Origin of the sequence: Belnapia sp. F-4-1 (genome assembly GCF_000802185.1) — a bacterium.
Classification (GTDB): Bacteria; Pseudomonadota; Alphaproteobacteria; order Acetobacterales; family Acetobacteraceae; genus Belnapia.
This window is the reverse complement of record NZ_KN676113.1, coordinates 1,789,313-1,845,768: the sequence shown is the minus strand read 5'-3', so window position 1 is coordinate 1,845,768 and position 56,456 is coordinate 1,789,313. Positions and strand designations below refer to the sequence as shown.

The window sequence follows — 56,456 nt, the reverse complement described above, 5'->3', positions numbered from 1 at the left end:
GCCCTCGCCATAGGAGAGCTTGCGGACGGTGAAGTTGCTGTTCACGCCCTTGTTGCTGCGGGCGATGACCACGCCCTCATAGGCCTGGGAGCGCACGCGCTCGCCCTCGACCACCCGCACCATGACGCGCACGGTGTCGCCCGGGCCGAATTCCGGCACGCCGCGAAGGCCGGAGAGACGGGCAAGCTGGTCCGCCTCGAATTGCTGAAGCAGGTTCATGATGCGTTGTCCTTTACATTCGATAACTAGGCGGCGCTGGCCTGGCCGTCCAGCGCGATAGGGTTGTCGGAGCCATGCCGGGCCCACAGGTCAGGGCGGCGGGTCCGTGTCAGCATCTCGGCCTGCTCCCGCCTCCAGCGCGCCACCTCGGCATGGTTGCCGGAAAGCAGCACGGGCGGCACGGAGAGGCCGTTCCAATTCGTCGGCCGCGTATAGTGCGGATATTCCAACAGGCCCGAGGAAAAGCTCTCCTCCTCCCCGCTCGCCGCCGCGCCCATCACACCGGGCAGCAGCCGCACGCAGGCATCGAGCAGGACGAGCGCCGCCGGCTCGCCGCCGGAGAGCACGTAGTCCCCGATCGAGACCTCGAGCATCCCCCGCGCCTCGATGACGCGCTGGTCGATGCCCTCGAACCGCCCGCAGAGCAGCACGACCCCCGGCCCCTCGGCGAAGCCGCGGACCATCGCCTGGTCCAGCGGCACCCCCCGCGGCGTCAGCGCGACCACCGGCCGCCCTGGCCCCGAGGCAAGCGCTGCTTCACAGGCCGCATCCACCACGTCGGGCCGCAGCACCATCCCCGCCCCGCCGCCGCAGGGCGTGTCGTCCACGCTGCGGTGCCGGTCGGTGGCGAAGCCGCGGATGTCGATGGCATCCAGCCCCCAGCGCCCCTCGCGCAGCGCGCGGCCGGCGAGCGAATGCCCGAGCGGCCCCGGAAACATCTCGGGGAAGAGGGTGAGGACGGAGGCCTGCCAGCTCATGCGGCATCCTCCGCCGTCGGCGGCACGACAACCTCATCCGGCAGCACGACGACGACGCGCCCGCCCGCCAGATCGACCACCGGCACCGCCGCCCGCGTGAAGGGCACCAACCGCTCGGGCGGACCCTCCAGCACGAGGAAGGCCCCCGCGCCATGGTCCTCCACGGCACGAATTGCCCCGAGGCCCTCCCCCGCCTCCGTCTCGGCCCGAAGGCCGATCAGGTCGGCGAGGTAGTATTCCTCCTCGTCCGGCGGCGGCAGCCTGTCGCGCTCGGCATAGAGCAGGGTCCCGGTCAGCCGCGCTGCCGCATCCCGGTCGGCGATGCCCTCGACCCGCGCCAGCCCCTCGGCCAGCAGCGTGATGCCGAAGTGCCGCACCCCCGCCTCATCCGTCAGCGGCCCGTACCCGGCAATCGCGGCAGGGTCGGCGGTGAAGCTGCGCAGCTTCACCAGGCCGCGCACACCGTGCGGCCTGCCGATCTCCCCCACCAGGATGCGCGTACCAGCCACCGGTCAGCTCCCTTGACTCAGCCCACCGCGGCGGCGCGCTCCTGCGCCTTCTTCTTCGGCGCGGACTGCTTCGGCTGCTCGTTGAACACCGGCATCGGCGCCAGGTCGGCCTTGCCGAGGAACTTCGCCACGCGGTCGGTGGCGACGGCACCCTCGCCGAGCCAATGCTTGATCCGCTCGTCCTCGAGGCGGATGCGGTCGGCATGGTCGGAGGGCAGCATCGGGTTGTAGCTGCCCACCTTCTCGATGAAGCGGCCGTCGCGCGGGCTGCGGCTGTCGGCCACGACGATGTGGTAGTAGGGGCGCTTCTTGGCGCCGGCGCGGGCGAGGCGAATCTTGAGACCCATGGTCCTGGTTCTACTCCTTGAGTGGTATCAGAAAGGCTTCCGGCCGCCGGGGAGGTTCATCCCCTTGGGGAGCAGGGCGCCGAGGCCACCCCGCATCAGCCCCTTCTGGCCGAGCTTGTTCATCCGCTTCATCATCGCGGACATCTCGTCGAACTGCTTGAGCAGGCGGTTGACCTCCTGCACCGTGGCGCCGCTGCCGGCGGCGATGCGCCGCTTGCGCGAGGCCTTGATGATGTCGGGCGCCCGCCGCTCCTTCGGCGTCATGCTGCCGATGATCGCCGCCTGACGCTTGAGGATGGTCTGGTCGAGATTGGCCCCCTCGATCTGCTGCTTCATCTTGCCGATGCCCGGCAGCATGCCGAGGATGCCGGAGAGCGAGCCCATCTTGCCGATCTGCTTCAGCTGATTGGCGTAGTCTTCCAGGTTGAACTGGCCCTTCTGCATCCGGGCCGCCATCTTCTCGGCTTCCGCCTGGTCGATGGTCTCCGCCGCCCGCTCGACCAGCGAGACGATGTCGCCCATGCCGAGGATGCGCCCGGCGATGCGGTCCGGGTGGAAGTCCTCCAGCGCATCGAGCTTCTCGCCCGCGCCCAGCAGCTTGATCGGCGCGCCCGTCACCGCCCGCATCGACAGCGCCGCGCCGCCGCGCGCATCGCCGTCGATCCGCGTCATGACGATGCCGCTGACGCCCACCTTGTCCTGAAAAGCCCGCGCGGTGTTGACAGCATCCTGGCCCGTCATCGCATCGACGACGAGCAGCGTCTCGTGCGGCCGCGTCGCCGCCTTGACCTGCGCGACCTCGTCCATCAACGCCTCGTCGATGGCGAGGCGCCCGGCGGTATCCAGCACCACCACATCGAACAGCTCGCGCCGCCCGAGATCCATGGCGCGCGCCGCGATCTGCAGGGGCGTCTCCCCCGCCACGATCGGCAGGCTCGCAACACCGACCTGCTTCGCCAGCGTCTCCAGCTGCAGCTGCGCCGCCGGCCGGTGGACGTCGAGCGAGGCGAGCAGCACCTTCTTCTTCTCGCGGTTCTTCAGCCGCAGCGCGATCTTGCCCGAAGTCGTGGTCTTGCCCGAGCCCTGCAAGCCGACCATCAGGATCGGCACCGGCGACGGCGCATTGAGGTCGAGCCCCCGCGCCCCGCTATCGCCCTCGCCGCCCCCCAGCGCCTCGACCAGCGCGTCGTTGACGATCTTGATGACCTGCTGCGCCGGCGAGACACTCCGCAGCACCTCGACGCCGACCGCCCGCTCCCGCACCTTGGCCGTGAGGTCCTTGACCACCGGCAGCGCGACATCGGCCTCCAGCAACGCCACGCGCACCTCGCGCAGCGCTTCGTTCACGTCGGCCTCGGTCAGCGCGCCGCGGCGGCGCAACCGGTCGAAGACCCCGTTCAGCTTGCCGGACAATGCCTCGAACATGGTCACCCTTTACATCCGGCCCGCCCAAAACAGAACGCGCCGCTGCGCGAGCCTTCGCGGAGCGGCGGAGCCCCCTGCCCGGCAGGGGACCGTCTGGTTCGGGGCGACCCGAGGGCGGGAGCCGTAAGGCCTCGCACCCTCTCAGTCAAGCCTCGGGTTACTTCGGCGCCAGCACCATGATCATCTGGCGGTTCTCGAGGCGCGGCATCTGCTCGACCTTGATGGTCTCGCCAAGTTCAACCCGGATCCGCTCCAATACCTTGATGCCGAGATCCTGGTGCGCCATCTCGCGGCCACGGAAACGCAGCGTGACCTTGACCTTGTCGCCCTCGCCGATGAAGCTCTTCATCTGGCGCATCTTGACCTCGTAGTCATGGTCGTCGATGTTCGGACGGACCTTGACTTCCTTGATCTCGACGACTTTCTGCCGCTTGCGGGCTTCGTTCGCCTTCTTCTGCTGCTCGTACTTGAACTTGCCGTAGTCGGTGATCTTGCACACCGGCGGCACGGCATTGGGGCTGATCTCGAGCAGATCGAGCCCGGCATCATAGGCCCGCAGCAGCGCATCGCGCGCGGACATGACGCCGATCATCTCGCCTTCCTGGTCGATGAGCCGCACCTGGGGGACGCGAATATCCTCGTTGACGCGCGGGCCGTCGCGCGTCGGCGGCTGATTCGAAACGGGGCCTCTGGCTATGGTCGTCTCCTGTCGCAGTGAAAGGGGTAGAGCGTTACTTTATGGGGCTTGCCTCACGCCGCTGCAACCATCGGCGCGGCCTCTGCACGATCCGGCGGCAAGGCTTCGGCCGAGAGGAGGCGAACCGCCTCCTCCAGCGGCAGCGCCTGCTGCTCGCGCCCCGGCAGGCGGCGCAGCACGAGCGTCCGCTCCTCTGCCTCCCGCCGCCCGACCACGGCCAGCACCGGCACCCGCTGCTCGATATGGTCGACCACCTTGCGGTTGATCTTCTCGTTGCGCAGATCGAGTTCGACGCGGATGCCGGCCTTCGCCAGCGCCGCCGCCGCCTCCCGCGCATAGCCGTCGGCGTCCGAGACGATGGTCGTCACCACCACCTGCACCGGCGCCAGCCAGAGCGGGAAGCGCCCGGCATGCTGCTCGATCAGGATGCCGATGAACCGCTCGAAGCTACCGAGGATGGCCCGGTGCAGCATCACCGGCCGCTTGCGCGACCCGTCCTCGGCGACATACTCCGCCCCGAGCCGCTCCGGCAGGACGAAATCCACCTGCAAGGTGCCGCACTGCCAATCCCGCCCGATGGCGTCCCGCAGCACGAATTCCAGCTTCGGCCCATAGAAGGCCCCTTCGCCCGGGTTGAGGGTGTACTCGACGCCTGCCGTCCGGCAGGCCTCGCGCAACGCCCCTTCCGCCTGGTCCCACACCGCGTCCGTCCCGGCCCGTGTCGCCGGCCGGTCGCTGAACTTCACCCGGAATTCCTCGAAGCCGAGATCCCGGTAGATCGAGGAGAGAAGGGCTACGAATTCCACCGTCTCGGCCGCGATCTGCTCCTCGGTGCAGAAGATATGCGCATCGTCCTGGGTGAAGGCGCGCACCCGCATGATTCCATGCAGCGCCCCGCTCGGCTCGTAGCGGTGGCAGGCGCCGAACTCAGCCATCCGCAAGGGCAGCTCCCGGTAGCTGCGCAGTCCCTGGTTGAAGATCTGCACATGGCACGGGCAGTTCATCGGCTTAAGCGCGAGAACACGATCCTTCTCGTCCTCGTCCTCGACCCGCGCGATGAACATCGCCTCGCGGAACTTCTCCCAGTGCCCGGAAGCCTCCCACAGCTTCCGGTCGAGCAGCTGCGGCGTCCGCACCTCCTGATAGGCCGTCGCATCCAGCCGGCGCCGCATGTAGTCCTCAAGCGTCCGGTAGAGCTTCCACCCCTTCGGATGCCAGAAAATGCTTCCCGTCGCCTCCTCCTGAAGGTGGAACAGGTGCATCTCGCGGCCGATCTTGCGGTGGTCGCGCTTCTCCGCCTCCTCCAGCTGATGGAGATAGGCGTCCAGCTCCTTCTGGTCGCGCCAGGCGGTGCCGTAGATGCGGCTCAGCATGGCGTTGCGGTGGTCGCCCCGCCAATAGGCCCCGGCCACCTTCATCAGCTTGAAGGCCGTGCCGACATCCCCCGTGCCCCGCATGTGCGGCCCGCGGCAAAGGTCGATCCAGTCGCCCTGGGAATAGAGGCTGATCTCCTCCGTCTCCGGCAGGTCGCGGATCAGCTGCGCCTTGTACTTCTCGCCCCGCGCCTCGAAGAAGCCGATCGCCTCCTCCCTCGGCATGACGGACCGCACGAAGGCCGCGTTGCGCGCCACGATCTCCCGCATCTTCGCCTCGATGGCGCCGAAATCCTCGGGCGTGAAAGGCTCGTTGCGGGCGAAGTCGTAGTAGAAGCCGTTCTCGATCGACGGCCCGATCGTCACCTGCGTGCCCGGGTAGAGCGCCTGCACGGCCTCGGCCAGCACATGCGCCGCGTCGTGCCGGATCATCTCCAGCGCCTCCGGGTCGCGCCGCGTGATGAAGCGCACCGCCGCATCCCGCTCGATCGGCATGGCGAGGTCGCGCGTCACGCCGTCGACCTGCATCGCCAGCGCCGCCTTGGCGAGCCCCGGCCCGATCGCCGCCGCGACGGTAGTGCCCGTCACCGGCCCATCGAAGGCGCGGACGGAACCGTCGGGCAGGGTAATCGCAGGCATGGCTCTGGCTTTGTCCTCGAGGAAAGGGGCGGGACCATGGGCAGCCTCGCCCGCCCGCGTCAAGCGCCGTGCTTGCGGGACCGGCTGCCGCCCCCAATTGTTTCGCCCAGGGTCAGTGAAGTCAGGTCAATGGAGGGGAGGAGCTCGTGACGGAACCTCGCCGGGCGGCGCTCTATCTTGATTTCGACAATGTCTTCGCCGGGCTCGTCGCCATCGACGAATGGGCAGCCTGGAATTTCGCCTCCCACCCCACCCGCTGGCTCGCCTGGCTCGCCGACGGCGCTCCCGGCGGCCCCCGCCGCCTGCTGGTCCGCCGCTGCTACCTGAACCCGGCCGGCTGGACCGAGCCGGAGCCGAATGGCGAGCTGGCCGGCTGGCTCGGCCAGCCCCGCCTCTACTACAGCCGCTTCCGCGCCGACTTCGTCCGCGCCGGCTTCACCGTGGTCGATTGCCCCCGCCTTGCCCGGCTGAAGAACGCCGCCGACATCGTCATGGCGCTCGACATCCATGAGGCGCTGGGCCACCCGACGCGCTTCGAGGAAATGCTGATCCTTTCCGGCGACAGCGACTTCACCCCGCTGCTGCACCGGCTGCGCGAGCATGACCGCCGCATCATGGTGATCGCCCCGGACAGTGCCGCCGCCGCCCTCCGCGCCGCCGCGGACCAAGTGATCCCCTTGGGCGAATTCGCCGACATCACCATCCCCGCCGAAGCCGACCCGCCCGGCCCCTCCAACGATCCCAATAGCGATCCCACTGGCGACCCGATGGAGCCCACCGCCCAGCGCGCCGCCATCCTCGCCACGTTGCGCCGCCTGGTCGCGGCCGCCGAGGCGCCGCTGCACCTGCCCGCGCTCGGCAAGCGCATCCATCTGGAGCTCGGCGGCTGGGTCCGCCGCAGCCGCTTCGGCGGCGCCGGCACCCTCGCCCGGCTGATCGAGGGCGCCGAGGACTTGGTGCTGGAATCCGGCCCCGGCGGCGGCTGGCTCTACGACCCGCGCCGCCACGCCCCGCCCTCGCTCCAGCAGCCCGACCTCGCCCCCCTGTCCGACGCGCCGCGCGCGCCCGAGGAACCCTAGCCCGGAACCCTGGCTCCTGGGGGCGTTGAACGAGGCATTACCGGCAGAGGCGCGCCGCGCGACGCGCCGAGGAACCCCCCATGCCCGTCCAGATCCCCTTCGATACGAGCTACGCCCGGCTTCCCGAGCGCTTCTTCGTCCGCATGGCCCCCCAGCCGGTCAGCGCCCCGCGCCTGGTGAAGCTGAACCTGCCGCTCTGCGCGGATCTCGGCCTCGACCCGGCGGCGCTCGCCAGCCCCGAAGGCGTCGAGATCCTCGCCGGCAACCGCGTCGCCGAGGGCGCCGCCTTCATCGCCGAGGCCTATGCCGGGCACCAATTCGGCCATTTCAACCCGCAACTCGGCGATGGCCGCGCCATCCTGCTCGGCGAGGTGGCCGGCCGCGACGGCGCCCGCCGCGACCTGCAATTGAAGGGCTCCGGCCGCACGCCCTTCTCCCGCGGCGGCGACGGCCGCGCCGCCCTCGGCCCGGTCCTGCGCGAATACATCATCAGCGAGGCGATGTTCGCCCTCGGCATCCCGACCACCCGGTCCCTCGCCGCGGTGCTGACCGGCGATCAGGTCTTCCGCGAGACGGCGCTACCCGGCGCGGTGCTCACCCGCGTCGCCGCCAGCCATATCCGCGTCGGCACCTTCCAGTTCTTCGCCGCCCGCGGCGATGCCGAGGCCGTCCGCCTCCTCGCCGACCACGTCATCGCCCGCCACTATCCGGACGCCGCCGCCGCCGAGGCGCCCTATCGCGCCCTGCTCGAAGGGGTCATCGCCCGCCAGGCGCAGCTGGTCGCGCAATGGATGCTGGTCGGCTTCATCCATGGCGTGATGAACACCGACAACACCACCGTCTCCGGGGAGACGATCGACTACGGCCCCTGCGCCTTCATGGACCACTACGATCCATCAACGGTATTCAGTTCCATCGACCATGCCGGCCGCTACGCCTACGGCAACCAGCCGCGCATCCTGCAATGGAACCTGGCCCGCCTGGCCGAAGCCCTTCTCCCCCTCCTCGCCGAGGACGAGCAGAAGGCCGTCGACCTCGCCCAGGAATCGCTCACCGGCTTCGTCGCCCAATTCCAGGCCGCCTGGCTCGATGGGATGCGCCGCAAGCTCGGCCTCGCCACGGCGCGCGAGGAGGATGCCGCCCTCGTCGCCGCCCTGCTGGGTGCGATGCAGGAGGCCGGCGCCGACTTCACCCAGACCTTCCGCCTGCTCTGCGAGGCCGCCGCCGACCCCGCCGCCGATGCCGACCTCGCAGCCCTCTTCGCCACCACCGGCGGCTACGCCCCCTGGGCTGCCCAATGGCGCGCCCGCCTCGCCTTGGAAAGCCTCGCCCCTGGCGCTCGCGCCGCCGCCATGCGCGCCGTCAATCCGGCCTTCATCCCGCGCAACCACATGGTGGAGGCCGCCCTCGCCGCCGCCACCAAGCGCGAGGATTTCGCCCCCTTCGAGGAGTTGCTGTCCGTTCTCGCCCGTCCCTTCGAGGATCAGCCCCACCACGCCCGCTACGCCGCCCCGCCCGAGCCGGAACAGCGCGTGCTGCAGACCTTCTGCGGCACCTGAGCACCCGCTCCGGCGGTTACGCCTCAGCTGAGGTGGTAGTCCGGCAGCACCGGGTGATCCGGCAGAACCTCATACGACGGCACGGGCTCGGCCGTCAGCCCACCCACGATTTCCGAAGCCGGCAGGATGTGATGCGTTTCAGTGTCCAACATCATCTCATCCGGACCGCTTCCTGAACCTTTGAAGCTGAAGCTGTCCGACCCCGTCAGCACCGTGTGGTCGTACGTCTCGGGCTCAGCCGTCCTCACCTCCTCATGGTTTTCCGTGGAACCGGCCTTGTCCAGCTGATCCACGCCCGGCGCCGCGACAGGCTTGCCCAGAGGCTCCTGAGCCGCCTCCTGCGTCACGCCTATCGCCTTTGGCGTATCTGCCGCCCCATCCTGACCGGCCACCGGTAGCGGTTCAGTCGCCGGCTTGACGACTGGCATTGCCGGGCCGGCTTCCTCTGGCACGGTCCCGACCGGGCCCTTCGGCGCTCCATGCTCCACCACCGGCGGTACGCCGGCGACCGGGCCAGCCGCCGGCACCACGGGAACGGCAGCCTCCGGCGCCTCGGGCTTCACCACCGGCCCAACCACCGGCACGTTGTCCAACACGGCCTCGACCGGACCCTTCGGCGCTCCATGCTCCACCACCGGCGGCACGCCAGCGACCGGGCCAGCCGCCGGCACCACAGGATCGACAGCCTCGGGCGCCTCGGGCTTCACCACCGGCCCAACCACCGGCACGTCGTCCAACACGGCCTCGACCGGGCCCTTCGGCGTCCCATGTTCCGCCACCGGCGGCACGCCGACGACCGGGCCAGCCGCCGGCACCACAGGATCGACAGCCTCCGGCGCCTCGGGCTTCACCACCGGCCCAACCACTGGCACGTCGTCCAACACGGCCTCGACCGGACCCTTCGGCGCTCCGTGCTCCACCATCGGCGGCACGCCGACGACCGGACCTGCCGCCGGCACCACAGGATCGGCAGCCTCCGGCGCCTCGGGCTTCACCACCGGCCCAACCACCGGCACGTCGTCCAACACGGCCTCGACCGGACCCTTCGGCGCTCCATGCTCCACCATCGGCGGCACGCCAGCGACCGGGCCATCCGCCGGCACCACCGGATCGACAGCTCCCGGCTTCACCACCGGCCCAACCACCGGCACGTTGTCCAACACGGCCTCGACCGGACCCTTCGGCGCTCCATGCTCCACCACCGGCGGTACGCCGGCGACCGGACCAGCCGCCGGCACCACCGGATCGACAGCTCCCGGCTTCACCACCGGCCCGACCACCGGCACGTCGTCCAACACGGCCTCGACCGGGCCCTTCGGCGCTCCATGCTCCACCACCGGCGGCACGCCGGCGACCGGACCAGCCGCCGGCACCACCGGATCGACAGCCTCCGGCGCCTCGGGCTTCACCACCGGCCCAACCACCGGCACGTTGTCCAACACGGCCTCGACCGGACCCTTCGGCGCTCCATGCTCCACCACCGGCGGCACGCCGGCGACCGGACCAGCCGCCGGCACCACCGGATCGACAGCCTCGGGCGCCTCGGGCTTCACCACCGGCCCAACCACCGGCACGTTGTCCAACACGGCCTCGACCGGACCCTTCGGTGCTCCATGCTCCACCACCGGCGGCACGCCGGCGACCGGGCCAGCCGCCGGCACCACAGGATCGACAGCCTCGGGCGCCTCGGGCTTCACCACCGGCCCAACCACCGGCACGTCGTCCAACACGGCCTCGACCGGGCCCTTCGGTGCTCCATGCTCCACCATCGGCGGCACGCCGGCGACCGGGCCAGCCGCCGGCACCACAGGATCGACAGCCTCGGGCGCCTCGGGCTTCACCACCGGCCCAACCACCGGCACGTCGTCCAACACGGCCTCGACCGGGCCCTTCGGTGCTCCATGCTCCACCATCGGCGGCACGCCGGCGACCGGGCCAGCCGCCGGCACCACAGGATCGACAGCCTCGGGCGCCTCGGGCTTCACCACCGGCCCAACCACCGGCACGTCGTCCAACACGGCCTCGACCGGGCCCTTCGGCGTCCCATGCTCCACCACCGGCGGCACGCCGGCGACCGGACCAGCCGCCGGCACCACCGGATCGACAGCCTCGGGCTTCACCACCGGCCCAACCACCGGCACGGCCTCGACCGGGCCCTTCGGCGCCTCATGCTCCACCACCGGCGGCACGCCGGCGACCGGACCAGCCGCCGGCACCACAGGATCGACAGCTCCCGACACCTCAGGCTTCACCACCGGCACGTTGTCCAACACGGCCTCGACCGGGCCCTTCGGCGTCCCATGCTCCACCACCGGCGGTACGCCGGCGACCGGGCCAGCCGCCGGCACCACAGGATCGACAGCCTCCGGCGCCTCGGGCTTCACCACCGGCCCAACCACCGGCACGTCGTCCAACACGGCCTCGACCGGGCCCTTCGGCGCTCCATGCTCCACCACCGGCGGCACGCCGGCGACCGGACCAGCCGCCGGCACCTCAGGATCGACAACTCCCGGCTTCACCACCGGCACGTTGTCCAACACGGCCTCGACCGGGCCCTTCGGCGCTCCGTGCTCCACCACCGGCGGCACGCCGGCGACCGGGCCAGCCGCCGGCACCACCGGATCGACAGCTCCCGACACCTCAGGCTTCACCACCGGCCCGACCGCCGCCGGCACCGCCACCGTTGGCGCAACCAGGCCGGGCACCTTCAAGGCGCTCTCCGCCGCCGCCGAGGCCGCATGACCCACCGCATCCGCCACCGTGACGACCACCGCCGCCACTCCAGCCGGAGCCGCATGTCCCGTCACGGCATCTGGCCGCGCAGATGCCACGGTACCCGCCGCCGTATCGGCCCTCTGCACCGTCTCCACGACGCTGCCGGCATGGTAGGCCTTGACCTCGACCACCGCAGCCTTCGACAGCACCGGCAGCGGCGCCGTCTTCAGCAACTCGAACCCGGCGATGTCCAACACCGGCCCCGCCACCGCCACATCCACCTTCGTCGCCGAGGCGAGGGCCGGTGAGGGCGCCGCCCAGGCCACCACGCCGTCATCCGCATCGGCGACGGGCTGGCTCGCCTGCGCCGCCGCAGCCTGGCCGACCACCACCGCCCGCACCGGCGCCACATGCATCGTGTCGCCCGGCGGCGCCTGGGGCTGCGCCGCCTCTTCCCCTTGCGCCACCGCCTTGGCGCCTTCCGCGGTCTTCGCCGCCTTGCCCGCCTCGGCCACGGCCTTCGCCTGCGAGGCCGTCAGCAGCGCGGCATCCACCCCGCCGACGACACGCGCCTCCGCCGCCTGCATCAGGCCGAGCCCCATCGCCGTCTCGGCCAGCAGCCCGGCCTTGCCGATCACCGCTCCGGCGAAGCCCGCCTCGCGCACCGCCCAGGCATCGGCCTCGGCGCGCAGGATGTTGGAGGGAATGATGGTCGTCCCCCGCGCCATGGGCCGATCCACCGTCGCCACGGCGATCCGCCCGCCATGGGCGGCAATGCCGAAGTCGCTCCCGCCCTGCTCCAAGGCGCTGCCGGCCTCAGCCCCGGCCATGACGGTGCCGCCCGCCCCGCCGGACCCGCCGCTCCGCCCCGCGGCCTGGTCCGGCGCCGTGCCCGGCAAGGCCTCCGCCACGGGCATCCCGGCCTGCGGGCCCAGATTGTTCAACACCGCCGCCAGCATCGCCGCGGTGAGGCCAAGCCCCGCCATCTCCGGCGAAACCACCCGCTCCTTCAGCCGCGCCCGCGCCCAGCGCTGCGCGCTCTCCTGCAATTCCTTCTGGCTGAGCGGCGCCGGCGGCGGGCGGCTCGGCCGGGCAATCTCACCCGGCTCAAGGAAGGAAGCATCGGCCTGCGCCCGGCCACGGCGAAACATGCTCGCCCGCTGCCACTGGTCGATGCCCATGCGTAATCTCCCGGGTTGCGCGATTGGAGCAAACCAAAGGAAATCGTATACGACACCGCCCCGTGATCCCGGCCATCACGCTCCGGCTACCGGTACGGGCCCGGTCACCTGCCCTCGACATCCACCGGCGATCAGCGGCAGGCCGCCAGCGTCAGATGCGCCGCCGGGTCCTGCCGCACCCCATCCGCCAGCAATTCGAAATGCAGGTGCGTCCCATAGGTGATGCCGGTCCGCCCGACCCGCCCCAGCCGCTCGCCCTGCGCCACGCTGCGCTTGCCCGAGGCCAGCGCCGGCACCACCGCGCCGAGATGGGCATAGCGCGTCATCCACCCGCCCGGATGAACCAGGTCGACCTCCAGCCCCGCCGCCCCGCGCCGCCGGATCGCCGCCACCTGCCCGGCCGCAGCCGCCATCGCCCAGGCCCCCGCCGGCGCCGGCAGGTCGATCCCGCCATGCATCCGGGAGGCCCGCGGCCCCGCCCCCTCCCGTGCCCCGAAGGGCGAGGAGATGCAGGCCGGGCTCACCGGCGCGGCCAGCCGCGGCGGCTCCCCCGCCGCCCCGAGCATCAGGGCGCCGAGGCCGAGCAGCGCCGGCCTCACCTGCCTGGCGCCGCCACCTCGCCCGGAAGCCCCATCCAGCCGGGGATGCGCGGCCGCAGCGCCGCCTCGCCGCAACGAAGCGCACGTCCGTCGAGCGCATCCAGCCGCAGTTGCGCGATCCCCCGCGCCCCGCGCCCGGAGCGCATCTCGCCGACCTCGGCCCCGCCGGCCACCACCGGCGTCCCCGGCTCCGGCAGCGGCCCGTCCACCTCCACCGGCACCAGCCGCCGCTTCAGCAACCCGCGGTACCGGGTCCGCGCCGTCAGCTCCTGGCCCATGTAGCAGCCCTTGCTCCAGGAGATGCCGTGCAGCGCATCGAACCCGGCCTCCAGCAGCACCGTCTGCTCGGCGGCGAGGTCGCGGCTTCCCTCCGGCAGGCCGAGCGCCAGCCGGTGCGCGTCCCAGTCCTCGGCGGAGGCATCCGCCGCCGGCGCCTCGCGGGAAACCAGCCGCCACCCCGCCGCCTCCAGACGCGGATCGGGCCCCGCCCCCGCCGGCATCACGGCCTCGCCCCAGCCGACGGCCACCGCCATCTCCGCCGAGAGGTCCCGCAACACCCCCTTGGACCGCAGCCGGAACCGCCCGAGCCGCTGCGCCAGCATCCCTGCCTGCGCCCGCTCGCAGTCGAGCAGCAGCCGCCCGTCCTCGGCATGGATGAAGAAATCCGCCAGCCACTTGCCCTGTGGCGTCAGCAGCGCGGCGAAGACCGCCCGGCCTGGCCCGGCCTCCGCCACATCGTTGGAGACCAGCCCCTGGAGGAAGGCCACCCGGTCCTCCCCCGCCACTTCCACAACGCCCCTCTCGGGCAGGATCGCGATCGGCATGCAACGGAGTTGGCCCCCCGCCCCCTCCGCGACAAGCCCGGAGAGAGCATGGTAAGCCGCTGCCGTGCGCATCCTCTTCATCACCGCGACCCGCATCGGCGACGCCGTCCTCTCCACCGGGCTGCTTGACCACCTGATCCGCCAGCATCCGCAGGCGCGGTTCGTCGTCGCCTGCGGCCCGGCGGCCGAGGGCGTCTTCGCCCGCATGCCGGGCCGTGCCTGGACCATCGTGCTGACCAAGCGGCGCTTGCGCCTGCACTGGCTGGAGCTCTGGCGCGAGGTCGGCACCCAGCGCTGGGACCTCGTGGTCGACCTGCGCGGTTCCGCCTTCGCCTTCCTGCTCCGGACGAAGCGCCGCTTCGTCATGCGCGGCGGTCGCCAGCCCGGCCCCCGCATCGCCCATCTCGGCGCGCTGATGGGGCTCGACCCGCCGCCGCTGCCGGTCGCCTGGTTCAGCGCCGCCGATCGCGCCCGCGCCGCCGCCCTGCTGCCGGGCGAGGGGCCCTGGATCGCCCTCGGCCCCACCGCCAATTGGGACCGCAAGGTCTGGCCCGCCGAGCGCTTCGTTGCCCTGTTCGAGGCGCTGACCGCCCCCGGCCAGCCCCTCGCCGGCGCCCGCGCCGCCATCCTCGGCGGCCCCGGGGCGCAGGAGGCGGCGATGGCCGCCCCGGTGCTGGCCGCCCTCGGCGACCGCGCCGTCGATCTCGTCGGTCATATCGCGCTCCCCGAGGCCGCCGCCGTCCTGGCCCGCGCCGCCCTCTTCGTCGGCAACGACAGCGGGCTGATGCACCTCTCGGCCGCGACCGGCACCCCGACCCTCGGCCTCTTCGGCCCTTCCCGCGTCGCGGAATACGCCCCCGCCGGCCGCCGCACCGCGACGGCCATCGCGCCCTCCAGCCCCGCCCTCGACAGCATGGCCCGCCTTACCCTGGAGCAGGCCCTCGCCGCCGCCAAAACCCTCCTCGCCGAGCCGCAGCCTGCATGAGGCTCTCCGCCCTCGTCGTCGCCCGCAACGAGGCCGCCCGCCTCCCCGCCTGCCTCGCCAGCCTCGCCCCCGCCGACGAGCTGGTCGTCGTCCTCGACCGCAGTACCGATGCCAGCGCCGAGGTCGCCCGCGCCCACGGCGCCCGCCTCGTCGAGGGCGAATGGGCCCTGGAAGGCGACCGCCGCAACGCCGGCATCGCCGCCTGCACCGGCGACTGGATCCTCGAGGTCGATGCCGACGAGCGCGTCCCCCCCGAGCTTTGGCCTGCTCTGCGGGCGACGATCGCCGCCTCCCCCCACGCCTTCCACCGCGTGCGGATCGACAATTACGTGGGCGACCGGCTGATCCTGCACGGCTGGGGCGGCAGCTTCGGCACCACGCTGAAGCCCATCCTCTTCCGCCGCGGCACCAAGCGCTGGCGGGCTCAGCGCGTCCATCCCGGCCTCGACTGGACCGGGACAGAGGGCGAGCGCATCACCTCGGCCGGCATCCGCCACGAGGTGGACCGCGACATCTCCGACATGCTCCGCCGCCTCGACCGCTATTCCTCGGCGAAGGCGGCCGACCTCCTGGCCGCCGGCGATATCGGTTCGCTGCCCGACAACATCCGCCGCTGCCTTTCCCGCATCCTCAAATGCTACGTGGCGCGCAAGGGCTACAAGGAGGGCGGCTGGGGCCTGCTGATCGCGCTCTGCGCCGGCCTCTTCCCCCTGCTCGCCCATCTGAAGGCCCGGCTGGAGCCCGAGCGGCACCGCGGATGAGGATCGCCCTCGCCACCGAGGGTCCCCGCCTCGGCCCCGATGCCCTCGCCGGGCGCCCGCTCGGCGGCGCCGAAACCGCCTTCGCCCTGCTCGCCGCCGCCTTCCTCGCCCGCGGCCACAGCCTCGACCTCCGCGCCGGCACCGAGCCGCCCGAGAGCCGCGACGGCCTCCGCTGGTCGCCCCTCGCCCCCGGCGGCCCGCCCACCGACTTGGTGATCGCCACCCGCCTGCCCCGCCTCTTCCGCGCCTTGCCCCGCGGCCGCCGCGTGCTCTGGCTGCACAACCCGGGCAACTACCTGCGCAAGCCCCGCCACCTGCTGCCCCTGCTCGCCGCCCGGCCGGGCCTCGTCACCCTCGGCCCCTCGCACAGCGCGAGCCTCCCCCGGCTCCTGCCGTTCCGCCCGGTCGAGATCCCTCTCGCCCTCGCCCCGCCCTTCAGCGAGGGCGCCGCGCCGCGCCCGCCGCCGCCGCCCGTCGCCGTCTTCACCTCCAACCCGCTGCGCGGCCTCGACTGGTTGCTCGACCTTTGGACGGCCCAAATCCGCCCCGCCGTGCCGGGGGCGGAGTTGCACCTCTATGGCGGCGCTGCCACCTATGGCGGCGATGCCCGCCTCGCCGCCCGCGCCGCCCCGGTGCTCGCCCGCGCCGCCGCCCTTGCGGGGGATGGCGTCCGCCTCCTGGCGCCCCTCCCCCGCCCCGCCCTCGCCGCGCGCCTCAAGGAGGCGCGGGTGATGCTCTATCGCGGCGATCCCGGCGAAACCTTCTGCCTCGCCCTGGCCGAGGCGCAGGCCATCGGCCTCCCCGCCGTGGTGACGCCCCTCGGCGCCGTCGCCGAGCGCATCGCCGAGGGCGAGACCGGCCACATCGCCGCCAGCGACGCGGATGTCGCTGCCGCCGCCATCCGCCTCCTCGCCGACGACGCGGCCTGGACGCACCTTCACCGTGGCGCCCTCGCCCGCGGCCCCGGCCCCTCCTGGTCCGACATCGCCGCACGCTTCGAGGCGCTGGCATGAGGCGGCCCAATGATCGGAGCGCCGGATGGCGTGGAGGGCTGAATCGGCCCGCGCGGCTCGCCAGAGCCGCCCCGCCATGAGGATCGCGCATGTCATCGCCGGCGCACCCATGGGCGGCGCCGAGGCCTTCTACGAGCGCCTGACCCTCGCCCAGCACCGCGCCGGCGAGACGGTGCTGGCCGTCATCCGCACCGATGCCGCCCGCGCCGCCCGCCTCGCCGCCGGTGGCCTCGCCCCCGTGCAGCTTCCCTTCGGCGGCCCCTTCGACTTCCGCACCGGCCCTGCCTTGCGCGATGCCCTGGCCCGCTTCCGGCCGGATATCGTCATCTCCTGGGCCAACCGCGCCAGCCGCTTCGCCGGGGCGCTGCGCCGCCGTGGCGCCTCCTGGCCGCTGGTCGGTCGCCTCGGCGGCTATTACGACCTCAAATACTACCGGCACTGCGACGCCCTGATCGGCAATACCGAGGACATCCACCGCCACTGCATCGCCGGCGGCTGGCCCGCCGCCCGCGCCCATGTCGTGCCGAATTTTGCCGCCGACCTCGCCGGCGCCCTGCCTGCCGCGCTCCCCGCCCCGCCCGGCAGCCGCCGCCTCCTCGCCCTCGGCCGCCTGCACGCGAACAAGGGCTTCGACATCCTGCTCCGCGCCCTCGCCGAACTCCCTGAGGCCCATCTGTCGCTTGCCGGCGAAGGCCCTGAGCGCCCCGCCCTCGAGGCCCTTGCCGGCAGCCTCGACCTCGGCCCGCGCCTCGCCTTCCTCGGCTGGCGCCAGGACACCGGGGCCCTGCTCGCCGCCGCCGAGGCGCTGATCTGCCCCTCCCGACACGAGCCGCTCGGCAATGTCGTGCTCGAGGCCTGGTCCGCCGCCCGCCCCATCGTCGCCGCCGCGGCGGAGGGTCCCGCCGCCCTCATCCGCCCCGGCCAGACCGGCCTTCTTGTCCCGAAAGAGGATCCCGCCGCGCTCGCCGCCGCCATCCGCGGCCTGCTTGCCGACCCGGTCGCCGCCGCCGCCCTCGCCGAGGCAGGCCGGGCCGAGTACGCTGCCCACCACGCCGAGGCCCCGGTCCTGGCCCGCTGGCGCGCCTTCCTCACCGCCCTCGTCCCGCAGGAGATGGCCTGATGTGCGGCCTCGCCGGCCTCGCCCTCCGCCTGGGCCAGACGCCCTCCGGCGCCACCCTCGACGCGCTGACCCGGGCGCTGGCCCATCGCGGCCCGGACGGGCACGGCCACCATGTCTCGGGCAACGTCGCCCTTGCCCACACCCGGCTCTCGATCATCGACCTGGTGACCGGCGACCAGCCCCTCTTCGCCGGCGCCGCCGCCCTCGTCGCCAATGGCGAGGTCTACAATTACCGGGAGCTGCGCGAGCAGAACGCGCTGCACTGCTCGACCGGCAGCGACTGCGAGCCGCCGCTCCACCTTTTCCGCCGCGACGGCATCGCCTTCGCCGACCGGCTGCGCGGCATGTATGCCATCGCGCTGCATGACCGGGGCACCAAGCGGCTCGTCCTCTCGCGCGACCCCTTCGGCATCAAGCCCCTCTACCTGGCCGAGGTCGCGGGCGGCCTCGCCTTCGCCTCGGAGCCCCAGGCCCTCATCGCCGCCGGCCTCGTCGAGCCTCGCATCCGCCCCGAGGCCCGCGCCGAGCTGCTGCAGATCCAGTTCACCACCGGCGCCGAGACCATCTTCGAGGGCATCCGCCGCATCCTCCCCGGCGAGACGGTGGTGATCGCCGACGGCGCGGTGACCGAGCGCCACCGCCGCCATGCCCTCCCCGAAGGCGGCCCCGAGGAGATCACGGCCGACGCGGCGCTCACCCGCCTTGACGCCGCGCTGGAGGAGAGCGTGCTGCTCCACCAGCGGAGCGACGTGCCCTATGGCATGTTCCTCTCCGGCGGCATCGACAGCAGCGCCGTCCTCGCCCTCATGGCCCGGCTCAACGACCGCCCGGTGCTGGCCTTCACCGCCGGCTTCGACGTGCCCGGCGCGGCGGACGAGCGCGCCGCCGCCGCGCATCTCGCCCAGGCCGCAGGCGCCCGCCATGTGACCGTCTCCGTCACCGAGGCCGAGGTCTGGCGCCACCTGCCGGAGATCGCCGGCGCCATGGACGACCCGGCCGCCGACTACGCCATCATCCCCACTTGGTTCCTCGCCCGCCGCGCCCGGCAGGAGGTGAAGGTCGTCCTTTCCGGCGAGGGCGGCGACGAGATCTTCGGGGGTTACGGCCGCTACCGGGCCGCGATGCGCCCCTGGTGGCTGGGCGGCAAGGCGCCCCGTTCGAGAGGGAGCTTCGACCGCCTCGACGTGCTGCGCGAGGCGCCGACCGGCTGGCGCGACGGCACCGGTGCCGCCGAGGCCGCCGCCGCCAGCCCCGGCCGCACCCGCCTCCAGGCCGCCCAGGCCCTCGACATCGCCGACTGGCTGCCGAACGACCTGCTCATCAAGCTCGACCGCTGCCTCATGGCCCATGGCGTCGAAGGCCGCACGCCGCTCCTCGACCCCGGCATCGCCGCCAGCGCCTTCCGCCTCCCCGACTCACTGAAGGTCCAGCGGGGCAGCGGCAAATGGCTGCTGCGCGAATGGCTCGCCCGTCACTTCCCCGCCGCCGAGCCCTACAAGCCGAAGCAGGGCTTCACCGTCCCCATCGGCGCCTGGATCGAAGGGGTGGGCGACCGCCTCGGTCCCCTCGTCGCCGCCCAGCCGGGCGTCGCCGAGATCGCCCGGCCGGACCGCGTCGCCGCCCTGTTCCGCCATGCCGGCAGCGAGAAGCACCGCGGCTTCGCCGCCTGGCACCTGCTCTTCTATGCGCTGTGGCACCGCCGCCATGTCGAGCGGCGCGATGTCCGGGGCGATGTCTTCGAGGTCCTGAGCGGGCGCTAGGGCAAACCCCCTACCAGATGGAATCATCCAATCGGAGTAGCCCGCCCGACCGATCGACAGCCCCGGGCGGCCGCCGCGAGCACGGTCGGACGGATGCCGCGCCAGGCTCCGTGAATGCCTGGGTTCGGCCGGACAGCCGCGGCCATGCGACGCACCGGCGCCGTCACGGCTCGCGCCTGAACCCCCTGTTTACCTTGCCGCGGATATCCTTCGTCGAAGCCGAAGGGACCGCACGTGCTCAGCAATATCAGGATCGGCCTCCGGATCCACATCACCACCGTCGTCGCGGTGCTTGGGCTGTTTGCGATTGCCGGCCTGCAGGTGCTGGACCACGTCCGCGACCTCGAGCGTGACCGGGTGGCGACGCTGCGCGGCATCGCGCAGGCCGCAACCTCCATCGCCGTGGCATACCAGGCAGAGGAAGCGGCCGGGCGGCTGGACCGTGAATCGGCGCAAGGGGCGGCGCTCGCCGCCATCAAGGCGCTCCGCTACGGGTCCGACGACTATGTCTGGGTCAACGACCTCACGCCGAGGATGGTCATGCATCCTTTCCGGCCCGACCTCGACGGCAAGGACCTGTCGGGGGTCAAGGACCCGAGCGGCCTCGCCCTGTTCCTGGCCTTCACCGACAAGGTTCGCCAGGATGGCTCCGGGATGGTCGGGTATCTCTGGCCGAGGCCGGGTGCGTCGGAGCCCGTCGAGAAGCTGTCCTTCGTCCAGGGCTTCGCGCCGTGGGGATGGGTGCTCGGCACGGGCGTCTATGTCGATGACCTCCGGGCCGAGCAGCGCCGGATCCTGATGCAGGCGGCCAGCGAGGTGGTGCCCGTCGCGTTTCTCGTGGCGCTTCTCGCCTGGCTGGCCGCCCGGGGCATCGTCAGGCCCCTGGCGGCGATTACCTCGGTGACCGAGCGCCTGGCCTCGGGCCAGATCGACATCGCCGTGCCCGGGGGCGACCGCCGCGACGAGGTCGGCGTCCTGGCCCGCGCAGTGGAGACCTTCCGCGTGCAGGGCGTGGAGAAGCGCCGCCTCGAGGCTGCGGCGGCGGCGGAGCGCGCGGCGAAGGACCGCCGCCAGTTGGCGGTGGAACATCACATCCATGAGTTCGGCATTACCCTCTCGGGCGTGATGCAGAGCCTGGCCCGCTCCGCCGAGGCCATGCGCGCGACGGCGCAGGGCGTGGCGGACGCCGCCTTGCAGGCCGATGACGGCGCCCGGTCGACAGCCGCCGGCGCCGAGCAGTCCTCGGCCGACCTGCAGGCCGTCGCGGCAGCGACCGAGGAGCTCTCCGCGGCCGGCGGCGAGATCACCCGCCAGGTCACCCAGATCACCGCCGTCACCGCCGATGCGTCGGAGCAGGCGCAGCACGCCTCGGCGCGGGTGTCGGGCCTTGCCGATTCCGCATCGCGCATCGGGGACGTCGTCCGGCTGATCACCGAGATCGCCCATCATACCAACCTGCTCGCGCTGAACGCGACCATCGAAGCCGCCCGGGCCGGCGACGCGGGCAAGGGCTTCGCGGTGGTCGCCGGCGAGGTCAAGGCGCTCGCCGGCCAGACCGCGCGGGCAACCTCGGAGATCGGCCAGCAGGTAGCGGCCATCACCGCTGGCACGATGGAGGCGGTGGCCGCCGTCCAGGCGGTCGCCGGAGCGATCGTCCGTGTCGAGGAAACCGCCACCGCGATTGTCGCCGCCATCGAGGAACAGGGCGCGGCAACCCGCGAGAGCGCGGCGAGCCTGGACAACGTCTCATCCTCCACCCAGGCCGCGGTGTGCGCGATGCGCGGCGTCTCGGGCGCGGTCCGGGCCGCCAAGGATGCCGGCGCGGACGCCCTGTCGGCCGCCGAAGGCATCGCCCAGGTGTCGGACGTGCTCCACCGCGAGGTGGACCAGTTCCTGGTGGCGATCCGCGCGGTCGGCGATGACCGGCGCCGCTACGAGCGGGTATCCGGCGGCGGCATCCATGCCAAGGTCGCCGCCTCGGGCGGCCGTGAAGCGGCGGCCGAGGTGCTGGACATCTCGGAAGGCGGGATGTCGCTCAAGCTGGAATGGCCGCTCGAGACGGGCACCCTGATCGACGTCGAGTGGCCGGGAGTCCCGGGCATCCTGCCCGGCCAGGTGACACATGCTTCCGGCGGCAGGATAGGGGTCTGCTTCCAGCTGGACGCCGCCGTCCTCGACCGCGCCCGCCGGATTCTGGACCGGTTGGCAAGGGCGGAGGCGGCATAAGGCGGGTCAGACGGGCGGCGCAGGCGGTGGGGATGCCCCTCCGCCCCCGCGCTGTGCCCTTCTTCAACAACCCCCGGGGGCGGGACGCCGGCGATGCAGGCCCACCCGAGGCGCAATGCGCCACGGAGGAGACGCCCATCGGCTTCGCCCGCACGGCTGTGGAGTAGCCCCGCTCAGGCCGCCAGCGCCGCGATGCGCTGCTCCGCCGCGTCCATCGCCGCCGCCCGCTGCTCGGCGCCCACGGCCAGCCCCTCGGCCACCACCACCTCCGGCTCGGTGATGCCGATGAAGCCGAGCGCCGCCCGCAGGTAGCTCTCGCCATGCTCGAAGGCCGCCGCCGGCGCCCCCGCCCCGTAGACCCCGCCCCGGGCCACCGCGAGAATCACCCGCTTGCCGCCCACGAGCCCCACCGGCCGCCCATCCGCATAGCGGAAGGTCTGCCCGGCGACGAGGATGCGGTCGATCCAGGCCTTCAGCTGGCTGGAGATTGAGAAATTGTAGAAGGCGACGCCGATCACCACGGTGTCCGCCTCCAGGAATTCCTGCAACACCTCGCCACCCAGCGCCAGGTCCGCCGCCACCTCCGGCGCATGCTCCGCGGCCGGGCTCCGCGCCGCCGCCAGCGTCGCGCCGGAGAGATGCGGCACCGGCGCCGCACCGAGGTCCCGATGGACGATCCGCTCGCCCGGCCGCGCCGCCCGCAGCCGCGCGACAATGCCGGCCGAGAGCTTGCGGCTGACCGAATGGTCGCCAAGGATGCTGGAATCGATGTGCAGGATGGTCATGGCCTTGCTGCCCCTGGTGGTATTCATTTGTGACCAAGGCTATATGCGTCACCATCCGAAACCCGCCAAGGAGGCACAATTTTGGAACCCGGCCACAGCGAGGGAACCACCCGGACGGCGCATCTGCCTGGCGATTGTCAGGCGGTCAGCTCCCTCCTCGCCCGCATCGGCGACAAGTGGACGGTCCTCGTCGTGATGATGCTGGCCGACGGTCCCCGCCGTTTCAGCGAGCTGAAGCGTGCCATCGGCGGGGTCTCCCAGCGCATGCTGACCCTCACCCTGCGCGGGCTGGAGCGGGACGGGCTGGTCACCCGCACGATCACCCCCACCATTCCACCCCGGGTGGATTACGAGCTCACAGGGCTCGGCCAGTCCCTCCGCCGTCCCGTCGAGGCGCTCGGCGCCTGGGTCTTCGAGCACCTGCCGGAGATCCATCGCGCCCGCGCCGCCTTCGACAGCCGGGCGGAGGAGAATCGCTAACCATTTGAACAATATCGAGGAGCGACACCGATGACCGATGCCCCTGGCTACACCCCGCCCCAGGTCTGGACCTGGGACAAGGAGAGCGGCGGCCGCTTCGCCAACATCAACCGCCCCATCGCCGGCCCCACGCACGAGAAGGAGCTGCCGGTCGGCCGCCACCCGCTCCAGCTCTACTCGCTCGGCACGCCGAACGGCGTGAAGGTGACGATCATGCTGGAGGAGCTGCTGGCCCTCGGCCATGCGGGTGCCGAATACGACGCCTGGCTCATCAGGATCGGCGAAGGCGACCAGTTCGGCAGCGGCTTCGTCGCGGTGAACCCGAACTCCAAGATCCCTGCCCTGCTCGACCGCAGCGGCCCGGAGCCGGTCCGCGTCTTCGAATCGGGCGCCATCCTCACCTATCTCGCCGAGAAATTCGGCGCCTTCCTGCCGACCGAGCCCGCGAAGCGCGCCGAGTGCCTATCCTGGCTGTTCTGGCAGATGGGTTCGGCGCCCTATCTCGGCGGCGGCTTCGGCCATTTCTACGCCTATGCGCCGAGCAAGATGGAATACCCGATCAACCGCTTCGCCATGGAGACCAAGCGCCAGCTCGACGTGCTGGACCGCCGCCTGGCCGAGAGCGAGTACCTGGGCGGCGCGGACTACACCATCGCCGACATCGCGGTGTTCCCCTGGTATGGCGGGCTGGTGAAGGGCTGGCTCTATGGCGCGGCGGAGTTCCTCGCCGTCCACGAGTACAAGCACGTCAACCGCTGGGCCGACCAGCTCCTCGCTCGCCCCGCGGTGAAGCGCGGCCGCATGGTGAACCGCGTCCAGGGCGAGCCCTCCAGCCAGCTCCACGAGCGGCACGAGGCCAGCGACTTCGAGACGAAGACGCAGGACAAGATCGGCACCCAGGGGTAAGCGGCGCGGGGGCGGGCCCGGCCCGCCCCATCCGCATCCTTGTCATCCGATGCGACTTCGTATAGGAATACTTCCCTGAAAGCGCTTAGGCCGCGCCCATCCCGGCCCCTCCCCTAAAACCATCAATTCCTCAAATCCACCTGCATTTCCCAATCAGGACAATACCTTACCCACCTCTCCACCTCAATTCTTGAGGCGCCTCGCCGCAATTGAGGGCCGCCTCTTCCCCGCTCCGGCACATCGCGGGATAACCCCCCTCCGACTGCCGCAAGGAGCCACGCCGATGCCCGCCTTCGACCTCGTGCTGCGCGGCGGCACCTGCGTCCTACCCTGGGGCGAGGAGGCGACCGATGTAGGCGTCCGCGCCGGCCGCATCGCCGCCCTCGGCGACCTCCGCACCGCCGAAGCGGCCGAGACCATCGACTGCACCGGCCTGCACATCCTCCCCGGCCTGATCGACGCCCATGTCCATTTGCGGGACCCGGGCGACCCGGCGGTGGAGACGCTGGAGAGCGGCACCCGCGCTGCGTTGCTCGGCGGCCTCACCGCCGTCTTCGACATGCCGAACACCGCCCCCTCCATCACGGACAAGGAGCGGCTGGACTGGAAGCGCGGCTATCTCGAAGGCCGCGCCTGGGTCGATGTCGGCCTTTATGTCGGCGCCTCCAAGAAGAACATCGCCGAGCTGGCCTCGCTCGAAATCCAGCCCAATGTCTGCGCCGTGAAGGTCTTCGCCGGCAGCAGCACCGGCGACCTGCTGGTCGAGGACGATGCTTCGCTGGAAGCCGTGATGCGCAGCGGCCGGCGGCGGATCTGCTACCATTCGGAGGACGAGTACCGGCTGCAGGAGCGCAAGCCGCTCTTCACCAGCGGCATGCCCCACCGCAACCACATGGTCTGGCGCGACGTGGATTGCGCCCTCATCGGCACGCAGCGGCTGATGACGCTGGCCCGCAAGACCGGCCGCCCCGCCCATATCCTCCACGTCTCGACCGCCGAGGAGCTGGAGCTGCTGCGCGATTACCGCGACGTCTCCACGGTCGAGGTCCTGCTCAACCACCTGACGCAGACCGACGAGGCCTATGACCGCCTCGGCGGCTATGCGGTGATGAACCCGCCCATCCGCGACGAGCGTCACATGCGCGCCGCCTGGGCCGCCGTCGCCGACGGCACGGTCGATGTCGTCGGCTCCGACCACGCGCCGCACAGCCGCGCCGCCAAGGAGCGCCCCTGGCCCGACGGCGCGGCGGGGCTGACGGGCGTGCAGACCATCGTCCCGCTGATGCTCGACCATGTCAGCGCCGGCCGCCTCAGCCTTTCGCGCCTCGTCGACCTGATGTGCGCCGGCCCCGCGCGCGTCTATGGCGCGACCGGCAAGGGGCGGCTGGCCGCCGGCTACGACGCCGACTTCACCCTCGTCGACATGAAGCGCCAGCGTACCATCGAGGAAAGCTGGATCGTCTCGCCCTGCGGCTGGACGCCCTTCGCCGGCCATCGCTGCACCGGCTGGCCCGTCATGGCGATCCTTCGCGGCGCCGTCGCCATGCGCGAGGACGAGGTGGTCGGCAACCCGCGCGGCACCGGCGTCCGCTTCGCCGAGGCGCGCGACTAGAACAAACTCCGATCAGATGGAATCATCTGATCGGAGTAATTTGCTGGCCAAAACAACAGGCTAGAGCGGGTTCCGTGAGCCGGTGCGAACGAAACCGCTTTAGCCCGCGATCGCCCCGGGTGTTTCCGCTCGGGGCGTGAATCGCCGGCTCATCGGAGCAACGCCTACCAGAGCGAGAATTCGGTGCCGAAATCGGTGGTCGTGAGCCCCTGGCAGCGCGCCGCCTCGGCGCACTCGGCCCGGATGCGCCCGTCCGGCCCGAGCGCGAGGAGGAGCGGCACGGCCGGCTCGGACAGCTTCGTGTAGGCCAGATCCACCTGGAATCGCAGCGAATCGTAGCGGTCCCGCTCGACATAGAAGATCAGGTCGCGCGACACCGCCTCGCCCGGCTGCAATTCGGAGGGTTCGGCCGGCAGCGCGGTGGCACCCGCGAACAGCACGCCCTGCCGCAGCACCATCTCCTGCCGCTCCGCCCGGCCGTAGCGCGCGGCGGTGACCTCGCTCCGCCCTGCCAGGCTTTCGGGCGATGGCCCCGCCTCGGGTTCGGCGAAGCGCATCCCGGTGCCGATGACGTTGTAGGTGAGGCCGAGCACCCGCACCCCCGCCTCGCCCACATTGGTCCGCGTGACCGTGGAGCGGATGGCCAGCCGCCCATCCCGCTCCCCTGCCTTCTCGAGCGTGGTGGTGACGGAAAGGCTGGGTGGCGCCAGCCCCGGCTTGATCCGCGCCTCGTAGATGAAGGTATAGACGCCCCAGGCCCCGGCTCCGAGGATGGCCAGCGTCTGCACCACCGTGCTCAGCTTGTCGAGGCTGAAGCGGCTGGTGTCCTGCGGTGTCCCGGTGGCTTGGCTCATGGCGCAACAACCTCCGGCCAGGGTGCCGGTTGCGTCACCACAGGCCCGGCCAGCGCTTGGTCCTGTTGGATTCCTGCGCCGCGCTGAGGGTCGCCGGCCCATCCGCCACGCCGCGCCGCCCCGGCAGCGGCGCCGTCCAGCAATCGACCCGGCCGAGGCTGCGCGTGCAGTAGGGCGGCGGCGCGGGCGGCGCCTCCACTGGCTTGCAGTAGTCCCGCCCGCGGTCGAGCCGCACCACCGAGCAATCCCGCCCCGTCGCCGCGGACACCACCGCATCCACGGGCGACCGCCCGATGATCGCGACCGAGCCCGCGGTCACCGCCGCGCCCACGGTCAGCGGCTCGCAGCCCGCCAGCAGGATCAGGAGAAGGGGCAGCATCGATCGCATCGCCCGGCAGCCTGCGCGCGCCGGGCTTAACGCACCGCCAACGGGCTGCTATGCAGCGCCCCTTCTCCCGAGGAAGGACCGCGTGGCCGACATCTTCGACGAGGTGGAGGAAGACCTCCGCGCCGAGCGCATGAAGCGGCTGATGGCCCGCTATGGCGGGCTGCTGGCCGGGCTGATGCTGCTCGCGGTCGCCTGCGTCGGCGGATGGCAGGGCTGGCGCTGGTGGCAGGCCCACCAGGCCGCCCAGACCGCCGAGGTCTACATGGCCGCCAACAAATCCGCCGCCGAGCCCGGCGCCGACGGCCGCGCCGCGGCCGACCGCTTCGCCGCCCTGGCCGCCGAGGCGCCGCCCGGCTACCGCAGCCTCGCCCGCCTCCGCGCCGCGGCGCTGCGGGCCGAGGCCGGCGACCGCGCGGGTGCGCTTGCCCTCTGGGAGGAGGTCGCGCGTGACGGCTCGATCGATCCGCTTTACCGGGACCTCGGCACGGTGATGTGGGGGCTGCACTCCCTCGATGCCGGCGACCCGGCTGCGATCGAGGGCCGCCTGGCCCCCCTCGCCGAGGGTCCCTGGCGTGCCTCGGTGCAGGAGATCCGGGCCCTGGCCGCGATGAAGCGCGGCGCGACGGAGGAGGCGAAGCAATTGCTCACCGGCCTGACCACGGCCCCGGCCACGCCTCAGGGCGTGCGCGACCGGGCTGGCAAGCTGCTCGCGGAGATTGGCGGCTGATGCGGACCAACCTCACCCGCCGCGTGGTCCTGCTGGGCGGCGCGGGCCTGCTGGCCGGCTGCGAGTCGATCACCGACACCTTCGACGGCATCTTCGGCGAACGGAAGGTGCCGCTGCGCGGCGAGCGCCGCCCGGTGCTGGCCGTCGAGCGCCCGCTGAACATCGAGGAGGGCGCCCAGGCCCCCGTCACCCTGCCGCCCCCGGCGCTGAATGCCGACTGGCCCCAGGCCGGCGGCACGATCAGCCATGCGGCGGGCCACCCCGCCCTCGGCCTCCGCCTCGGCGAGGCCTGGCGGACCGGCATCGGCACCGGCACCGCCTATCGCCGCCGGCTGCTGGCGCCGCCCATCGTCGCCGGCGGCGCGGTCTATGCGGCGGATGCGCTGGGGACGGTGACGGCGCTGACGGCGCTCGACGGCCGCCGCCGCTGGTCCTTCGACACCCGGCCCGAGAAGGACCGGGACGGGGCGCTCGGCACCGCCCTCGCCTTCGACAACGGCACGCTCTATCTCGCCACCGGCATGGCCGAGGCGATGGCGCTCGACCCGGCCGACGGCAAGCCGCGCTGGCGTGTCGACCTGCCCGCCCCGGCGCGCGGGGCGCTGACCGTCGCCAACGGCCGGGCCTATGTGACGACCACCGAGAACCACCTGCTCGCCCTCTCGGTCGAAGATGGCAAGACGCTCTGGACCTATCGCGGCCAGCCGACCGTCACCATGGCGCTCGGCCTGCCGGCCGCGGCGGTGGAAGGCGAGATGATCGTCGCCGGCTTCGGGTCCGGCGAGCTGGCGGCAATCCGTGCCAGCGACGGCCGCGCGCAATGGAGCGAGACGCTGAGCTCCGCCTCCGGCGGCGGCCTGGCCGACATCGCCGCCATCACCGCCCTGCCGGTGATCGACCGCGGCCGGGTCTTCGCCAGCGGCCTCGGCGGCATCACCATCGCCCTTGACCTCCGCTCCGGCCGACGGCTGTGGGAGCGGGACGTGGCGGCGGCCGAGACGCCCTGGGTGGCCGGTGACTGGGTCTTCCTGCTGACGACCGGGGCCGAGATCGCCTGCCTCGGCCGGGACGACGGCCGGGTACGCTGGATCGCCAGCCTGCAGCGCTTCAAGGACGAGAAGCGGCGGCGGGACCCCATCCAATGGGCCGCCCCGGTGCTCGCGGGCGGCCGCCTGCTGGTCGCCGGCAGCAATGCCCAGCTGGTGGAGGTCGACCCGTCCAACGGCGAGATCGCCGGCCGCGTCCGCCTGCCGGACGGCGTCATGCTGCCGCCTGCCGTCGCCGGCGGCGTCATGTACGTGCTGACGGAAGATGCGGTGGTGGCGGCGCTCCAGGGCGCCTGAGGCGGGACATCGGCCGGCGGATGCGCTAGGGAGCGCCATGCTCCCCACCATCGTCATCCTCGGCCGCCCGAATGTCGGCAAGTCCAGCCTCTTCAACCGGCTGGTCGGCCGGAAGATCGCCATCGTGGACGATACCCCCGGCGTCACCCGCGACCGCAAGGAGGCCGAGGCCCGCATCGCCGGCCGCGATGTCCGCCTGCTGGACACCGCCGGCCTCGAGGAGGCGGCGCCCGAGACCATCCAGGGCCGCATGCGCGCCAGCTCCGAGGCGGCGCTGCGCGAGGCGGACCTCGCCCTCTTCGTCATGGACGCGCGGACCGGCCTCACCCCCGCCGACCGCGCCTTCGCCACCTGGCTGCGCCGCCAGTCGGTGCCGGTCATCCTGGTGGCGAACAAGACCGAGGGGCGTTTCGGCGGCCAGGCCGCCTTCGAGGCCTATGAATTGGGCCTCGGCGACCCGGTGGCGATCTCGGCCGAGCATGGCGACGGCATGGGCGAGCTGCACGACGCCATCCGCGAGCACCTCCCCGCCGAGGCGGAGGAGCAGGAGGACCCGGACCGGCCGCTGCGCCTCGCCATCATCGGCCGCCCCAATGCGGGGAAATCGACCCTGCTGAACGCCCTGCTCGGCCAGGAGCGGATGATCACCGGGCCGGAACCCGGGCTCACGCGGGATTCCGTCGCGGTCGAGTGGCGCGACGAGACCGGCGCCCTGGTCCGCCTCGTCGACACCGCCGGCTTGCGGAAGAAGGCCCGCATCGAGCAGGCGCTCGAGAAGATGTCGGCCGCCGCCTCCATCGCCGCGCTGAAGGAATGCGAGGTCGCCATCCTGGTCGTCGATGCCCTGCTCGGGATGGAGGAGCAGGAGTTGCGCCTCGCCCGCCTGGCGGAGCGCGAGGGCCGCGCCGTCGTCATCGCCCTGAACAAGTGGGATGCGGTGGAGGACCGCGCCGCCGCCCGCCGCCGCATCGAGGACGTGCTGACGGCGAGCCTCGCCCAGATGCGCGGCATCACCGTGGTGCCGCTCTCGGCCCAGACCGGCCGCGGCGTCGAGAAGCTGATGCCGGCGGTGCGCGAGACCTATGCCCACTGGAACCGCCGCATCCCGACCGGCGAGCTGAACCGCTGGTTCGAGGCCATGCTCACGCGCCACCCGCCGCCGCTCTCCGAGGGGCGCCGCATCAAGCTGCGCTACGCCACCATGCCGAAGGCCCGGCCGCCGACCGTGGTGGTCTTCGGCACCCGCGCCGAGCAGTTGCCGGAGGACTACCGCCGCTACTTGGTGAACGGCTTCCGCGAGGCCTTCGCCATGCCTGGCGTGCCGATCCGGCTACAGCTTCGCGGCACGACCAACCCGTATGCGGAAAGCGATACGTAGCCGCTTGCCCACGGCGGGCTGCGTGATTATGGTCCGCCGCCCTGAGGACAGGTGGCCGAGCGGTCGAAGGCGCGCGCCTGGAAAGTGCGTATACGTCAAAAGCGTATCGTGGGTTCGAATCCCACCCTGTCCGCCAGTTCCCCGCCCGTCACCACGCCCGGTGCCCCGAGCGCCGGCCCGTACAGGCCCGGCTCAGAAGAGCGGCGGGCCACCCGGGACAAGGTAGGGCCAATTCGCATCCTTGTCCGATATGGCCGTGATGGGCAACGGCCACTCTATGCCGAGCACCGGGTCGTCGTAGCGGAGGCCCCCTTCGGCCTGCGGCGCATAAGCGGCCGAAACCAGGTAGGACACTTCCGAATCATCGGTGAGCGTCTGGAAGGAATGCGCGAAGCCGGGCGGCACGTAGAGCTGCTTGCGGTTCTCCGCCGTCAGCTCGAAGGCCTCGTGCCGGAGGTAGCTGGGCGAGCCCGAGCGCAGGTCGACGATCACGTCGAGGATGGCGCCGCGGATGCAGCGCACCAGCTTGGCCTCGGTATGCGGCGCCCGCTGGAAATGCATCCCCCGCAGGGTGCCGGCCTTGGCCGATGTGGACATGTTCTGCTGCACGAAGTCCTGCGCCATGCCATGCGCCGCGAATTCCTCGCGGCACATGGTGCGCGCGAAGATCCCGCGCTCGTCGCCCCGCGGCTCAATGTCGATCAGCCAGGCATCCTGCAGCGTCGTCTTGTGGAAGATCATGAGGCGATTCCAACTTCCATCTTCGGCGCACGAACCGGAAAGCGCGCCTCCTGTTCCGCATAAAGCTTGTCCACGACACGGCCCGGCGGGATCTCCACATCGGCGAAGGTTAGGACGCTGTCCTTCGCCACCCGCCGGGTGATGCGGCAGCCCAGCGCGATGCCGAGCGGCAGCAGGCGGTCCTGCGCAATGATCTCGCTGTTCTCGGCCACGCCATAGGCATGGTAGCCGCCGAACTCGGTGATCACGTCGCCCGGCGAAAGGTCGATCTTCGCCACCGCGATGACGCCGACCTCCGGCCCACCCCGCGGCGCGAGTACGGCATCGCCGAACAGCGCCGCTCGCGCGACCGAGGTCGGCACCTCGAAATGGCAAAGGTGATACGGCGTGTAGAAGCAGAAATACGGGCCCGTGCCGAGCTTGTAGAGATTCAGGAAATGCTGCTGGCGCGGGTCGTCATGGGTGCCGAGGACGAAGACGCCGGGCCCTGGCCGGGCGCCGACGACATAGTCCACGATCCCCGGGCCACCGGCCGAGAGGTGCTCGGCGAAGGAAGCGACGGTCTCCTCGAGGGGAACCAGCGGCGCATAGGGGTCACCGCCCGAGAAGTCCGGGCCGATCATGCCGCGGCGTGCCACCTTGAAGCCGGTGCCGTTCGCCACGATCGCCTGCTCGTAGGAGATCTTGGTGCCATCCGCGAAGGAGGCCACCATTGCCGCCTTCTGCCCCCAGCGCTCGGCGAAGGGCTTCTGCGTGGTGGGGTTCCGGTAGGGGTCGTGCAGGCCCTTGATGTTGCCGCAGAGCACCGGCGTCACGCCGAGACCGCGCACGAAGCGGTAGAGATTCATCTGCACGCCCGGCTGGTCGCCGTCGGAGAAGCTGTAGACCACGCCGGCCGCATCGGCGCGCTGCTTGAGGATGGGCCCAACCGTCCCATCGAGTTCGGCATTCATCTGCACGACATGCTTGCCGGCGGTGATGGCCGCCAGGACGACCTCCGCCGCGTAGTCGATCGAGCCGGTGACTTCGACCACCACGTCGATGCCGTCGGCGCCGGCCAGGCCTACCGCATCTTCCGTCACCACGGGCTGACCGCGGGCGATGGCGGCATTGATGGCGGAGCGGCCGTTGCAGACGGTGGGCTCGATCCCCAGCACGGTGAAGGCTTCGATCGCCTTGTCGATATGCCGGTTGGCGACCGCCGCGACCCGCATGCCGGGTGTCGCGGTCACGATCTGGCGGATGATGGCGGCGCCCTGGAAGCCGGCTCCGACGATCCCGACCTGGATTGGCCGGCCCTCGGACTCGCGACGGGCAAGCGCGGTATCAACGATGATCACCTGTCTTCCTTTTCAATCATCGGCTTCGCCAGAGGCCCGTTGTTACCGGAACTTTCATGCTGTACCCGGCCCTCACCGGCCTTTGACAGCCCGTGCATCGGCTGGCGGCACGACACGCGCCGCGCCAGGACGAGCGCGCCCCGGGCCACAGTGTCCCTGCTCGGAAATGTCACGCCTTACCTCATCCTGATGCGTGCATGGACTGTACCAGGGCACTACTTCCCGGGGCCGGCATCATCCCTGACCGCCATGTTGTAGAATTGAGCAGACCGTTCCTGGAGTTCAGGAGGCGTTTCACGGTCTGCCTTGTTGCGCGCTGCTGCTGCTGCAGCGGCATCTACCTTCCCTAAATCCCTGATTAACGATAGCTCATGGAAACTTAGCGCCAACCAACAATGCCGTTATCAATTCCGTCCATTACAACTGGTTACGGCAGACGGAGATTTCGGAACGCATGTCCTGGCACGGCTCCTCCGCCAGCGTTGACCCGCTGATCCTTACCCTCGCCCTCGATCCCGCCACCCAGGCTCGGTTCGACCGGGAGCGCCGGGCGCATTTCCCGCCCGAGCGCAACCACCTCGCCGCGCATCTCACGCTCTTCCACCACCTCCCCGGCGAGGCGATCGACGAGATCGCGGCCCACCTCGCCGAAACCAGCCGTGACCAGCCGGCCCTCGACCTCACCGTGGAGGATGTCTGGATGATGGGCCGCGGCGTCGCCTACCGGCTGCGCGCCCCCGGGCTGACCACGCTGCGTGCCGGCCTCGCCGCCGGCTGGCGGGACTGGCTGACGCCGCAGGACCGGCAGCCGCTCCGCCCGCATGTCACCATCCAGAACAAGGTGACGGCCGAGGCGGCGCGCGCGCTGCATGCCAGCCTGCGTACGGCCTTCACCCCCTTCACCGCACGCGGGACCGGCTTGCTGCTGTGGCATTACCGCGGCGGGCCATGGGAGTCGGCCGGCGCCTTCCCTTTCGCCTGAGCCGCGGTTGGCGCCGATGCGCTTCGGTTAAAATTCCGCTCACGATTCCGTGAAAGGACGGCGTTACCCGCCGCCTCCCGCACGGATTCCAACCTTGTCCCGCCTCGATCCCTTCCGCCTCCTCACCCTGCATTCCGCCCTGTTCGGCCTGGCCGCGGCAATGGCCGGAGGCTTCGTCGGTGCCTACCTGATCAAGCTCGGCCTCGGCCTGCCGGTGGCGCTGGCAACCTATGCGGGCCTTCTTACGGTCCGCTGCGGCATCCGGCTGCTCGCGGTCGAAGTGGTCCGGCGGGTCGGCATCGCCGGCGGCATGAAGGTCGGCGCGGCCCTCGGCGCGCTGGGCTTCCTCCCGCTCCTGCTGGCCGACCGCAGCACGGGGTGGCTCCTCGCCTGGGTCGTCGCGGTCTCGATGGCCGAGGCGCTCTACTGGCCCGCCTACCACACCGCCACGGCGGCCACCGCGGCCGGGGAGGGCTCGCTCGGCCGCCAGCTCGGCGAGCGGATGACGGTCGGCGCGCTGGTGGCGGTGGCCGGCCCCCTGGTAGGCGGCCTGTTGCTGGCCTCCTTCGGCGAGGCCGCCGATTTCGGCATCGCCGCCTTCTGCTCCCTGCTCTCCATCCTGCCGCTTGCCCGCATCGGCCGCATCGAGGGCGGGCCGATGCCGAGCCTGCGCGAGGCGCTGCGCGGCACCGACCGGGTTGGCGTGGCGACCTTCGCGGCGGATGGCTGGATCTCCTCCGGCCTCACCTTCGTTTGGCCGATGCTGCTCTTTTCCTCGATGGGGGCGAATTACGAGGCCTTCGGCGCCGCCAACGCCATCGCGGGCCTCGCCGGCGCGGCGGTCAGCCTGTTCTGCGGTCACGCGATCGACCGGGGGCAGCGCGACCGCTGCCTCCTGCTCGTCTGCACCGCGCTGGCGGGAAGCTTCGCGCTCCGCGCCACCTCGGCCTGGTGGCCGCTCGGCGCCGTCATGGCCAATGCCACCGGCGCGGCGATCATGGGCTTCTACGGACCCGTAGTGATGAGCGCGGTCTATGCGCGGGCGAAGCGCTCGGGGGCGATTTACCGCTTCCAGATCAACCTCGAGGCCGGCTGGGACTGCGGCGCGGTCGCCGGGCTGCTGGTCGCCGCGCTGGTGGCCTGGGCCGCCCCCGCCGCATCGCTCGCGGTGCTGCCGGCGGCCCTCGGCATCATCCCGCTTTATTGGGCCGTGCGGGGCCCACGCCGCGTGGCGCCGGCACCTGGCCCGGCCCTCATCGCCGCGGCCTGACCGCCGTCACGCCTTCGCCCGCAGCCGCTGCGCATAGACGTTGATCACCAGCGCCAGCAGCAGGATCAGCCCACGGATCAGGATCTTCAGGAAGCTGTCGATCCTGACGTGGTCGAGCCCGTTGTTCAGCACGCCGAGCACCAGCAGCCCGACCACGGTATTGCCGATGCCCCCCTGCCCGCCGAACAGGCTGGTGCCGCCGACGACGACGGCCGAGATGGCGTCCAGCAGGTAGTTGTCGAACTCGTCCTGCTGCGCGCTGCCGAAATGCGCGACGCCCAGCATCCCGGCGATGCCCGAGCAGACGGCCGAAATGATGAGCACCGCCGCCAGCACCAGCTTGACGTTGACGCCGGAATACTCCGCCGCCTCGCGGTTGCCGCCGACCATGTAGACGTAGCGCCCGAAGCGCGTGTAGCTCAGCACCACATGGCCGAGCACCAGCACCAGCACCGCCACCACCACGATCCAGGGCACTGGGCCGATGGAGCCCGAGCCCAGCAGCTCGATCGGCGCGGGGACGTTGTAAGCGATCTGCCCGCGTACCAGCATGGCGCAGATGCCGGCGCCGATCTGCAGCATCGCCAGCGTCATGATGAAGGAGGGGATGCCGATCACCGTCACCCCGAAGGCCGTCACCGCGCCAAGCGCCACGCTGCCGAGCAGCGCCAGCGCGATGGCCGCCGCCCCCGGCAGCGGGATATTGGCGATATTCACGCTCTGGTCCTGCAGTGTGAAGAAGGCGACCATGATGCCGACGGCATTAGCCACGCTCGCCACACTGAGGTCGATCTCGGCGCAGAGGATGACGAAGGTCAGCCCGACGGCGATGATCGCCGTCACCGAGACCTGCCGCGCGATGTTCGCCACGTTGTCGAGCGTGGCGAAGGAGGGGCTGGCGATACTGAACAGCGCCACCAGCACCAGCAGCGTGGCGAAGGGCGCGATGTTGCGGAGCTGCCCCTGGAGCCATCGCAGGCCGCCGCCGCTGCGGGGAAGGACGGCGCTGTCGCTCGTGCTCATCGACGATCTTTCCTATGCTGCGGCGAGCAGGCGGTCCTTGCTGACCGTGCCGCCGGCGAATTCCTCGCGGACCTCGCCGCGCTTCATGACGAGGATACGATCGGCGAGCGAGAGCACCGTCTCCGGCTCGGTCGAGACGACGAGCACGGCGATGCCCTGTTCGCGCAGGCCGCGGACAATCCGCACCACCTCCTCCTTGGCGCCGACATCCATCCCCCGCGTCGGCTCGCTGAGGACGAGGACGCGCGGCAGATGCGTCAGCCACTTGGCCAGCGCCACCTTCTGCTGGTTGCCGCCCGAGAGCGTGCCGAGCCGCCGGTGGACCGAGGGCGGGCGGATGCCGAGCGCCTCCACATGCCGCTGCGCAATCTCCCGCTCCACCGCCGGCTTAACCCAGAGGCGCGAGATGCGGTCGAGGATGCTGATGGAGACGTTCCGGTAAACCGGCTCCTGGGCGAAGAGCATGCTGCGGCGGCTTTCCGGCACGAAGGCGATGCCCGCCCGCCGCGCCGCCGCGGTGTTGCGGAGCGCCAGCGGCCGCCCGTCGAGCGAGAGCCGCCCGCCCGACAGCGCCGTCCGCCCGAACAGCGCCCGCGCCAGGTCGAGCTGGCCCGCCCCCATCGAGCCGTAGATGCCGAGCACCTCGCCCGCCCGCGCCTCCAGCGAGACCTCGCGGAAGCCGGGGCCGGAGGCCGCCTCGCAGGCCAGCACCACTGGGGCGCCGGGCCGGCTGTCGAGCCGGATTTCCCCGGTATAGCCCGCCTCCAGCTCCTCATGCCCGGCGCCGATCATGCGGGTGATGATCCAGCCCTTGTCGATGGCCGCGACCGGCGCCGTCTCGATCAGCCTGCCGTTGCGGAAGCAGGTGATGCGGTCGCAGATCGCCAGCACATCCTCAAGGAAGTGCGAGATGAAGACGATACTCCGCCCACTGTCCCGCACCCGGCGCAGCAGGCCGAACAGCACCTCCACCTCCGGCGGCGAGAGAGCGGAGGTCGGCTCGTCGAGGATGACGATGCGGGCGCCGGAGGAAAGCACGCGGGCGATTTCGACCAGTTGCTGAAGGCCGAGTGGCAGGCTGCCGATCGGCACCCGCGGATCGACCGCGATGCCGAGCTCGGCGAGCAGCGCTCGCGCCCGCCGCATCATCCCCGGCCAGTCCACCAGGCCGAGCCGGTTCACCGGCTGCACGCCGAGCATGACATTCTCGGCGACGGAAAGCTCCGGCACCACGCTCAGCTCCTGATGCACCATGCCGATCCCGGCATCTCGCGCTGAGCGGGCGGAGCGGTGCCGCGCCGGCTGCCCGGCGATGCGCATCTCCCCCTCGAAGCCGGTGTGCACACCGGCGATGATCTTCATCAGCGTGCTCTTGCCGGCGCCGTTCTCGCCAACCAGGCCATGGATCTCGCCCGCCTCCAGCGTGAAGTCCACGCCGGAGAGGGCGGTGACGCCGCCGAAGGACTTGCTGATGCCCCGGAGCTCGAGCAGGGGCGCGCTGCGGTCCGTCATCAGATCAGGAACTGGCTCTCCATCCAAGCCATGCCGGGGGCGTTGGCCTTGGTGACGACCGGCCCGTCGGTGATGACGTGCTTCGGGATCTGCCCCGCGCCGGTGCCCGTCTTCTGGCCTGCGACCACCGCGGCGACGCCGGCGACGACCGCCCCGCCATGGATGCGGCAGGAGGGGTTGCGCACCGTCGCATGCATCCGCCCGTCGGAGACGGCGGCCAGCGCTGGCGGCATCGCGTCGCAGCCGCCGATCAGGATGTTGGTGCGGCCGCGCGCCTTCATCACGTTGTGGGCGGCCAGCGCCATGTCGTCGTTGTGGAAATAGGCGGCATCGATCTTCGGGTGCTTGGTCAGCAGCGTGTCCCAAAGGCGCGAGACCTTGGTGACGTCCCAGTCGCCCGGCGTCGTGTCCACCACCTCGATGCCGGGGTTCTTCTTCACCACGGAATCGAAGCCGCGCGCACGGCCCTGCGCCCCGGTATGGCCGAGCGCGCCCTGGGTCATCGTCACGATGCCCTTGCCGCCGATCGCATCCACCAGCGCCTGGGTGACGGAGGCGCCCATGAACTCGTTGTCGGGGGCGAGGAAGCTGTGGACATTGATGCTGTCGAGCGGCGCGATCAGCGTGTCCATGTCGATCACCGGGATGCCGGCATCGATCATCCGCTTCACCGGCTGGGCCAGCGTGCCGATGCCGAAGGCCTGGATGGCGACGAAGTCCCACTTCTGGCTCGCCATGTTCTCGATGGCGCTGCGCTGCTTGGTGGCGTTCAGCTCGCCGTCGAACCAGGTGACCTCGACGTTGAACAGCCGGCCCCACCACTCGGCCGCCTGCTTGCCCTGGGCGCACCAGGTGGCCTGCAGGCCGGCATTGGAGAAGGCGGCCTTCAGCGGCCGTTCGGAGCGCCTGGTTTCGCGCGACATGTCCTGGGCGAGGGCCGGGCTGATGCCGAAGCCGCCGATCAAGCCGGCAAGCAAGGCTCCGCCCCCTTGCAGCATGCCGCGCCGGTCACCGGGCAGGTCGAATGCCATCACGTCTCTCCCCAAGCCGCGGCCCTTCACGGGGCCGTTCATGCCGCGGGATGATCGGTGGCAGCCCGTTGCAGCGTCAAGCTGACCGCATCCTGCACACGCGCGGTTGATGATACCCCGCCTCGCGCCCTTATCATCGCAGCGCAACATGCCGTGCGTGGACCCGGCCTGGCCGCGCCGCTAAGCCCTCGGGCCATGGCTCTCCCTGCATCTCGGCCGGACGCCGGCATCCTGTCCGCCCCGGCCGCCGAGGAAGGCGATGCGCCGCGCCTCGGCCGCGCGCTGCGGCGCACCGCGGCGATGCTCGTCGCCTTCCTGCTCGCCTGCGCCGCGCTGCTCTGGTTCGCCCGCGACAGCGACATGATGGCGGCCGCCGCGATGTTGTCCCCGGGCGTGATCCTCGCCTGCCTCGCCTTGTCCCTCGCCAATTACGTCCTGCGCGGCCTGCGCTGGGTGCTGCTCGGCCGGGCCTTCGGCGCCACCGCGCCGCCCGTGCGGCAGATGCTCTACTTCTTCGCCGGCTTCGCCCTCACCGTGACACCGGGCAAGCTGGGCGAGGTGGTGCGGCTCTGGCTGCTGCGGCGCCATCATGGCGTGCCCTATGCCCGCAGCATGCCGCTGCTCGCCGGCGACCGGGTGATGGACATGGTAGCGATCTGCCTGCTGGCGCTGGCCGGGGCCGCGCTGACCAGCCACTACCTGCTGGTAACGGCGGTGCTTGCCGCGGCCTGCGTCGCGCTGCTCGCGGCGCTGACCCATGCGCCGCTGCTGCTGCACCTGATCGACTGGGCGGAGCGCCGCCTCCGCCGCGCGCCCGGCCTGTTCGCCAAGGCGCGGGAGGTCTGCGCCACGCTGCCCGCCATCGGCCGCCCCGGCGTGCTGCTGCCGGCGCTGGGGCTGAGTTGCCTCGGCTGGCTCGCCGAATGCCTGGTGCTGATGCTGGTGGTGCATGCGCTGGGCACGCCCATCGGCCTCGGCGAGGGGATGCTGGTCTTCTGCCTCGCCGCCGTGGCGGGGGCGGTCTCGCTGCTGCCGGGCGGGCTCGGCGCGGCGGATATCGGCCTGCTCGGCTTGCTGCGCCTGGTCGGGGTGCCGGAGCCGGCCGCCATCGTCGCCACCATCCTCGTGCGGCTGGCGACGCTCTGGTTCGCCGTGCTGCTTGGCCTGGCCGCCCTGCCCTTCGCGCTGCGGCGGCGGTAGCTAGCTGTCGATCAGGGCGTGGATGCGGCGCCCCAGCTCCGTCAGCGAGAAGGGCTTGGTCAGCAACTCCATCCCCGGCTGCAGCGGAGCCTGATCGCCCAGCGTGTTGTGCGCGTAGCCCGTGACGAAAAGCACCTTCAGCCCCGGCCGCAGCTCCCGCGCCGCATCCGCCAGCTGCCGGCCGTTCATCCCCGGCAGGCCGACATCGGTGACGAGCAGGTCGATCCGCGCGCCGGAGCGGATGGCCTCGAGCCCGGCCGGCCCGTCCGCCGTCTCCAGCGTGGCATAACCGAGATCCTTCAGCGTCTCGATGATGAGCAGGCGCACCGAGGGCTCGTCTTCCACCACCAGCACCGTCTCGCCGCGGCCGGATCGTGGCGCCCGGCCGTCGCGCTCCTCCGCCTCGGCCCGGTCCGGCGTGCCGCGGTGCCGCGGCAGGGTGAGCCGGAAGACGGTGCCCTGCCCCGCCGCGCTCTCCACCCGCACATGCCCGCCGGACTGCTTGACGAAGCCGTAGAGCATGGAAAGCCCAAGCCCGGTCCCCTGGCCGATCGGCTTGGTGGTGAAGAAGGGCTCGAAGGCGCGCTCCAGCACCTCGGGCGGCATGCCCGTGCCGGTGTCGCCGACGTTGATCGTCACGTATTCCCCGGGCAGCAACTCGCCCCCGATCGCCCGCGCGGCCGCCTGGTCCAGCACGGAGGTTTCGGTGCCGATGGTGAGGCGCCCGCCCTCCGGCATGGCATCCCGCGCATTGATCGCCAGGTTGAGGATCGCGTTCTCCAGCTGGTTCGGGTCGCAGCGCGTCGGCCAGAGCCCCTCGGCCAGCCGCAATTCCAGGACGATGGCGGGGCCCAGCGTCCGCCGCAGCAGCTCCTCCATTCCCGCGATCAGGCGATTGGCCTCGACCGGACGTGGGTCGAGCGGCTGGCGGCGGGCGAAGGCGAGCAGCCGCTGGGTCAGCGCCGCGGCCCGCTGCGCCGAAGTGACCGCCACGCTGGTGTAGCGCTCGAGCCCCTCCACCTGCCCGGCCTCCACCCGGCGTTCCAGTATCGCCAGCGCGCCGATGATGCCGGTCAGCAGGTTGTTGAAATCATGCGCGATGCCGCCGGTGAGCTGTCCGACCGCCTCCATCTTCTGCGCCTGGCGGAGCTGCTCCTCCAGCGCCTGGGTCCGGGTGATGTCGCGCGCATTGCCGAGGACGAGCCGCCCGCCGCCCTCCGCCTCGCCCATCGGCACCAGGATGACATCGGCGACCCGCCGCTCGCCCTCCACCTCGTAGACGGTCTCGTAGGTCATGCGCCGCTGCTCCTCGGCGCAGCGGCGGTAACGCTGGGCGATGGTCTCGGCGATGGCGGGGGGCAGCACCGTCTCGACCGGCCAGCCGATGGTATCGGCGGCCTTCATCCCGGTGAAGCGTTCCGCCGCCGGGTTGATGGCTTCGAAACAGGCCACGCCCTCGGGCGAGACCTTGATGAGGAAGACGAGGTCGGGCGAGCTCTCGAAATAGGTGCGGAAGCGCACCTCGCTGGCGGCGAGCTGCGCCGTGCGCTCGGCCACGCGCCGCTCCAGCGTCTCGTTCAGCCGGCGCAATTCCGCCTCGGCATGCTTGGCCGCGGAGATGTCGACGCTGCACCCGGTATAGCCGAGGAAGCGGCCATGGTCGTCGAGCCGGACGACGCCCTCGCAGCGCAGCCAGCGCACCGCGCCATGGCGGTCGATGACGCGCAGCTCCCGTCGGTAGGGGCGCCGCGCCGCGAAGGCCTCGCGGAACGCGGCCTCGTGCCCCGGAAGGTCTTCCGGCCACACCACCTCGCGCCAGCCCTCGCCGAGCATCTCGGCGGCGGGCCGGCCGAAGAGGTAGTCGTGATGCATGTTGGCGAAGACCTGCCGTCCCTGCTCATCCGTCATCCAGATGAGGGCCGGCGCGCTGTCGGCCATGTGGCGGAAGCGCGCCTCGCTCTCGCGCAGCGAGGATTCGACCTCGGCCCGCTCGATGGCCGATGCGGCGAATTGCGCGAGCTGCACGACGATCGCCTCGTCCGCCTCGTCGAACTCGCCCCCGATCTTGTCGGAAAGCTGGATGAGGCCGAGGTTGCGCCCGTCATTGCCGAGCAGCGGCGCCGCCAGCCAGCCGTGCATCGGCGGATGCTCGAGGGACTTCGCGCCGAAGCCGCGCCAGCGCGGATGCGCCTCCAGCTCCGCCTGGGTCATCCGCACCGGGCGGTTCTCCTCGCACACCCAGGCATAGATGCCGGAACCGTCCGGGCCCGTCGCATAATCCTGCCAGGTTGCGTATTTCGCCGAGAGTGAGACGGCGCTGATCGACTGCGACCAGTCCCTCCCCCGGGTCAGGCTGCATACCGACTGATGGGCGCCGACGATGTTCCGCGCCGCGTCGGTGATCGCCTGGAGCGTGGCCTGCAGGCCGGGCGCGCGCATCACCCGGCCGGCGGCCTCCGCCAGGGCCTTCATCTGGGCCTGGATGCGCACGGCTTCGCCGGATGTGGTCCGCGGGCTGTCCTCAACCGCCATGCCGGCGCTATCCCTCCACTCGCTGTTCTGACGCCGCCATGGGCGTGGCGCTTCATACTCCAGTCGCGGCAGGGGAGGCGAGGCGGGTGGTGGCGGAACGGGGCTTTGCGCCGCTGCCGGCCAGCGGCATCCTTCCGCCTCGCCAGCGCGGAGGACCCGAAGGATGAGACCGCACATCGCATGCCTGCGGCGGCTGGTGCCTGCCCTGGCTGTTCTCTCCCTCGCCGGCTGCGCCACCGCGCCGCCCGCCTCCGACCCGGAGGCCCTGGCCGAGTACCGCGCCGCCAACGACCCGCTGGAGCCGGCAAACCGCCGCGTCTACGAGGCGAACGAGTGGCTGGACCGCAGGCTGGCCCGTCCCGTTGCGGTCGAGTACCGAACCCGCATCCCCCGCCCGGTGCGGACCGGCATCCGCAACCTGCTGAACAACCTGCGCAGCCCGATCGTGCTGGCCAACGACATGATGCAGGGCCAGTCCCGCCGGGCGGGCGACACGCTCGGCCGCTTCGTGCTAAACAGCACGGTGGGCGTGGCCGGCATCTTCGACGTGGCGGAGGCCTGGTTCGGCGTGCCGCGCCACTCCGAGGATTTTGGCCAGACGCTGGCCACCTGGGGCGTCGGCGAGGGACCTTATCTCGTCCTGCCCGTGCTCGGCCCAAGCAATCCGCGCGACCTGGCCGGCTCCGGCGTCGATGGCGCGGCAAGCGCCGCCACCTTCCTCGGCACGGGCGCCGCGGTGGATGCGTTCCGCTACTCCCGCGCCGGCCTCAGCCTGGTCGATACGCGGGAGGCGCTGATCGACCCGATCGATGAGATGCGGCGCAGCTCGCTCGACCCCTATGCCACCTATCGCAGCGCCTACCGGCAGCGCCGCCAGGCGGATATCGACAACCGCCTCGGGCCGCCCGTGACGAGCAGCACCGGCGCGGTCCTGCCGACGCCGGCGGAGCGCAACTAGAGCGGTTTCCGTTCGCGCTGGCTCATGGAGCCCGCTCTAGCCTATTGTTTTTACGAGCAAGTTACTCCGATCAGTTGAATCAACCGATCGGAGTTTGCTCCAGGCGGGGAGCGCGGCCACCGGATCGCGGCCCGCCGCCCCGGCTAGACCGGGTCGTTGCCCCGCGTCTCCGTCATCCCGCGCGCCTCGCTGGCGGGGATGGAAAGGTGCACGACGTTCTCCTCGACCCGGGCGATGGCGCCGAAGGGCAGGTAGCGGTGCTGCCCGCCAGAGGCCGGGTCCTGCTTGGTCAGCTTCAGCCGGGTCGAATCGAGGGAATCGACGGTGCCGACATGCTGCCCGTCCGAGCCGACGACCTCCATGTGTTCGGCGATCTTGCTCATATCGATCATGGCGTCCTCCTGTGGGGCCGCCTCATGCGACCTTGGAGGAGAAACGGCCGGGGCCCGGGAAGGATGCAGCCTGTCGGTCTCATTTCTAAATCAAACATAAAGATATCCTTATGTCTCGTCGCAAACCCCTGGCCAGCGCTGCGTGCCCATGCTAAGCGCCCCGCCGAACCGCCTGTTTCAGGGAATGCGCAGATGGCCGACAGCATCGTGAAGGATCTCAGCCTGGCCGATTGGGGCCGGAAGGAGATCGCCATGGCCGAGGACGAGATGCCCGGCCTGATGGCGGTCCGGCGCGAATATGGCTCCTCGGAGCCGCTGAAGGGCGCCCGCATCGCCGGCTGCCTGCACATGACCATCCAGACCGCCGTGCTCATCGAGACGCTGAAGGCCCTCGGCGCCGATGTCCGCTGGTCCTCCTGCAACATCTTCTCGACCCAGGACCACGCCGCGGCCGCCATCGCCGCCGCTGGCACCCCGGTCTTCGCGGTGAAGGGCGAGACCCTGCCGGAATACTGGTCCTACGTGCAGAAGACACTGGAGTGGGCCGATGGCGGCGAGCCGAACATGCTGCTCGACGACGGCGGCGACATGACCCTCCTCGTCCATTACGGCCTGCGCGCCGAGCAGGGCGATGTCGCCTTCCTCGACAAGGCGACCAATGAGGAGGAGGAGGTCTTCTTCGCCCTTATCAAGGACTGCCTGACGACGAAGCCGGGCTGGTTCGCCAAGCTCGCCGCCAGCATCCGGGGTGTCTCCGAGGAGACGACGACGGGCGTGCACCGCCTCTACATCATGGCGAAGGAAGGGAAGCTGCTCTTCCCCGCCATCAACGTGAACGACAGCGTCACCAAGTCGAAATTCGACAACCTCTACGGTTGCCGTGAATCGCTGGTGGACGGCATCCGCCGCGGCACGGACGTGATGATGTCCGGCAAGGTGGCGATGGTCGCGGGCTTCGGCGATGTCGGCAAGGGCTCGGCCGCCTCGCTGCGCAATGCCGGCTGCCGCGTCATGGTTTCCGAAGCGGACCCGATCTGCGCCCTGCAGGCCGCGATGGAGGGCTACGAGGTGGTGACGATGGAGGATGCCGCGCCGCGCGCCGACATCTTCGTCACCGCCACGGGCAATGTGGACGTCATCACCATCGACCACATGCGGGCGATGAAGCACCGCGCCATCGTCTGCAACATCGGCCATTTCGACAGCGAGATCCAGGTCGCCGCGCTGAAGAACCTGAAGTGGCAGAACGTGAAGCCGCAGGTCGATGAGGTCGAGTTCCCCGACGGCAAGCGCATCATCCTGCTCTCCGAGGGGCGGCTGGTGAATCTCGGCAACGCCACCGGCCATCCGAGCTTCGTCATGTCGGCCAGCTTCACCAACCAGACGCTGGCGCAGATCGAGCTCTGGGCGAACCCGGGCAAGTACGAGAAGCGGGTCTACGTCCTGCCGAAGCACCTCGACGAGAAGGTGGCCGCGCTGCATCTCGAGAAGGTCGGCGCCAAGCTGACCAAGCTCTCGGCGCAGCAGGCTGCCTATATCGGCGTGCCGGAGCAGGGCCCCTTCAAGGCCGAGCAGTACCGCTACTGAGGCTTGCCAAGCGCGGCGGCGGGGCCATCTCCGCCGCCGCATGATCCTCTCCGCACTCGCATCGCTCAGCCTCGCCCTGCTGCTCGGCGGCATGGCGTTCTTCGTCGCGGTGGTGGCGCCGCTGGTCTTCACCAAGCTGCCGCCCGAATGGGCTGGGCGCTTCATCCGCCAGCTTTTCCCCGTCTACTATCTCTGGCTGATCGCCACCGCGGGCATTGCTGCCCTCGCCCTCGCCCCGGGCCGCCCGAAGGATGCGCTGGCCATGGCATTGGTCGCGGCGCTGACGATCTGGCTCCGCCAGGGGCTGATGCCCCGCATCAACCGGCTGTCGGATGCCGCCCAGGCCGGGGACGCAGCGGCCAAGCCCCGCTTCGACCGCGCCCATCGCCTCTCGGTGCTGCTCAACTTCGCCCAGCTGGTCCTGGCAGTCGCGGTGCTGCTGCGAGGTGCTGGCACATTGTCCTGATCAGCGGCAAAATTTGCAGGAATAAAAAATTATCTAACTTTTTGAACGCGACGTTGTGATAGAGATAACGACAACGCGAGTGGAACCAATCGCGCAGGACGGGAAATTTAATCAGCATATTGCAACATGGACACGATGTTATGGCCGTCTTCCGCCTCCAGCCTCGCTTGGTAGCCCTCGATCACCCCGCCTGGGCCATCAGCTGGCATAGCATGCCGTGTTATATTGTAGCCGAAACCATTGATCAGGCTCGGAAATTCGCAAACTGTGCCTTCATCGTTCCGCTTCGCTCTGCCGCCGAGGCGGGCCAGGACCTGTCGCCGCCCTGGACTAACCCGGAGTTGGTCGAAGCCTGGCGCCTGCCGCATGTTGCGGAGTTCGGCCTGCTCGGAACCGCGAGCGTTGGTCGGCTGCCACAACCTGCACGGGCGGAACCCGCCGCAGCCTAGACCTCATTGGACGCGGCCGGAGCATGATCGCCGGCGACAGCGCCCGTTCCACGCAGGAAGGCAACGCCAGGACCGACCGCATCGGCAAGCCGGCGGGCATATCCAGGGCGAAAAGACCTGGGCTTCGCCTGGCCAGCCTCACGCCAGCCGGATCGCCGCCACCGCCGCCACCGCCGCGGCCAGGGCTGGCACTACCAGCGCGTCCTGCCCCATCCGCGCTTCCAGCCAGGCGCCGGTCGTGGCGCCGACCACCAGCGCCGCCCAGGCCGCGAGTTGCACAACCCAGGCCCCATGCCGCCCCGACCCCGCCAGCGCCGCCACCAGCGCGTCGGCAAAGCGCGTGAGCGAACCGGTGACGAAGGTGATGCCGCCTACCCCCGGCAGGGCCAGGTTCAGCGCCCCCATCGCCGGGACCACCGCGAAGGCCATCGGCGGCAACCCCGCCCCGCTCACCGAGGGCAGCCGCCATCCGCATCCGATCAGCGCCGCCACCACGGCCAGCACCACCGCTGCCCGCCACTGCCCGGCCAGCCGCGCCAGCCCGGCCCCCACCACCGCGCCGAGGGCGAAGAGCGCCACCACCACCCCCAGCTCCGCCGCCCGGTCCGGCTGCCGCTCCGCCACCGCCACGCCGAGCATCGTGCTCGTCCCGCTCATGAAGCTGACGAAAAGCTCCTGCAGCCGCAGCCAGCCGATCGCATCCACGCAGCCGCCGATCGCCACCAGCGGCACCGCCAGCCAGGACCGCCGCAACCCGCCCGCATCCGCCATGCCGTCCGTTTCCTTCGTTAGGGTATTGCCTCCGGGGCCCGTTCGGGCTTTTCCATGCGCCACATCGCATGGGCCGAACGCAATGTTCGGTCCCCTCCGGGAGGAACCGACACCGATGAACCGCCGCCTGATCCTGGGCGCAGCCCTGGTCACACCCGCCCTGGCCGCGCCGGCCATGGCCCAGTCCGCGCCCGAGGTGAACTGGCGCGTCTCCTCCGCCTTTCCGCGCAACCTCGACGTCCTCTTCGGCACCGGCGAGACCATCGCCAAGCGCGTCGGCCAGCTCACCGACAACCGCTTCCGCATCCGCTTCTTCCCCGCCGGCGAGGTCGTGCCCGGCCCGCAGGTGCTCGACGCGGTGCAGTCCGGCTCGCTCGAGGGCGGCCACGCCCCGCTCTACTACTTCGCCGGCAAGGACCCGGCGCTGAGCTTCTTCACCGGCGTGCCCTTCGGCCTGAACGCCCGGCAGAACATGGCCTGGCTCCAGTATGGCGGCGGCCAGGCGCTCTGCGACGAGATGCTGGCCGACTTCAACTGCGTCGGCTTCCCCGCCGGCGACACCGGCGCGCAGATGGGCGGCTGGTTCCGCAACGAGGTGAAGAGCCTCGCCGAACTGAAGGGGCTGAAGTTCCGCACCCCCGGCCTCAACGGCCAGCTCTTCGCCCGGCTCGGCGCCGTGCCGCAGGCGATCGCCCCGGCCGACATCTACCCCTCGCTCGAGCGCGGCGCGCTGGACGCGGTGGAGTTCGTCGGCCCGCATGACGACGAGAAGCTCGGCTTCGTCCGCGTCGCCCGCTACTACTACTATCCGGGCTTCTGGGAAGCCGGCGCGCACCTGCATCTGATCATCAACAAGGATGCAATTGCGAAGCTGCCCGACAGCTACAAGGCCGCGCTGGAAGTCGCCTGCGGCGAGGCCAATGCCAACATGCTCGCCCAGTACGACCACCTGAACCCGCAGGCGCTGCGCCGCCTGGTCGCCGCCGGTGCCCAGCTCCGCCCCTGGCCGCGTGAAATCCTGCAGGCCGCCTGGACCGAGGCGAACGCGATGTATGATGAGCTCTCCGGCCGGAGCGAGCGTTTCAAGAAGATCTGGACCGCCTACCGCGCCTATCGGCAGGAGGAATACCAGTGGTTCCGCATCGCCGAGAGCAGCTTCGACAACTTCGCCTTCCCGGCGGCGGCGCAGCGCTGAACGATTGAGGAAGGAGGCTTTGCCCCCTTCCTCACGCCCCGGCCATGATGGTGCGATAGGCCATCTGGTCGGCCTGCATGCGGCGGAAGACCGCATACTTGGCCTCATGGTAGCGCCACGTGGCCGGGTCGGGCCGGATCACTTCGCCTGCCCGGCTCATTGCCGCCATCGCCGCCGGCAAGCCGGGATGCAGCCCGGCCGCGACGGCCCCTAGCATCGCCGCGCCGAGCAGCACCGCCTCCGGCTCCTCCGGCAACACGATGCGGCAACCGGTGGCATCGGCATGCTCGCGGAGGAAGACCGGGTTCTTCGTCCCGCCGCCGCTGGCGAGCAGCGTATCGATCGCATAGCCCTCGCCATCCAGCGCATCGACGATATGCCGCGTGCCAAGCGCGATGCCCTGGATGGTGGCGAGGTAGAGCCGCGCCAGGTCATCCGCCCCCGCCGCGAGGCCGAGCCCCGAGACCATCCCCCGCATCCCTGCATCCGCCAGCGGCGAGCGGTTGCCGTGGAAATCCGGCAGCAGATGCAGTCCCTCGGTCAGCAGCGCGGGGAAGGCGAGCGGGGCGGCGAGTGCGGCGACGCGCGCATTGAGGCACGCATAGACCGTCTCGCCCGCCTGCCGCGCCTCCTCCGCCAGCGCGGGATAGGCGGCGTGGGTGGTGATGACGTGGTCGATCAGCGCGCCCGTCGCCGATTGCCCGCCCTCGTTCAGCCAAAGGCCAGGCTGCATCGCCGAGTAGTAGGGCCCCCAGACCCCCGGCACGAAGCGCGGCTCCGCCGAGACGGCCATGTGGCAACTCGACGTGCCGCCGATCAGCGCCAAGCGATGGCGCAGCGCCTCCGCATCCGGCGCCCTGCCGTCGAGCGCCGCGCCGATCGTCCCGAGGCCGCCGGCATGGGCGTCGATCGCCGAGGCACCAACGGCGATGCCGGGCGGCAGGCCAAGCTCCGCTGCCGCCTCCGCCCGCAGCCCGCCGGAGATGGGATGGCCGACGGGCAGGATCTCCGTGCCGATGCGGCGGAAACCGTCATCGGCCAGTTCGCCGAGGCCAATGGCCCGGAAGAAGCCCTCGTCCCACCGCCCCTCCTGCCCGAGATAGGTCCATTTGCAGACGGTGGAGCAGAGCGACCGCGCGCTGCTGCCCGTCGCCCGCCAGGTGAGGAAATCCGGTAGGTCCAGGAACAGCGCCGCCCTCTCCCAGGCCGCCGGCAGGTGCCGCTTCAGCCAGAGCAGCTTCGGCACCTGCATCTCCAGCGAGATGCGCCCGCCGACATAGCGCAGCACGTCATGCCCGCCGGCATTGATGGCCTCCGCCTCGGCCGCGGCGCGGTGGTCCATCCAGACGATGATGTCCTGCTCCGCCTCGCTGTCCGGGCTGACGGAGACGGGCGCCCCCGCCGCATCCAGCACGACCAGCGAGCAGGTGGCATCGAAGCCGATGCCCCGCACCCGCGCCGGATCGAGCCCCGCCATCGCCCCCCGCACGGCGGCACACACGGCGGCCCAGATATCCGCCGACGATTGCTGCGCGAACTCCGCCCGCGGCTTCCATAGGCGGATCGCCTGGCTCGCCTGCCCGAGCATCCCGCCCTTGGCGGTGAAGGCCCCCGCCCGCGCGCTGCCCGTCCCCACATCCACGCCGATGACGATGTCCTGCATGCCGGCCTCGCCTGCTGGTCTGGGGGTCAATCTGCCTCATCCACCGTGACCCCGGCGCGGCGCAGCGGCACGGCGGCCTCGGGGTCGGCGAGCGGGCTGGTCACAATGCGGTCAAAGGCGGTGGCAGCGGCGAAATGCGCTGGCGTCAGCCGCCCCAGCTTGCTCGCATCCACCACCAGGATGGATTGCGCGGCGGCGGCCATGGCAGCCTGCTTCACCGGCACCTCGTTGAAATTGGTGCAGGTGACGCCCGCCTCCGCATCCACCCCGCCGGCCGAGAGGAAGGCCTTGTTGATGCGGATGCGTCGGAGGCTGGCCAGCGCCTCGTCTGAGGCGAAGGTCGCGGAGGCCGGGTGGAACAGCCCGCCAAGCAGGATGAGCTGCGTCCGCGGCCGCCGGCTGAGCAGCGTGGCGATGTTGAGCGCATAGCAGAGGACGGTGAGGAAGATGCCCGGCCGCAGCGCCTCCACCAGATGCGGCATGGTGGTGCCGCAATCGATGAAGAGGGTGTCGCCCTCGTCCACCAGCGCCGCCGCATGCCGCGCCGCCTGGCGCTTGGCGGCGAGATGGCTGCCCTCTTCCCGCTCCAGCGCATATCCCGCACCGGTCCCGAGCGGCACCACATGCCCGCCGAGCAGGCTGATGCCGAGGCCCGGCCGCGCCAGGTCCCGCCGCAGGGTCATGGAGGACACGCCGAGCGCCGCCGCCGCCGCCTCCAGCCGCACCGGGCCGTCCGCCGCCACCATCGCCTGCAACCGCCCGAGCCGGGCGCCGTGCCGCGCGCTGCCCGTCATGGCCGCTCCCAGGTTGGTGTGCTTGACGCCCGGATCATCGATGTTAGAACAATAACACGCGTTAAAATTTTAACAATACCGAGGACGTCCCGCCGCATGACCCAGGCCCCGATCGCGTTGGCGTCGCTGATCGACCACACCTTGCTGAAGCCGGAAACGAGCGAGGCGGAGTTGCGCCGCTACTGCGCCGAGGCCCGCGAGCACGGCTTCGCCTCGGTCTGCGTGAACCCCGTCCACGTCCCGCTGGTCGCCGGCCTGCTGCGCGGCAGCGCGGTCCGCACCTGCTCCGTCGTCGCCTTCCCCCTCGGCGCGACGACGCCCGCCGACAAGGCCGCCGAGACGGCCAACGCCGTCCGCAACGGCGCCGACGAGATCGACATGGTCATCGCCATCGGCGCCCTCCGCGAAGGCCGGGCGGATGCGGTGCGCGAGGACATCGCCGCCGTCCGCGCCGCCTGCCCCGGCCGCGTGCTGAAGGTCATCATCGAGACCTGCCTGCTCGACGACGCGCAGAAGCGCCTCGCCTGCCGCCTGGCCGCCGAAGCGGGCGCCGATTTCGTCAAGACCTCGACCGGCTTCTCCACCGGCGGCGCGACCGCCGCCGACGTGGCGCTGATGCGCGAGGTGGTCGGCGATGCGTTGGGAGTGAAGGCCTCCGGCGGAATCCGGACCCGCGCGACCGCCGAGGCGATGATCGCCGCCGGCGCCACGCGGATCGGGGCGAGCTCCGGCGTCGCGCTGGTCACCGGCGCGCCGGCCGGCAGCGGCTATTAAAACCCGGGTACAGGGAGAGACACCAATGAACGGAATCAACAGGCGGAGCCTCGGCGCCCTCGCGGCGGGCGGGCTGATGGCGGCAACCCTCGGCCGCCCGGCCTGGGCGCAGGGCTCGGCGGTGGACGCCAGCAAGGTCTCGCGCGACATCAGCGCCCGCGCGACGAAGAAGTACAGCATCGCCACCGTGGTGAAGGTGGACGGCATCGCCTGGTTCGACCGCATGCGCGCCGGCGTGAAGCAGTTCGGCGCCGACCAGGGCCACGACACCTGGATGGTCGGCCCGAGCGCCGCCGATGCCGCGGCCCAGGTCCAGCTCGTCGAGGGGCTGATCGCCCAGGGCGTCGACGCCATCTGCATCGTCCCCTTCTCGGTCGAGGCGGTGGAGCCGGTGCTGCGGAAGGCGCGGCGCCAGGGCATCACCGTCATCTCGCACGAGGCCTCGGGGCTCGAGAACATCGACTACGACATCGAGGCTTTCGACAACCACGCCTATGGCGCCAAGCTGATGGAGGTGCTGGCGCGCGACATGGGCGGCGAGGGCAAGTATGTCGCCACCGTCGGCAGCCTCACCTCGCAGTCGCAGATGGAATGGATCGACGGCGCCGTCGCCTACCAGAAGCAGCACTTCCCGAAGATGCAGGAGGCGACGCGCCGCATCGAGACCTATGACGACGCGACCACCGACTACAACAAGCTGAAGGAAGTCCTGACGGCCTACCCGGACCTGAAGGGCATCCTCGGCGCGCCGATGCCGACCTCGGCGGGCGCCGGCCGGCTGATCGCCGAGCGCAAGCTGGCGGGCAAGCTGTTCTTCTCCGGCACCGGCCTCGTCTCCGTCGCCGGGCAGTACCTGCGCAACGGCGACATCAACTACATCCAGTTCTGGGACCCGGCGGCCGCCGGCTATGCCATGAACATCCTCGCCGTCATGGCGCTGGCGAAGAAGCCGGTGAAGGCCGGGCTCGACCTCGGCCTCGCCGGCTACAACAGCCTCCAGGCGCCGGACCCGAAGCGGCCGAACATCCTCGTCGGCCAGGGCTGGGTCGGCGTGACCAAGGACAACATGGCCCAGTACAACTTCTAACCGAATGTCCGCCCCGCTCATCGAATTGCGCCATGTCGGCAAGAGCTTCGCCGCCGTGCGCGCCCTCGAGGACGTGTCGCTCTCGATCGGGCGGGGCGAGATCCATTGCCTGGCCGGGGAGAACGGCTCCGGCAAGTCGACGCTCATCAAGGTCATCTCGGGCGTCTGGCAGCCCGACCAGGGCGAGCTGCTGATCGACGGGCAGCGGATCGAGGGCATGACGCCCCGCGCCGCCATCGCCCATGGCGTACAGGTGATCTACCAGGACTTCTCCCTGTTCGGGAATCTCTCGGTCGCGGAAAACCTGGCGCTCAGCAGCGAATTGCAGGAGGGCCGCAAGCTCGTCTCCTGGCGCCGCGTGCGCGAGATCGCCCGCCGCGCCATCGACCGCCTCGGCGTCGACCTCCCGCTGGACGCGCTGGTCGAGACCCTGCCCACCTCCGGCAAGCAGCTCGTCGCCATCGCCCGCGCCCTGATGTCGGACCCCCGCCTGCTCATCATGGACGAGCCGACCACGGCGCTGACGGGCCGCGAGGTCGCGGCGCTGTTCCGCGTGGTGCGCGACATCCAGTCGCGGGGCATCGCCGTGCTCTTCGTCAGCCACAAGATGCGCGAGATGCTGGAGATCAGCGAGCGCCTCACCGTCATCCGCAGCGGCCGCGTCGTCGCCGCCGGCCCCATCGCCGAATTCGACGAGGCCGCCATCACCCGGGCGATGACCGGCCAGGAGATCGCCGCCGAAGGCTATCGCTGGGAGCCCACCCCCAACGCCGCCCCGTTGCTGGAGGTCGAGAACCTCACCATCCCCGGCCAGCTTGAGGATGTTTCCCTCCACATCCTCCCCGGCGAGATCGTCGGCGTCTCCGGCCTGCTCGGCTCCGGTCGCACGGAACTCGCCCTCGCCCTCTTCGGCATGCAGCCCGGCTATACGGGCCGCATCCGCATCGCCGGGCGTGAGGTGCGGCTCGACAGCGTGCAGCGCGCCATCGACCACGGCATCGCCTACGTCCCGGAGGACCGCCTGACCGAAGGCCTCTTCCTCGCCCAAACCATCGACCGCAACATGCTGGCCACCTCGCTCGGCCGCCTGAGCCGCGCCGGCATCATCCAGCCCGGCCGTGCCGCCCGCGACGCGGCGGGGATGATCCGCGAGATGGCCATCGCCACCCCGACCGGCGACCGCCCCGTCACCCAGCTCTCGGGCGGCAACCAGCAGCGCGTGGTGATCGGCCGCTGGCTGCTCAACGACCCGCGCCTGCTGATCCTGAACGGCCCCACGGTCGGCGTCGATGTCGGCTCCAAATCCGGCATCCACCGCAAGATCCGCGAACTCGCCCGCGCCCGCGGCCTGGGAGTGCTGATGATCTCCGACGACCTCCCCGAGCTGGTCGAGAACTGCAACCGCATCCTGGTGCTGCACCGCGGCCGCCTCGTCTCCGACACGCCCGTCGAGGCGACGAGCGAGACCGCTCTCGGCGAGCAGCTGGCGGCCCTGGCATGAGCGGCATCGCCCAGGCCTTCCGCCGCCACCCGGAGCTGATGGTCGCCGCCGTCCTCGTCGTGACGGTCGTCACCATCGGCCTCGTCAACCCGCTCTTCTGGCAGCCCTCCAACCTCTTCAGCCTGCTGCGCGCCAGCGTCATCACCGGCATCCTCGGCCTCGCCGTGCTGCTGGTGATGCTGTCGGGCGGCATCGACGTCTCCTTCCCCGCCTTCGCCATCGCCGCCATGTATCTGACGGTGAAGGCGATGATCGCCTGGGGGTTCGACAGCATCCTCCCGGCCTTCGCCATGGCGACCGGCATCGGCCTCCTGCTCGGCCTCGTCAACGCCGTCTTCGTCCACTACCTGCGGATGATCCCGCTGATCGTGACGCTCGGCACCGGCACGGCGGTGCGCGGCTTCATCCTCGGCGTGGTCGGCACCAGCCAGATCAACATCGACCAGATGCCGCCGAAGCTGATCGACTTCGCCCGCACCCAGCTCTTCAGCGTCACCCAGGCGGATGGCAGCCAGGCCGGCCTCTCCGCCATGGTGCTGGTCTACGCCGTCATCGCCCTGCTGATCCACCTGCTGCTCCGCCACACCATGCTCGGCCGCGGCATCTACGCCCTCGGTGGCGGCGAGGAGGCGGCACGGCGCGTCGGCTTCAACATCCGCCAGACCACCTTCCTGATCTACGGCCTTGCCGGCGCCATCGCCGGCTTCGCCGGGCTGCTGCACGGCGCGATGATCTGGACCGCCAACCCCCGCGACATGGTGGGCCTCGAGCTCGACGTGATCGCCGCCGTGGTGCTCGGCGGCGCCAGCATCTTCGGCGGGCGCGGCTCGGTCATCGGCACCATCCTCGGCGGGCTGACGCTGGTGGTCATCACCAACAGCCTCATCATCCTCGGCATCGACACAACCTGGCAGCGCGTGGTGGTCGGGCTGATCGTCATCGCGGCGACGGCGGCGACCGCCTGGCGCGACCGCAAGCGCATCGCCTGAGCGGGAGGACGACTTATGACCGCCATCGCCCAGCGCCTCCGCCGCCTCGACACCAACCTGCTGCAACTCGCCCTGCTGACGCTGCTGATCTTCGCCGGAATGGCGGCGCTGAACCCGGAGCGCTTCCTCCGCCCCTATGTCTTCGAATCGATCACCTTCGTCGCGCCGGAACTCGGCCTGCTGGCGATCGCCATGATGGTGGCGATGCTGACGGGGGGCATCGACCTCTCGGTCATCGGCATCGCCAACCTCTCCTGCATCCTCGCGGGGCTCTTCTTCCACGCCGTCGGCGCCCCGCGCGGCCCGGAGCTCGCCAATCTCGGCTGGCCGCTGGTCGCCGCCGGCATCGCCCTCGCCCTCGGCACCGGCCTGCTGGCAGGCGCAGTGAACGGCCTCCTCATCACCCGGCTGCGCGTCACGCCGATCCTCGCCACCATCGGCACCGGCCAGGTCTTCACCGGCATCTGCCTGGTGCTGACCGGCGGCCCGGCGGTGGTCGGCTTCCCGAAGCTCTGGGGGCTGATCGGCAACGGCACCGCCTTCGGCATCGCCGTGCCGCTGATCGTCTTCCTCGTGGTGGCGGCGCTGGTCTGGTTCATGCTGGCGCGCACCGCCTTCGGCATCAACCTCGCGCTGATCGGCACCAATGCCCGCGCCGCCGCCTTCGCCGGGCTGCGCACGGGGCGGACGGTCTTCCTCTCCTACGTGCTGACCGGCGGGCTGGCGAGCATCGCCGGCATCCTGCTCTCCGGCCGGACCAATGCGGCGAAGTCCGACTACGGCGTCTCCTACCTGCTCCAGGCCGTGCTGATCGCCGTGCTCGCTGGCACCAACCCGGCCGGCGGCCGCGCCAGCGTGCCGGGCATCGTGCTGGCGCTGGCGGCGCTGATGCTGCTCTCCTCCGGCTTGCAGATCATGCGCTTCAGCAATTTCCTGGTGGATCTGATCTGGGGCGGCTTCCTGCTGCTCTCCATCGCGCTCGCCGCCTGGCGCAACCGGACCCGCTGACATGACCGCGACCATCCCCCTGCACGAGCCCCTGGCCGGCGAGGCGGAACGCCGCATCCTCACCGCCGGCGAATTCTCGGCGAGCCTGTTCCGCTTCCACACCGGCATCGCGGCGCTCCGCCTGCGCAACGCGCGGGGCGAGGTGGTGGTGCTGCCCTGGATGGGCGGCATGATCTGGTCCGCCCGCTTCGACGGCGTGCAACTCGCGATGCAGAGCGGCTTCGACGCCCCGCGCCCGGCGCGCACCATCGCCGAGACCTATGGCTGCTTAGCCTTCCACAGCGGCCTCCTGCGCAACGGCGTCCCCGGCCCCGAGGACGACCACGCCCCGCACGGCGAATTCCCCTGCGCCCCCATGGACCGCGCCTGGCTCGAACTCGGCGAGGAGGAAGGCGAACCCGTCCTCCGCGTCGTCAGCCTCCGTGACCACGTGATGGGCTTCGGCCCGCACTACCTCGCCCAGCCCTCGGTCACGCTCCGCCCCGGCGCGACGCTGTTCGAGATCGGCCTCGCCGTGCGCAACCTCTCCGGCAAGCCGATGGAGCTGATGTACATGGCGCACATCAACTTCGCCTTCACCCCCGGCGGCCGCTGCGTGCAGCCTGCCCCGTTCACGCCAGAGCGCACGGCGGTGCGCCGCGCCGTCCCCGCCCATGTGACGCCCAACCCCGCCTACCTCGCCCTGATCGAGTCCCTCGCTGCCGACCCCTCCCGCATGGCGACGCTCGCCGAGCCCGCGCTCTACGACCCGGAGCAGGTCTTCTACCTGCACGGCCTCGGCACCGACGCCCGCGGCGAGACGCATCTGATGCTGGCCCGGCCGGAGGGCGACGGCTTCGGCATGTCCTACGCGCCCGCCGCCTTCCCCCAGACCGTCCGCTGGATTCTGAACGACCCCGACCAGAAGGTCGCCGCCTTCGCCCTCCCCT

At 71.1% G+C, this 56,456-nt stretch carries 51 protein-coding genes and 1 tRNA gene (2 of these 52 running past the window's edge); 29 read left to right on the top strand and 23 right to left on the bottom strand.

Annotated features, from left to right (window positions below; all coding sequences use genetic code 11):
- The 7 genes from rplS to thrS form a co-directional block, all read right to left on the bottom strand.
- Positions 1-219, bottom strand: partial view of a 50S ribosomal protein L19 gene (gene rplS, locus LH62_RS08960; RefSeq protein WP_043360689.1) — the 5' portion only. Its footprint begins 168 nt before the window's first position; only the first 219 of its 387 coding nucleotides appear in the window; it begins with the start codon at positions 217-219; its stop codon lies beyond the left edge, outside the window.
- Positions 220-245: 26 nt separating this feature from the next.
- The gene (gene trmD, locus LH62_RS08955) at positions 246-977 is read right to left on the bottom strand and encodes a tRNA (guanosine(37)-N1)-methyltransferase TrmD (protein ID WP_043360688.1); all 732 of its coding nucleotides are present in this window, start codon (positions 975-977) and stop codon (positions 246-248) included.
- Positions 974-1,486 (bottom strand): ribosome maturation factor RimM, encoded by a 513-nt coding sequence (gene rimM / locus LH62_RS08950; protein ID WP_043360686.1) that lies wholly within the window; start codon positions 1,484-1,486, stop codon positions 974-976. Before rimM ends, trmD begins: the two co-directional genes overlap by 4 nt.
- A gap of 17 nt (positions 1,487-1,503) precedes the next feature.
- Positions 1,504-1,833, bottom strand: a complete 330-nt coding sequence (rpsP, locus tag LH62_RS08945; RefSeq protein WP_043360685.1) for a 30S ribosomal protein S16 — start codon at positions 1,831-1,833, stop codon at positions 1,504-1,506.
- A gap of 27 nt (positions 1,834-1,860) precedes the next feature.
- On the bottom strand, positions 1,861-3,258 hold the full coding sequence (ffh, locus tag LH62_RS08940) for a signal recognition particle protein (protein WP_043360684.1): 1,398 nt from the start codon (positions 3,256-3,258) through the stop codon (positions 1,861-1,863).
- A 157-nt stretch (positions 3,259-3,415) separates the two neighbouring features.
- Complete coding sequence (gene infC, locus LH62_RS08935; RefSeq protein ID WP_043360683.1) at positions 3,416-3,955, bottom strand: translation initiation factor IF-3; 540 nt, start codon at positions 3,953-3,955, stop codon at positions 3,416-3,418.
- Positions 3,956-4,008: 53 nt separating this feature from the next.
- The gene (thrS, locus tag LH62_RS08930; RefSeq protein WP_043360682.1) at positions 4,009-5,967 is read right to left on the bottom strand and encodes a threonine--tRNA ligase; all 1,959 of its coding nucleotides are present in this window, start codon (positions 5,965-5,967) and stop codon (positions 4,009-4,011) included.
- Between the two features lie 146 nt (positions 5,968-6,113).
- Here thrS and LH62_RS08925 point away from each other — a divergent pair, with 146 nt between their 5' ends.
- Both LH62_RS08925 and LH62_RS08920 read left to right on the top strand, forming a co-directional pair.
- Complete coding sequence (locus LH62_RS08925) at positions 6,114-7,046, top strand: NYN domain-containing protein (RefSeq protein ID WP_052214024.1); 933 nt, start codon at positions 6,114-6,116, stop codon at positions 7,044-7,046.
- Between the two features lie 80 nt (positions 7,047-7,126).
- On the top strand, positions 7,127-8,605 hold the full coding sequence (locus LH62_RS08920) for a YdiU family protein (RefSeq protein WP_043360681.1): 1,479 nt from the start codon (positions 7,127-7,129) through the stop codon (positions 8,603-8,605).
- A gap of 23 nt (positions 8,606-8,628) precedes the next feature.
- On the opposite strand, the gene LH62_RS32510 is transcribed toward LH62_RS08920, so the two are convergent.
- The 3 genes from LH62_RS32510 to LH62_RS08905 all read right to left on the bottom strand — a co-directional run bounded on the left by LH62_RS32510 (position 8,629) and on the right by LH62_RS08905 (position 13,924).
- Positions 8,629-12,501, bottom strand: coding sequence for a hypothetical protein (locus LH62_RS32510; RefSeq protein WP_052214022.1), 3,873 nt, complete (start codon positions 12,499-12,501; stop codon positions 8,629-8,631).
- Positions 12,502-12,632: 131 nt separating this feature from the next.
- Positions 12,633-13,100 (bottom strand): M23 family metallopeptidase, encoded by a 468-nt coding sequence (locus LH62_RS08910; protein ID WP_052214019.1) that lies wholly within the window; start codon positions 13,098-13,100, stop codon positions 12,633-12,635.
- Complete coding sequence (locus tag LH62_RS08905; protein ID WP_043360679.1) at positions 13,097-13,924, bottom strand: folate-binding protein YgfZ; 828 nt, start codon at positions 13,922-13,924, stop codon at positions 13,097-13,099. Before LH62_RS08905 ends, LH62_RS08910 begins: the two co-directional genes overlap by 4 nt.
- Positions 13,925-13,988: 64 nt before the next feature.
- Here LH62_RS08905 and LH62_RS08900 point away from each other — a divergent pair, with 64 nt between their 5' ends.
- The 7 genes from LH62_RS08900 to LH62_RS32320 all read left to right on the top strand — a co-directional run bounded on the left by LH62_RS08900 (position 13,989) and on the right by LH62_RS32320 (position 21,956).
- The gene (locus tag LH62_RS08900) at positions 13,989-14,909 is read left to right on the top strand and encodes a glycosyltransferase family 9 protein (RefSeq protein ID WP_043360677.1); all 921 of its coding nucleotides are present in this window, start codon (positions 13,989-13,991) and stop codon (positions 14,907-14,909) included.
- Entirely contained in the window at positions 14,906-15,670 is a 765-nt protein-coding gene (locus LH62_RS08895) for a glycosyltransferase family 2 protein (RefSeq protein ID WP_043360675.1), read from the top strand. Before LH62_RS08900 ends, LH62_RS08895 begins: the two co-directional genes overlap by 4 nt.
- The gene (locus LH62_RS08890) at positions 15,667-16,683 is read left to right on the top strand and encodes a glycosyltransferase (protein WP_043360673.1); all 1,017 of its coding nucleotides are present in this window, start codon (positions 15,667-15,669) and stop codon (positions 16,681-16,683) included. Before LH62_RS08895 ends, LH62_RS08890 begins: the two co-directional genes overlap by 4 nt.
- Positions 16,684-16,759: 76 nt before the next feature.
- On the top strand, positions 16,760-17,803 hold the full coding sequence (locus LH62_RS08885; RefSeq protein ID WP_082012435.1) for a glycosyltransferase: 1,044 nt from the start codon (positions 16,760-16,762) through the stop codon (positions 17,801-17,803).
- Entirely contained in the window at positions 17,803-19,563 is a 1,761-nt protein-coding gene (gene asnB, locus LH62_RS08880) for an asparagine synthase (glutamine-hydrolyzing) (protein WP_043360670.1), read from the top strand. The genes LH62_RS08885 and asnB overlap by 1 nt, the downstream gene beginning before the upstream one ends.
- A gap of 234 nt (positions 19,564-19,797) precedes the next feature.
- On the top strand, positions 19,798-21,789 hold the full coding sequence (locus LH62_RS08875; RefSeq protein ID WP_052214017.1) for a cache domain-containing protein: 1,992 nt from the start codon (positions 19,798-19,800) through the stop codon (positions 21,787-21,789).
- A 32-nt stretch (positions 21,790-21,821) separates the two neighbouring features.
- A complete protein-coding gene (locus LH62_RS32320; protein ID WP_255359987.1) occupies positions 21,822-21,956 on the top strand; it encodes a hypothetical protein in 135 nt (44 codons plus the stop codon).
- A gap of 6 nt (positions 21,957-21,962) precedes the next feature.
- Here LH62_RS32320 and LH62_RS08870 read toward each other — a convergent pair whose 3' ends face one another.
- Positions 21,963-22,574, bottom strand: coding sequence for an FMN-dependent NADH-azoreductase (locus LH62_RS08870; protein WP_043365427.1), 612 nt, complete (start codon positions 22,572-22,574; stop codon positions 21,963-21,965).
- Positions 22,575-22,655: 81 nt separating this feature from the next.
- On the opposite strand from LH62_RS08870, the gene LH62_RS08865 reads away from it, so the two are divergent.
- The 3 genes from LH62_RS08865 to LH62_RS08855 all read left to right on the top strand — a co-directional run bounded on the left by LH62_RS08865 (position 22,656) and on the right by LH62_RS08855 (position 25,572).
- Positions 22,656-23,054, top strand: coding sequence for a helix-turn-helix domain-containing protein (locus tag LH62_RS08865; protein ID WP_043360669.1), 399 nt, complete (start codon positions 22,656-22,658; stop codon positions 23,052-23,054).
- Between the two features lie 30 nt (positions 23,055-23,084).
- On the top strand, positions 23,085-23,960 hold the full coding sequence (gene yghU / locus LH62_RS08860; protein WP_043360667.1) for a glutathione-dependent disulfide-bond oxidoreductase: 876 nt from the start codon (positions 23,085-23,087) through the stop codon (positions 23,958-23,960).
- Between the two features lie 283 nt (positions 23,961-24,243).
- Positions 24,244-25,572, top strand: a complete 1,329-nt coding sequence (locus LH62_RS08855; RefSeq protein WP_043360665.1) for a dihydroorotase — start codon at positions 24,244-24,246, stop codon at positions 25,570-25,572.
- 164 nt (positions 25,573-25,736) lie between these two features.
- Here LH62_RS08855 and LH62_RS08850 read toward each other — a convergent pair whose 3' ends face one another.
- Together LH62_RS08850 and LH62_RS08845 are read right to left on the bottom strand one after the other, a co-directional pair.
- The gene (locus LH62_RS08850) at positions 25,737-26,426 is read right to left on the bottom strand and encodes a hypothetical protein (protein ID WP_043360663.1); all 690 of its coding nucleotides are present in this window, start codon (positions 26,424-26,426) and stop codon (positions 25,737-25,739) included.
- 34 nt (positions 26,427-26,460) lie between these two features.
- A complete protein-coding gene (locus tag LH62_RS08845) occupies positions 26,461-26,805 on the bottom strand; it encodes a hypothetical protein (protein ID WP_043365426.1) in 345 nt (114 codons plus the stop codon).
- Between the two features lie 91 nt (positions 26,806-26,896).
- On the opposite strand from LH62_RS08845, the gene LH62_RS08840 reads away from it, so the two are divergent.
- The 4 genes from LH62_RS08840 (at position 26,897) to LH62_RS08825 (ending at position 30,398) form a co-directional block, all read left to right on the top strand.
- Complete coding sequence (locus LH62_RS08840) at positions 26,897-27,541, top strand: tetratricopeptide repeat protein (RefSeq protein WP_043360662.1); 645 nt, start codon at positions 26,897-26,899, stop codon at positions 27,539-27,541.
- Positions 27,541-28,884: a PQQ-binding-like beta-propeller repeat protein gene (locus LH62_RS08835; protein ID WP_043360661.1), complete on the top strand. Its 1,344-nt coding sequence runs from the start codon at positions 27,541-27,543 to the stop codon at positions 28,882-28,884. Before LH62_RS08840 ends, LH62_RS08835 begins: the two co-directional genes overlap by 1 nt.
- A gap of 37 nt (positions 28,885-28,921) precedes the next feature.
- Entirely contained in the window at positions 28,922-30,262 is a 1,341-nt protein-coding gene (gene der / locus LH62_RS08830; RefSeq protein WP_043360659.1) for a ribosome biogenesis GTPase Der, read from the top strand.
- 45 nt (positions 30,263-30,307) lie between these two features.
- Positions 30,308-30,398 (top strand) — tRNA-Ser (locus LH62_RS08825).
- A 56-nt stretch (positions 30,399-30,454) separates the two neighbouring features.
- Here the strand turns inward: LH62_RS08825 and rfbC are convergent.
- Together rfbC and LH62_RS08815 are read right to left on the bottom strand one after the other, a co-directional pair.
- Positions 30,455-31,003 carry a dTDP-4-dehydrorhamnose 3,5-epimerase gene (gene rfbC / locus LH62_RS08820; protein WP_043360657.1) on the bottom strand — a complete coding sequence of 183 codons (549 nt, stop codon included), beginning with the start codon at positions 31,001-31,003 and terminating at the stop codon, positions 30,455-30,457.
- Complete coding sequence (locus tag LH62_RS08815) at positions 31,000-32,343, bottom strand: NAD(P)H-dependent oxidoreductase (protein WP_052214012.1); 1,344 nt, start codon at positions 32,341-32,343, stop codon at positions 31,000-31,002. The genes rfbC and LH62_RS08815 overlap by 4 nt, the downstream gene beginning before the upstream one ends.
- 454 nt (positions 32,344-32,797) lie before the next feature.
- Here LH62_RS08815 and LH62_RS08810 point away from each other — a divergent pair, with 454 nt between their 5' ends.
- On the top strand, positions 32,798-33,325 hold the full coding sequence (locus tag LH62_RS08810) for a 2'-5' RNA ligase family protein (protein WP_043360656.1): 528 nt from the start codon (positions 32,798-32,800) through the stop codon (positions 33,323-33,325).
- A 94-nt stretch (positions 33,326-33,419) separates the two neighbouring features.
- The gene (locus tag LH62_RS08805) at positions 33,420-34,595 is read left to right on the top strand and encodes a hypothetical protein (RefSeq protein ID WP_043360655.1); all 1,176 of its coding nucleotides are present in this window, start codon (positions 33,420-33,422) and stop codon (positions 34,593-34,595) included.
- Positions 34,596-34,601: 6 nt separating this feature from the next.
- Here LH62_RS08805 and LH62_RS08800 read toward each other — a convergent pair whose 3' ends face one another.
- From LH62_RS08800 to LH62_RS08790, 3 genes are read right to left on the bottom strand one after another with little or no spacing between them, the layout of a single operon-like run.
- Positions 34,602-35,618, bottom strand: coding sequence for an ABC transporter permease (locus LH62_RS08800; protein ID WP_043360654.1), 1,017 nt, complete (start codon positions 35,616-35,618; stop codon positions 34,602-34,604).
- A gap of 12 nt (positions 35,619-35,630) precedes the next feature.
- Positions 35,631-37,130, bottom strand: coding sequence for a sugar ABC transporter ATP-binding protein (locus LH62_RS08795; RefSeq protein ID WP_043360653.1), 1,500 nt, complete (start codon positions 37,128-37,130; stop codon positions 35,631-35,633).
- On the bottom strand, positions 37,130-38,161 hold the full coding sequence (locus LH62_RS08790; RefSeq protein WP_043360651.1) for a sugar ABC transporter substrate-binding protein: 1,032 nt from the start codon (positions 38,159-38,161) through the stop codon (positions 37,130-37,132). The genes LH62_RS08795 and LH62_RS08790 overlap by 1 nt, the downstream gene beginning before the upstream one ends.
- A 195-nt stretch (positions 38,162-38,356) precedes the next feature.
- Between LH62_RS08790 and LH62_RS08785 the strand changes: the two genes are divergently transcribed.
- Positions 38,357-39,361, top strand: coding sequence for a lysylphosphatidylglycerol synthase transmembrane domain-containing protein (locus tag LH62_RS08785; RefSeq protein ID WP_052214010.1), 1,005 nt, complete (start codon positions 38,357-38,359; stop codon positions 39,359-39,361).
- Here the strand turns inward: LH62_RS08785 and LH62_RS08780 are convergent, their stop codons facing one another.
- Complete coding sequence (locus LH62_RS08780; RefSeq protein ID WP_052214007.1) at positions 39,362-41,893, bottom strand: PAS domain S-box protein; 2,532 nt, start codon at positions 41,891-41,893, stop codon at positions 39,362-39,364.
- A gap of 163 nt (positions 41,894-42,056) precedes the next feature.
- Here LH62_RS08780 and LH62_RS08775 point away from each other — a divergent pair, with 163 nt between their 5' ends.
- On the top strand, positions 42,057-42,851 hold the full coding sequence (locus tag LH62_RS08775) for a VacJ family lipoprotein (RefSeq protein WP_052214005.1): 795 nt from the start codon (positions 42,057-42,059) through the stop codon (positions 42,849-42,851).
- Between the two features lie 143 nt (positions 42,852-42,994).
- On the opposite strand, the gene LH62_RS08770 is transcribed toward LH62_RS08775, so the two are convergent.
- Complete coding sequence (locus LH62_RS08770) at positions 42,995-43,243, bottom strand: DUF2171 domain-containing protein (RefSeq protein ID WP_043360646.1); 249 nt, start codon at positions 43,241-43,243, stop codon at positions 42,995-42,997.
- A 192-nt stretch (positions 43,244-43,435) separates the two neighbouring features.
- Between LH62_RS08770 and ahcY the strand changes: the two genes are divergently transcribed.
- Together ahcY and LH62_RS08760 are read left to right on the top strand one after the other, a co-directional pair.
- Positions 43,436-44,830, top strand: coding sequence for an adenosylhomocysteinase (gene ahcY / locus LH62_RS08765; protein WP_043360644.1), 1,395 nt, complete (start codon positions 43,436-43,438; stop codon positions 44,828-44,830).
- 40 nt (positions 44,831-44,870) lie between these two features.
- Positions 44,871-45,296 (top strand): DUF4149 domain-containing protein, encoded by a 426-nt coding sequence (locus LH62_RS08760; protein ID WP_052214003.1) that lies wholly within the window; start codon positions 44,871-44,873, stop codon positions 45,294-45,296.
- 587 nt (positions 45,297-45,883) lie between these two features.
- On the opposite strand, the gene LH62_RS08755 is transcribed toward LH62_RS08760, so the two are convergent.
- The gene (locus tag LH62_RS08755; protein WP_043360643.1) at positions 45,884-46,516 is read right to left on the bottom strand and encodes a DUF1275 family protein; all 633 of its coding nucleotides are present in this window, start codon (positions 46,514-46,516) and stop codon (positions 45,884-45,886) included.
- Between the two features lie 115 nt (positions 46,517-46,631).
- On the opposite strand from LH62_RS08755, the gene LH62_RS08750 reads away from it, so the two are divergent.
- Positions 46,632-47,711, top strand: coding sequence for a TRAP transporter substrate-binding protein (locus LH62_RS08750; RefSeq protein ID WP_043360642.1), 1,080 nt, complete (start codon positions 46,632-46,634; stop codon positions 47,709-47,711).
- A gap of 31 nt (positions 47,712-47,742) precedes the next feature.
- On the opposite strand, the gene LH62_RS08745 is transcribed toward LH62_RS08750, so the two are convergent.
- Together LH62_RS08745 and LH62_RS08740 are read right to left on the bottom strand one after the other, a co-directional pair.
- Positions 47,743-49,374, bottom strand: a complete 1,632-nt coding sequence (locus LH62_RS08745; RefSeq protein ID WP_043360641.1) for an FGGY-family carbohydrate kinase — start codon at positions 49,372-49,374, stop codon at positions 47,743-47,745.
- Between the two features lie 26 nt (positions 49,375-49,400).
- Entirely contained in the window at positions 49,401-50,168 is a 768-nt protein-coding gene (locus LH62_RS08740) for a DeoR/GlpR family DNA-binding transcription regulator (RefSeq protein ID WP_043360639.1), read from the bottom strand.
- A 96-nt stretch (positions 50,169-50,264) separates the two neighbouring features.
- Between LH62_RS08740 and deoC the strand changes: the two genes are divergently transcribed.
- The 6 genes in view from deoC to LH62_RS08710 are tightly spaced (at most 25 nt apart) and all read left to right on the top strand, a layout consistent with a single transcriptional unit that may run on beyond the window.
- A complete protein-coding gene (gene deoC / locus LH62_RS08735) occupies positions 50,265-50,942 on the top strand; it encodes a deoxyribose-phosphate aldolase (protein ID WP_043360638.1) in 678 nt (225 codons plus the stop codon).
- A 25-nt stretch (positions 50,943-50,967) separates the two neighbouring features.
- Complete coding sequence (locus tag LH62_RS08730) at positions 50,968-52,029, top strand: autoinducer 2 ABC transporter substrate-binding protein (protein ID WP_052214001.1); 1,062 nt, start codon at positions 50,968-50,970, stop codon at positions 52,027-52,029.
- A 4-nt stretch (positions 52,030-52,033) separates the two neighbouring features.
- Complete coding sequence (locus LH62_RS08725; protein WP_043360636.1) at positions 52,034-53,530, top strand: sugar ABC transporter ATP-binding protein; 1,497 nt, start codon at positions 52,034-52,036, stop codon at positions 53,528-53,530.
- A complete protein-coding gene (locus LH62_RS08720; RefSeq protein WP_052213998.1) occupies positions 53,527-54,519 on the top strand; it encodes an ABC transporter permease in 993 nt (330 codons plus the stop codon). Before LH62_RS08725 ends, LH62_RS08720 begins: the two co-directional genes overlap by 4 nt.
- Positions 54,520-54,534: 15 nt before the next feature.
- Complete coding sequence (locus LH62_RS08715) at positions 54,535-55,527, top strand: ABC transporter permease (protein ID WP_043360635.1); 993 nt, start codon at positions 54,535-54,537, stop codon at positions 55,525-55,527.
- A gap of 1 nt (position 55,528) precedes the next feature.
- Positions 55,529-56,456, top strand: the 5' portion of a protein-coding gene (locus LH62_RS08710; RefSeq protein WP_043360634.1) for an aldose 1-epimerase family protein. 170 nt of this gene lie beyond the right edge of the window; only the first 928 of its 1,098 coding nucleotides appear in the window; the start codon lies at positions 55,529-55,531; its stop codon lies off the right edge, out of view.

Bases quoted from the DNA above. Each gene is read 5' to 3' on its own strand.
- trmD (WP_043360688.1), bottom strand. From the start codon at position 977: ATGAGCTGGCAGGCCTCCGTCCTCACCCTCTTCCCCGAGATGTTTCCG.
- rpsP (WP_043360685.1), bottom strand. From the start codon at position 1,833: ATGGGTCTCAAGATTCGCCTCGCCCGCGCCGGCGCCAAGAAGCGCCCC.
- ffh (WP_043360684.1), bottom strand. From the start codon at position 3,258: ATGTTCGAGGCATTGTCCGGCAAGCTGAACGGGGTCTTCGACCGGTTG.
- thrS (WP_043360682.1), bottom strand. From the start codon at position 5,967: ATGCCTGCGATTACCCTGCCCGACGGTTCCGTCCGCGCCTTCGATGGG.
- LH62_RS08920 (WP_043360681.1), top strand. From the start codon at position 7,127: ATGCCCGTCCAGATCCCCTTCGATACGAGCTACGCCCGGCTTCCCGAG.
- LH62_RS32510 (WP_052214022.1), bottom strand. From the start codon at position 12,501: ATGGGCATCGACCAGTGGCAGCGGGCGAGCATGTTTCGCCGTGGCCGG.
- LH62_RS08905 (WP_043360679.1), bottom strand. From the start codon at position 13,924: ATGCCGATCGCGATCCTGCCCGAGAGGGGCGTTGTGGAAGTGGCGGGG.
- LH62_RS08895 (WP_043360675.1), top strand. From the start codon at position 14,906: ATGAGGCTCTCCGCCCTCGTCGTCGCCCGCAACGAGGCCGCCCGCCTC.
- LH62_RS08890 (WP_043360673.1), top strand. From the start codon at position 15,667: ATGAGGATCGCCCTCGCCACCGAGGGTCCCCGCCTCGGCCCCGATGCC.
- LH62_RS08885 (WP_082012435.1), top strand. From the start codon at position 16,760: ATGAGGATCGCGCATGTCATCGCCGGCGCACCCATGGGCGGCGCCGAG.
- asnB (WP_043360670.1), top strand. From the start codon at position 17,803: ATGTGCGGCCTCGCCGGCCTCGCCCTCCGCCTGGGCCAGACGCCCTCC.
- LH62_RS32320 (WP_255359987.1), top strand. From the start codon at position 21,822: ATGCCCCTCCGCCCCCGCGCTGTGCCCTTCTTCAACAACCCCCGGGGG.
- LH62_RS08870 (WP_043365427.1), bottom strand. From the start codon at position 22,574: ATGACCATCCTGCACATCGATTCCAGCATCCTTGGCGACCATTCGGTC.
- yghU (WP_043360667.1), top strand. From the start codon at position 23,085: ATGACCGATGCCCCTGGCTACACCCCGCCCCAGGTCTGGACCTGGGAC.
- LH62_RS08855 (WP_043360665.1), top strand. From the start codon at position 24,244: ATGCCCGCCTTCGACCTCGTGCTGCGCGGCGGCACCTGCGTCCTACCC.
- LH62_RS08850 (WP_043360663.1), bottom strand. From the start codon at position 26,426: ATGAGCCAAGCCACCGGGACACCGCAGGACACCAGCCGCTTCAGCCTC.
- LH62_RS08845 (WP_043365426.1), bottom strand. From the start codon at position 26,805: ATGCTGCCCCTTCTCCTGATCCTGCTGGCGGGCTGCGAGCCGCTGACC.
- LH62_RS08835 (WP_043360661.1), top strand. From the start codon at position 27,541: ATGCGGACCAACCTCACCCGCCGCGTGGTCCTGCTGGGCGGCGCGGGC.
- der (WP_043360659.1), top strand. From the start codon at position 28,922: ATGCTCCCCACCATCGTCATCCTCGGCCGCCCGAATGTCGGCAAGTCC.
- rfbC (WP_043360657.1), bottom strand. From the start codon at position 31,003: ATGATCTTCCACAAGACGACGCTGCAGGATGCCTGGCTGATCGACATT.
- LH62_RS08810 (WP_043360656.1), top strand. From the start codon at position 32,798: ATGTCCTGGCACGGCTCCTCCGCCAGCGTTGACCCGCTGATCCTTACC.
- LH62_RS08800 (WP_043360654.1), bottom strand. From the start codon at position 35,618: ATGAGCACGAGCGACAGCGCCGTCCTTCCCCGCAGCGGCGGCGGCCTG.
- LH62_RS08795 (WP_043360653.1), bottom strand. From the start codon at position 37,130: ATGACGGACCGCAGCGCGCCCCTGCTCGAGCTCCGGGGCATCAGCAAG.
- LH62_RS08790 (WP_043360651.1), bottom strand. From the start codon at position 38,161: ATGGCATTCGACCTGCCCGGTGACCGGCGCGGCATGCTGCAAGGGGGC.
- LH62_RS08785 (WP_052214010.1), top strand. From the start codon at position 38,357: ATGGCTCTCCCTGCATCTCGGCCGGACGCCGGCATCCTGTCCGCCCCG.
- LH62_RS08780 (WP_052214007.1), bottom strand. From the start codon at position 41,893: ATGGCGGTTGAGGACAGCCCGCGGACCACATCCGGCGAAGCCGTGCGC.
- LH62_RS08775 (WP_052214005.1), top strand. From the start codon at position 42,057: ATGAGACCGCACATCGCATGCCTGCGGCGGCTGGTGCCTGCCCTGGCT.
- LH62_RS08770 (WP_043360646.1), bottom strand. From the start codon at position 43,243: ATGATCGATATGAGCAAGATCGCCGAACACATGGAGGTCGTCGGCTCG.
- ahcY (WP_043360644.1), top strand. From the start codon at position 43,436: ATGGCCGACAGCATCGTGAAGGATCTCAGCCTGGCCGATTGGGGCCGG.
- LH62_RS08760 (WP_052214003.1), top strand. From the start codon at position 44,871: ATGATCCTCTCCGCACTCGCATCGCTCAGCCTCGCCCTGCTGCTCGGC.
- LH62_RS08755 (WP_043360643.1), bottom strand. From the start codon at position 46,516: ATGGCGGATGCGGGCGGGTTGCGGCGGTCCTGGCTGGCGGTGCCGCTG.
- LH62_RS08750 (WP_043360642.1), top strand. From the start codon at position 46,632: ATGAACCGCCGCCTGATCCTGGGCGCAGCCCTGGTCACACCCGCCCTG.
- LH62_RS08745 (WP_043360641.1), bottom strand. From the start codon at position 49,374: ATGCAGGACATCGTCATCGGCGTGGATGTGGGGACGGGCAGCGCGCGG.
- LH62_RS08740 (WP_043360639.1), bottom strand. From the start codon at position 50,168: ATGACGGGCAGCGCGCGGCACGGCGCCCGGCTCGGGCGGTTGCAGGCG.
- deoC (WP_043360638.1), top strand. From the start codon at position 50,265: ATGACCCAGGCCCCGATCGCGTTGGCGTCGCTGATCGACCACACCTTG.
- LH62_RS08730 (WP_052214001.1), top strand. From the start codon at position 50,968: ATGAACGGAATCAACAGGCGGAGCCTCGGCGCCCTCGCGGCGGGCGGG.
- LH62_RS08725 (WP_043360636.1), top strand. From the start codon at position 52,034: ATGTCCGCCCCGCTCATCGAATTGCGCCATGTCGGCAAGAGCTTCGCC.
- LH62_RS08720 (WP_052213998.1), top strand. From the start codon at position 53,527: ATGAGCGGCATCGCCCAGGCCTTCCGCCGCCACCCGGAGCTGATGGTC.
- LH62_RS08715 (WP_043360635.1), top strand. From the start codon at position 54,535: ATGACCGCCATCGCCCAGCGCCTCCGCCGCCTCGACACCAACCTGCTG.